Source organism: Klebsiella sp. 2019SCSN059 (assembly GCF_021739525.1).
GTDB classification, from domain to species: domain Bacteria; phylum Pseudomonadota; class Gammaproteobacteria; order Enterobacterales; family Enterobacteriaceae; genus Klebsiella; species Klebsiella quasipneumoniae.
Genome location: NZ_JAKKOM010000029.1, coordinates 1 through 57,671, shown reverse-complemented (window position 1 = coordinate 57,671; position 57,671 = coordinate 1). Strand labels below are relative to the sequence as shown.

At 57.1% G+C, this 57,671-nt stretch carries 55 protein-coding genes, 1 pseudogene and 1 other annotated feature (1 of these 57 running past the window's edge); of the genes and pseudogenes, 13 read left to right on the top strand and 43 right to left on the bottom strand.

Going from position 1 to position 57,671, the window contains the following annotated elements; translation table 11 throughout:
* The 3 genes and pseudogenes from ileS to L2I46_RS22925 form a co-directional block, all read right to left on the bottom strand.
* A protein-coding gene (ileS, locus tag L2I46_RS22935) for an isoleucine--tRNA ligase (protein ID WP_032429278.1) crosses the window boundary here: on the bottom strand, positions 1–19 show its 5' portion. Its footprint begins 2,798 nt before the window's first position; 19 of the gene's 2,817 nt are visible here — the first part of the coding sequence; it begins with the start codon at positions 17–19; its stop codon lies beyond the left edge, outside the window.
* 43 nt (positions 20–62) lie between these two features.
* Positions 63–1,001, bottom strand: a complete 939-nt coding sequence (gene ribF / locus L2I46_RS22930; RefSeq protein WP_004204236.1) for a bifunctional riboflavin kinase/FAD synthetase — start codon at positions 999–1,001, stop codon at positions 63–65.
* A gap of 7 nt (positions 1,002–1,008) precedes the next feature.
* Positions 1,009–1,214 (bottom strand): annotated as a pseudogene (locus tag L2I46_RS22925) (DUF2575 domain-containing protein); the annotation flags it as partial.
* 116 nt (positions 1,215–1,330) lie between these two features.
* Here L2I46_RS22925 and rpsT point away from each other — a divergent pair.
* A complete protein-coding gene (rpsT, locus tag L2I46_RS22920; protein ID WP_002887965.1) occupies positions 1,331–1,594 on the top strand; it encodes a 30S ribosomal protein S20 in 264 nt (87 codons plus the stop codon).
* Positions 1,595–1,703: 109 nt separating this feature from the next.
* Here rpsT and nhaR read toward each other — a convergent pair whose 3' ends face one another.
* From nhaR to dnaK, 8 genes are all read right to left on the bottom strand, one after another.
* Positions 1,704–2,600, bottom strand: a complete 897-nt coding sequence (gene nhaR, locus L2I46_RS22915) for a transcriptional activator NhaR (protein WP_023291923.1) — start codon at positions 2,598–2,600, stop codon at positions 1,704–1,706.
* A gap of 54 nt (positions 2,601–2,654) precedes the next feature.
* Positions 2,655–3,830: a Na+/H+ antiporter NhaA gene (nhaA, locus tag L2I46_RS22910; RefSeq protein WP_032429094.1), complete on the bottom strand. Its 1,176-nt coding sequence runs from the start codon at positions 3,828–3,830 to the stop codon at positions 2,655–2,657.
* Positions 3,831–4,001: 171 nt separating this feature from the next.
* Entirely contained in the window at positions 4,002–5,270 is a 1,269-nt protein-coding gene (locus L2I46_RS22905; protein WP_236948235.1) for a cytoplasmic protein, read from the bottom strand.
* Positions 5,271–5,297: 27 nt separating this feature from the next.
* Positions 5,298–6,497: an anaerobic sulfatase maturase gene (locus L2I46_RS22900; protein ID WP_139828149.1), complete on the bottom strand. Its 1,200-nt coding sequence runs from the start codon at positions 6,495–6,497 to the stop codon at positions 5,298–5,300.
* A gap of 99 nt (positions 6,498–6,596) precedes the next feature.
* Complete coding sequence (locus tag L2I46_RS22895) at positions 6,597–8,090, bottom strand: sulfatase family protein (RefSeq protein WP_032452398.1); 1,494 nt, start codon at positions 8,088–8,090, stop codon at positions 6,597–6,599.
* A 20-nt stretch (positions 8,091–8,110) separates the two neighbouring features.
* Entirely contained in the window at positions 8,111–8,878 is a 768-nt protein-coding gene (locus tag L2I46_RS22890) for an outer membrane protein OmpK (protein ID WP_023291918.1), read from the bottom strand.
* Positions 8,879–9,480: 602 nt separating this feature from the next.
* Positions 9,481–10,614: a molecular chaperone DnaJ gene (gene dnaJ, locus L2I46_RS22885; RefSeq protein ID WP_002887955.1), complete on the bottom strand. Its 1,134-nt coding sequence runs from the start codon at positions 10,612–10,614 to the stop codon at positions 9,481–9,483.
* A gap of 87 nt (positions 10,615–10,701) precedes the next feature.
* Positions 10,702–12,618 carry a molecular chaperone DnaK gene (gene dnaK / locus L2I46_RS22880; protein WP_023291917.1) on the bottom strand — a complete coding sequence of 639 codons (1,917 nt, stop codon included), beginning with the start codon at positions 12,616–12,618 and terminating at the stop codon, positions 10,702–10,704.
* Between the two features lie 396 nt (positions 12,619–13,014).
* On the opposite strand from dnaK, the gene L2I46_RS22875 reads away from it, so the two are divergent.
* The 3 genes from L2I46_RS22875 (at position 13,015) to satP (ending at position 14,852) form a co-directional block, all read left to right on the top strand.
* Positions 13,015–13,419 carry a DUF2541 family protein gene (locus L2I46_RS22875; protein WP_023291916.1) on the top strand — a complete coding sequence of 135 codons (405 nt, stop codon included), beginning with the start codon at positions 13,015–13,017 and terminating at the stop codon, positions 13,417–13,419.
* A gap of 28 nt (positions 13,420–13,447) precedes the next feature.
* Positions 13,448–14,197, top strand: a complete 750-nt coding sequence (gene msyB, locus L2I46_RS22870; RefSeq protein ID WP_050534023.1) for an acidic protein MsyB — start codon at positions 13,448–13,450, stop codon at positions 14,195–14,197.
* Between the two features lie 88 nt (positions 14,198–14,285).
* On the top strand, positions 14,286–14,852 hold the full coding sequence (satP, locus tag L2I46_RS22865) for an acetate uptake transporter (protein ID WP_044525313.1): 567 nt from the start codon (positions 14,286–14,288) through the stop codon (positions 14,850–14,852).
* A gap of 55 nt (positions 14,853–14,907) precedes the next feature.
* Here the strand turns inward: satP and L2I46_RS22860 are convergent, their stop codons facing one another.
* From L2I46_RS22860 to tal, 3 genes are all read right to left on the bottom strand, one after another.
* A complete protein-coding gene (locus L2I46_RS22860; protein ID WP_072421120.1) occupies positions 14,908–16,209 on the bottom strand; it encodes an MFS transporter in 1,302 nt (433 codons plus the stop codon).
* A gap of 119 nt (positions 16,210–16,328) precedes the next feature.
* On the bottom strand, positions 16,329–16,916 hold the full coding sequence (gene mog / locus L2I46_RS22855) for a molybdopterin adenylyltransferase (protein ID WP_236948234.1): 588 nt from the start codon (positions 16,914–16,916) through the stop codon (positions 16,329–16,331).
* Positions 16,917–17,015: 99 nt separating this feature from the next.
* Complete coding sequence (tal, locus tag L2I46_RS22850) at positions 17,016–17,969, bottom strand: transaldolase (protein WP_004204228.1); 954 nt, start codon at positions 17,967–17,969, stop codon at positions 17,016–17,018.
* Between the two features lie 202 nt (positions 17,970–18,171).
* On the opposite strand from tal, the gene L2I46_RS22845 reads away from it, so the two are divergent.
* Positions 18,172–19,602 (top strand): alanine/glycine:cation symporter family protein, encoded by a 1,431-nt coding sequence (locus L2I46_RS22845; RefSeq protein WP_023291911.1) that lies wholly within the window; start codon positions 18,172–18,174, stop codon positions 19,600–19,602.
* 77 nt (positions 19,603–19,679) lie between these two features.
* The gene (gene yaaA / locus L2I46_RS22840; RefSeq protein WP_032452393.1) at positions 19,680–20,453 is read left to right on the top strand and encodes a peroxide stress protein YaaA; all 774 of its coding nucleotides are present in this window, start codon (positions 19,680–19,682) and stop codon (positions 20,451–20,453) included.
* 49 nt (positions 20,454–20,502) lie between these two features.
* Here the strand turns inward: yaaA and thrC are convergent, their stop codons facing one another.
* The 6 genes from thrC to yjjY form a co-directional block, all read right to left on the bottom strand.
* Positions 20,503–21,783 (bottom strand): threonine synthase, encoded by a 1,281-nt coding sequence (gene thrC, locus L2I46_RS22835; RefSeq protein WP_121936409.1) that lies wholly within the window; start codon positions 21,781–21,783, stop codon positions 20,503–20,505.
* 3 nt (positions 21,784–21,786) lie between these two features.
* A complete protein-coding gene (gene thrB / locus L2I46_RS22830; RefSeq protein ID WP_002887853.1) occupies positions 21,787–22,716 on the bottom strand; it encodes a homoserine kinase in 930 nt (309 codons plus the stop codon).
* Between the two features lies 1 nt (position 22,717).
* Entirely contained in the window at positions 22,718–25,180 is a 2,463-nt protein-coding gene (gene thrA / locus L2I46_RS22825) for a bifunctional aspartate kinase/homoserine dehydrogenase I (protein WP_194859263.1), read from the bottom strand.
* A gap of 25 nt (positions 25,181–25,205) precedes the next feature.
* Positions 25,206–25,323, bottom strand: a sequence feature (Thr leader region).
* Positions 25,262–25,330 (bottom strand): thr operon leader peptide, encoded by a 69-nt coding sequence (gene thrL, locus L2I46_RS22820; RefSeq protein WP_004222578.1) that lies wholly within the window; start codon positions 25,328–25,330, stop codon positions 25,262–25,264. It overlaps the preceding feature by 62 nt.
* A 211-nt stretch (positions 25,331–25,541) precedes the next feature.
* Positions 25,542–26,228 carry a tRNA/rRNA methyltransferase gene (locus L2I46_RS22815; RefSeq protein ID WP_121936410.1) on the bottom strand — a complete coding sequence of 229 codons (687 nt, stop codon included), beginning with the start codon at positions 26,226–26,228 and terminating at the stop codon, positions 25,542–25,544.
* A 396-nt stretch (positions 26,229–26,624) separates the two neighbouring features.
* Complete coding sequence (yjjY, locus tag L2I46_RS22810; RefSeq protein WP_004146984.1) at positions 26,625–26,765, bottom strand: protein YjjY; 141 nt, start codon at positions 26,763–26,765, stop codon at positions 26,625–26,627.
* A 95-nt stretch (positions 26,766–26,860) separates the two neighbouring features.
* Here yjjY and arcA point away from each other — a divergent pair, with 95 nt between their 5' ends.
* Positions 26,861–27,577: a two-component system response regulator ArcA gene (arcA, locus tag L2I46_RS22805; protein WP_002887843.1), complete on the top strand. Its 717-nt coding sequence runs from the start codon at positions 26,861–26,863 to the stop codon at positions 27,575–27,577.
* 63 nt (positions 27,578–27,640) lie between these two features.
* Here the strand turns inward: arcA and creD are convergent, their stop codons facing one another.
* Genes creD through creA form a run of 4 tightly spaced genes read right to left on the bottom strand, consistent with a single transcriptional unit; the run spans position 27,641 to position 31,658 of the window.
* The gene (gene creD, locus L2I46_RS22800) at positions 27,641–28,999 is read right to left on the bottom strand and encodes a cell envelope integrity protein CreD (protein WP_176221069.1); all 1,359 of its coding nucleotides are present in this window, start codon (positions 28,997–28,999) and stop codon (positions 27,641–27,643) included.
* A gap of 59 nt (positions 29,000–29,058) precedes the next feature.
* Positions 29,059–30,483, bottom strand: coding sequence for a two-component system sensor histidine kinase CreC (gene creC / locus L2I46_RS22795; RefSeq protein ID WP_121936411.1), 1,425 nt, complete (start codon positions 30,481–30,483; stop codon positions 29,059–29,061).
* Positions 30,483–31,172: a two-component system response regulator CreB gene (gene creB, locus L2I46_RS22790; protein WP_105491193.1), complete on the bottom strand. Its 690-nt coding sequence runs from the start codon at positions 31,170–31,172 to the stop codon at positions 30,483–30,485. Before creB ends, creC begins: the two co-directional genes overlap by 1 nt.
* Positions 31,173–31,184: 12 nt before the next feature.
* Positions 31,185–31,658, bottom strand: a complete 474-nt coding sequence (gene creA / locus L2I46_RS22785; protein ID WP_009309170.1) for a protein CreA — start codon at positions 31,656–31,658, stop codon at positions 31,185–31,187.
* 209 nt (positions 31,659–31,867) lie between these two features.
* Between creA and robA the strand changes: the two genes are divergently transcribed.
* Positions 31,868–32,737, top strand: coding sequence for an MDR efflux pump AcrAB transcriptional activator RobA (gene robA / locus L2I46_RS22780; RefSeq protein ID WP_023291903.1), 870 nt, complete (start codon positions 31,868–31,870; stop codon positions 32,735–32,737).
* Here robA and gpmB read toward each other — a convergent pair.
* Complete coding sequence (gene gpmB, locus L2I46_RS22775) at positions 32,734–33,381, bottom strand: 2,3-diphosphoglycerate-dependent phosphoglycerate mutase GpmB (protein WP_004204216.1); 648 nt, start codon at positions 33,379–33,381, stop codon at positions 32,734–32,736. The genes robA and gpmB overlap by 4 nt on opposite strands.
* A 113-nt stretch (positions 33,382–33,494) precedes the next feature.
* Here gpmB and yjjX point away from each other — a divergent pair, with 113 nt between their 5' ends.
* A complete protein-coding gene (gene yjjX, locus L2I46_RS22770; RefSeq protein ID WP_032452387.1) occupies positions 33,495–34,010 on the top strand; it encodes an inosine/xanthosine triphosphatase in 516 nt (171 codons plus the stop codon).
* Here the strand turns inward: yjjX and trpR are convergent.
* Positions 33,997–34,326, bottom strand: coding sequence for a trp operon repressor (gene trpR, locus L2I46_RS22765; protein WP_004204213.1), 330 nt, complete (start codon positions 34,324–34,326; stop codon positions 33,997–33,999). The genes yjjX and trpR overlap by 14 nt on opposite strands.
* 88 nt (positions 34,327–34,414) lie before the next feature.
* On the bottom strand, positions 34,415–36,352 hold the full coding sequence (gene sltY, locus L2I46_RS22760; RefSeq protein WP_085551450.1) for a murein transglycosylase: 1,938 nt from the start codon (positions 36,350–36,352) through the stop codon (positions 34,415–34,417).
* A gap of 228 nt (positions 36,353–36,580) precedes the next feature.
* Between sltY and ettA the strand changes: the two genes are divergently transcribed.
* Entirely contained in the window at positions 36,581–38,248 is a 1,668-nt protein-coding gene (gene ettA, locus L2I46_RS22755; RefSeq protein ID WP_023291900.1) for an energy-dependent translational throttle protein EttA, read from the top strand.
* A 93-nt stretch (positions 38,249–38,341) separates the two neighbouring features.
* Here ettA and nadR read toward each other — a convergent pair whose 3' ends face one another.
* The 3 genes from nadR to serB are packed head-to-tail and all read right to left on the bottom strand — an operon-like array spanning position 38,342 to position 41,959.
* Positions 38,342–39,574, bottom strand: coding sequence for a multifunctional transcriptional regulator/nicotinamide-nucleotide adenylyltransferase/ribosylnicotinamide kinase NadR (gene nadR, locus L2I46_RS22750; RefSeq protein WP_004886547.1), 1,233 nt, complete (start codon positions 39,572–39,574; stop codon positions 38,342–38,344).
* A 21-nt stretch (positions 39,575–39,595) separates the two neighbouring features.
* On the bottom strand, positions 39,596–40,978 hold the full coding sequence (gene radA, locus L2I46_RS22745) for a DNA repair protein RadA (protein ID WP_023291899.1): 1,383 nt from the start codon (positions 40,976–40,978) through the stop codon (positions 39,596–39,598).
* A gap of 9 nt (positions 40,979–40,987) precedes the next feature.
* A complete protein-coding gene (serB, locus tag L2I46_RS22740) occupies positions 40,988–41,959 on the bottom strand; it encodes a phosphoserine phosphatase (RefSeq protein ID WP_023291898.1) in 972 nt (323 codons plus the stop codon).
* A gap of 104 nt (positions 41,960–42,063) precedes the next feature.
* On the opposite strand from serB, the gene L2I46_RS22735 reads away from it, so the two are divergent.
* The gene (locus tag L2I46_RS22735) at positions 42,064–42,711 is read left to right on the top strand and encodes a YtjB family periplasmic protein (RefSeq protein ID WP_023291897.1); all 648 of its coding nucleotides are present in this window, start codon (positions 42,064–42,066) and stop codon (positions 42,709–42,711) included.
* Positions 42,711–43,727 (top strand): lipoate--protein ligase LplA, encoded by a 1,017-nt coding sequence (lplA, locus tag L2I46_RS22730; RefSeq protein ID WP_236948233.1) that lies wholly within the window; start codon positions 42,711–42,713, stop codon positions 43,725–43,727. The genes L2I46_RS22735 and lplA overlap by 1 nt, the downstream gene beginning before the upstream one ends.
* Before the next feature lie 83 nt (positions 43,728–43,810).
* On the opposite strand, the gene deoD is transcribed toward lplA, so the two are convergent.
* From deoD to L2I46_RS22665, 13 genes are all read right to left on the bottom strand, one after another.
* Positions 43,811–44,530, bottom strand: a complete 720-nt coding sequence (deoD, locus tag L2I46_RS22725) for a purine-nucleoside phosphorylase (RefSeq protein WP_002887789.1) — start codon at positions 44,528–44,530, stop codon at positions 43,811–43,813.
* A gap of 103 nt (positions 44,531–44,633) precedes the next feature.
* Positions 44,634–45,857, bottom strand: coding sequence for a phosphopentomutase (gene deoB, locus L2I46_RS22720; RefSeq protein ID WP_023291895.1), 1,224 nt, complete (start codon positions 45,855–45,857; stop codon positions 44,634–44,636).
* A gap of 52 nt (positions 45,858–45,909) precedes the next feature.
* A complete protein-coding gene (gene deoA, locus L2I46_RS22715) occupies positions 45,910–47,232 on the bottom strand; it encodes a thymidine phosphorylase (protein ID WP_032429093.1) in 1,323 nt (440 codons plus the stop codon).
* 109 nt (positions 47,233–47,341) lie between these two features.
* Complete coding sequence (gene deoC / locus L2I46_RS22710; RefSeq protein ID WP_032452384.1) at positions 47,342–48,121, bottom strand: deoxyribose-phosphate aldolase; 780 nt, start codon at positions 48,119–48,121, stop codon at positions 47,342–47,344.
* A 415-nt stretch (positions 48,122–48,536) separates the two neighbouring features.
* Positions 48,537–49,814 (bottom strand): NupC/NupG family nucleoside CNT transporter, encoded by a 1,278-nt coding sequence (locus L2I46_RS22705; RefSeq protein ID WP_023291892.1) that lies wholly within the window; start codon positions 49,812–49,814, stop codon positions 48,537–48,539.
* Between the two features lie 129 nt (positions 49,815–49,943).
* Positions 49,944–50,738, bottom strand: coding sequence for a metal-dependent hydrolase (locus L2I46_RS22700; RefSeq protein ID WP_236948232.1), 795 nt, complete (start codon positions 50,736–50,738; stop codon positions 49,944–49,946).
* Positions 50,735–51,808: a patatin-like phospholipase family protein gene (locus L2I46_RS22695; RefSeq protein WP_023291890.1), complete on the bottom strand. Its 1,074-nt coding sequence runs from the start codon at positions 51,806–51,808 to the stop codon at positions 50,735–50,737. Before L2I46_RS22695 ends, L2I46_RS22700 begins: the two co-directional genes overlap by 4 nt.
* A 153-nt stretch (positions 51,809–51,961) precedes the next feature.
* A complete protein-coding gene (locus L2I46_RS22690; RefSeq protein ID WP_002887716.1) occupies positions 51,962–52,123 on the bottom strand; it encodes a DUF1328 domain-containing protein in 162 nt (53 codons plus the stop codon).
* Between the two features lie 129 nt (positions 52,124–52,252).
* Positions 52,253–52,873: a molecular chaperone OsmY gene (gene osmY / locus L2I46_RS22685; protein WP_236948231.1), complete on the bottom strand. Its 621-nt coding sequence runs from the start codon at positions 52,871–52,873 to the stop codon at positions 52,253–52,255.
* Positions 52,874–53,092: 219 nt separating this feature from the next.
* Entirely contained in the window at positions 53,093–54,682 is a 1,590-nt protein-coding gene (prfC, locus tag L2I46_RS22680) for a peptide chain release factor 3 (protein ID WP_002887711.1), read from the bottom strand.
* A 90-nt stretch (positions 54,683–54,772) separates the two neighbouring features.
* The gene (gene yjjG, locus L2I46_RS22675) at positions 54,773–55,450 is read right to left on the bottom strand and encodes a pyrimidine 5'-nucleotidase (protein ID WP_023291888.1); all 678 of its coding nucleotides are present in this window, start codon (positions 55,448–55,450) and stop codon (positions 54,773–54,775) included.
* Positions 55,451–55,464: 14 nt separating this feature from the next.
* The gene (gene rimI / locus L2I46_RS22670) at positions 55,465–55,911 is read right to left on the bottom strand and encodes a ribosomal protein S18-alanine N-acetyltransferase (RefSeq protein WP_044525302.1); all 447 of its coding nucleotides are present in this window, start codon (positions 55,909–55,911) and stop codon (positions 55,465–55,467) included.
* Positions 55,880–56,293, bottom strand: a complete 414-nt coding sequence (locus L2I46_RS22665; protein ID WP_101862320.1) for a DNA polymerase III subunit psi — start codon at positions 56,291–56,293, stop codon at positions 55,880–55,882. Before L2I46_RS22665 ends, rimI begins: the two co-directional genes overlap by 32 nt.
* Positions 56,294–56,395: 102 nt before the next feature.
* Between L2I46_RS22665 and rsmC the strand changes: the two genes are divergently transcribed.
* A complete protein-coding gene (rsmC, locus tag L2I46_RS22660) occupies positions 56,396–57,424 on the top strand; it encodes a 16S rRNA (guanine(1207)-N(2))-methyltransferase RsmC (RefSeq protein ID WP_023291885.1) in 1,029 nt (342 codons plus the stop codon).
* Positions 57,425–57,671: the final 247 nt, after the last annotated feature.

The following is a 57,671-nucleotide window of genomic DNA, read 5'->3' as shown; positions in this document are numbered from 1 at the left end:
TCGATTTATAGTCACTCATCAGATTCTCGGTTCCGTATTTCGGTTTGATAAACACCAGTGGCTCAGGCCTGGCTGGTCAGCCCAAATAATTCGCGGGCCGTTAACTCATCACGTGCGATTTGCGCCTTCAGCTCGTCGAGCGACGCAAACCGCTGCTCATTACGTATCTTTTTACGCAGTACTACATTGATATGGCGACCGTAGAGGTCCATTACAACGTCCAACAGATGCACTTCGAGCTGCTGACGCACGCCCGCTACCGTTGGACGGGTGCCAATATTGGCGACGCCGGCGATCGGCTTGTCGCCCAGCCCTGTCACTTCTACCGCATAGACCCCTTTAACCGGGGAAACCTGACGACGCAGCGGTAAATTCGCCGTCGGAAAACCTATGGTACGGCCCAGTTCGTCGCCATGCACGACGCGCCCGGAAATGCTAAACGGATGGCCGAGCAGCGTCTCCGCCAGCAGGAGATCGTCATCGGCCAGCGCCTGACGCACCGCCGTGCTGCTGATCCGCACCCCGCCTTCGCAGAAGGTTTGGGTGCTGGTGACGTCGAAGCCGTATTCCGCCCCCGCCTTTTGTAATAACAAGAAATCCCCCTGGCGACCAGCGCCAAAGCGGAAATCGTCACCGACGGCAAGGAACTGCACGCCCAGGCGGCGCACCAGCAGTTCACTGATAAAATCCTGCGCCGTCAGCGCGGCGAACCGGCGGTCGAAGCGAACGCACAGCACATAGTCAACCCCGCTTTCAGCCAGATAGCTCAGCTTTTCACGCAGGCGGGTCAACCGCGCCGGGGCTTTATCGGCGGCAAAGAGCTCGAGCGGCTGGGGTTCGAAAATCATCACCACCACCGGTAAACCGCGCTGGCGGCCCTCTTCGCGCAAGCGCTGCAGCAGCGCCTGATGCCCACGATGCACGCCGTCAAAATTGCCAATGGTCAGCACGCACCCGTGCGGGGCCTGACTGAGATTATGTATGCCGCGTATCAGCTTCATGTCTGGCTCAAAACAGTGAAAATCGTCCGAGTATACCTTGTACAACTGTCAACGTTAACCAGCGATTGCTCCTCGGCAACGAAAGTTCTCAGGAATTCATTCACTCAGCGCGAGTCAGCGGGAAAACCGCCCGCCCCCGGCGATTTTTATGGTGGAAAAGCTGTATTCGCCTGCAACAAGCTGGTAGAATCTTGCGCCATCACTACGTAATGAAGCGCTGTGGTGTTAAACGGCGCTTATTTGCACAAATCCATTGACAAAAGAAGGCTAAACGGGCATATTCCTCGGCCTTTGAATTGTCCATATAGAACACATTTGGGAGTTGGACCTTGGCTAATATCAAATCAGCTAAGAAGCGCGCCGTTCAGTCTGAAAAGGCTCGCAAGCACAACGCTAGCCGTCGCTCTATGATGCGTACTTTCATCAAGAAAGTATACGCAGCTATCGAAGCTGGCGACAAAGCTGCTGCACAAAAAGCATTTAACGAAATGCAACCGATCGTGGACCGTCAGGCTGCTAAAGGTCTGATCCACAAAAACAAAGCTGCGCGTCATAAGGCTAACCTGACCGCTCAGATCAACAAACTGGCTTAATCGCTGCTTGTTGTCGCTTTGTGAAAAAACCCGCGAAAGCGGGTTTTTTTATGCCTGTCATCTTTCCCGTCCTGGCGCGACCTGAGCCACGCCAGCCCACGCTTTCCGGCTATCTGGGTTCAGTAAACAGCGACGAATAATCGCGATTGCAGATGCGCTGTACCGCCGGATGCTGAATCATCCGTTCGGCGAAAATGGCGTGATACTCCTCCATCACGCTATCCATGCGGCCAATTTCGACAATCGATTCATCATGGTAGAAATCATGCGCGTAGAGCGTCGGCGCGACAAAAATCGCATTATGCGCGGCGCCGAAGGCTTTCATGAGCGCCGCGTCGTCAAACTCGCCGAGGATCTCCACCTTCAGCCCCTGCACGTTAATCCAGTTCAGCAGCTTACGTCCCAGCATCGAGCGTCGACCAGGGATCAGCAGCCGTCGCTCTTCAAGACAGGCCGGGAACGGCTTCATTGGCGCCGGGTTCATGCACCAGAAGCTGACGCTGCACTCGCCAATCTTCACCGAAAACAGCCCTTCCTGCTGCGTCGAGTCGATCGGGCAGTCAGAGATAATCATATCGAGCTTATGCTGGCTCAGCTGCTCCAGCAGCAGCTCATGGGTGGATTCAAAACAGCGCAGATGGATCTGCTCGCTTTCGACAACGGCGGCATCCAGTACGCCGCTGACCAGCCGTTTCGATAGCGCATCGGCCACGCCGACGTCAAACAGCAAATTCGACTCTTTGCGGTAGTTGACGATGTCGAGCATCTCCTGGCTCAGGGTAAACATCCGGTCGGCGTAGCGAAAGACCAGCTCCCCGAGCTCGCTCGGCTCCAGCCCTCTTCCCTTGCGCTTAAATAACTTTCCCTGCAGACGCTCCTCCAGCGCTTTGATCTGCCCGGTAATGGTTTGCGGCGTCAGAAACAGCGCCTCCGCCGCGCCCACGACAGACCCTTCTTTATAGACGTGCCAGAAGTAGTACAGATGGTTGTAGTTGATATGTGACATGCTTCTCTCCCTGATAATGTCCAGGAGAGCCTGGCAGGCCCTCCTGCAGAAAGGTTATACCGCGAGGCGAGTATCCGTTACGCGCTGACGCAGTATGAGGTAGCCGGTAACAGCTGATACCACCGATCCAATTAAGATGCCAAGCTTGGCCCAGTTAATTAACGCGGGATCGACATTGCCGAAGGCCAGCGTGGCAATAAAAATCGACATCGTAAAGCCAATCCCGCACAGAATGCCCACCGCCATAATCTGCCGGCAGGTGGTCCCCTCCGGTAGCGAGGCCCACTTCAGCTTCAGGGCCAGCCAGCAGAACAGGCTGATCCCCAGCGGCTTACCGATAAACAGGCCGGCCATGATACCCAGGGGCAGCAGCGACGTCAGTCCATCAAGCGTAACCCCCCGCAGCGAGACGCCCGCGTTGGCGAAGGCAAACAGCGGCAGGATCATAAACGCCACCCACGGATGCAGGACATGCTCAAGCACTTTAGCCGGTGACTGACCCTGCTTCTCCTGGAGCGGGATCATAAAGCCGACGATGACCCCGGCAAGCGTCGCGTGAACGCCGGACTTCAGCACCGCGGTCCACAGCACCGCACCGACCAGAATATAGATCCCGGTGCGTCGCACGCCGCTCAGATTCAGAACCACCAGCACCGCAATCGCCGCCGCCGCCACGCCCAGCGAGAGCATTGACAGGTCGTGGGTATAAAACAGCGCGATAATCACGATAGCCCCAAGGTCATCAATAATCGCCAGCGCCATCAGGAAAATCTTCAGCGCCGTCGGGACGCGGCTGCCTAACAGCGCCAGCACGCCGAGGGCAAAGGCAATATCCGTCGCCGCCGGGATCGCCCATCCCTCTCTGGCGACAGGATCCTGAGCGTTAAAGGCCAGATAGACCAGCGCCGGGACGATCATCCCGCCGAGCGCGGCAATCACCGGAAAGACCGCCTGACGGCGACTCGCCAGCGAGCCCTGAATCAGCTCGCGTTTGACCTCCAGGCCAATCAGCAAGAAGAACACCGCCATCAGGGCATCATTGATCCATAGCAGCATATTCTTGTTGATCTCCAGCGCCCCCACCCGCAGCTGTACAGGCGTATCAAGGAAGGAGTGATACAGACCGCTGGTCACGCTGGTATTGGCCATGACCATCGCCAGCGCCGCGGCGATGATTAAGACAATGCCGCCGGAAGCATCGCTACTGAAGAATCGTTGCAGATGTTTCACTTTTACTTTCATCCTGTTGGTGAATAACTCGATAAAAGTATAATACACAGACTGATAACTCGAAAAAATCAGATTTAAGTTGCGCTAATGCTCGATTTTTACGAGTTAAAGAGGAGGGATAAGACAATGATAGACTGGGCAGCAAAAGGCCAGGCGTTGACGAAAGCAGAATTAACCGCGCAGATCGTCCCACATTTTCTGTCTTTTATTATATTCATATTTCAGACAATCCAGCGTCACGGTCACGTTCGCCGGAGACAGGCGATTTAGCTGCGGCAAAAAAGGATGCGCGTGTAGGTATTGAATAAATTTCGTCGCGCCATTTAACGTGGCGTGCCGCAGATTGGCCGTTTTTTTATTGCCGGTTAGGTTACAAACCGCCATCGCATAGTCCCGTGTAGAGAAGGTCCGCCAGACATTGTTGCGGTTCCCTCCGCCCATAAACAGGCGCGGCGGGATATCATGCAGCGGCGGCGTCATGCCTCGCTCTCTGACAAATGAGATATGGCATCGTCCCTGTTGAACCTGCTGCAAATTCGCCATCAGGCAGCCACCTAATATAAAACATTCCTGATCGATGTAGTGTTGAATATTGAGGGAACGTGCATCTGTCAGTGTTTTGACTAATTCAAAATGGCGATAAGCCGGCAATACGGGTTTGACCAGCATCCCCGGATCGTTTTTGTATAACGCCGCCGGTCCGTAATCCACATCAAAAAGCGTTGCGCGCCGCATCGTTATCGCTTCTTTCCGTTGCACAAGATGTACCAGCGTACCGGGCGGCAGGCGCTCTTCGTAATAAGAGTGGTATTGATACTCCGCTTCAACGGGCTGGAGTGAATAATTGGTTGTTACGGATATAATCCGACCGGTAGTCTCCTCGGCGGTGACCAGCACATACAGAAAATTGTCACCGCCGTTAAATTTAACCCGAAAAGCGCGGGTGCTGAGGGTAATGTCGAAAGCGGGAAAGGCAAACTCGCGTTCCGCCTGATTTGCCCTGCGGGATAACTTCTGTAATTCACGGCTTAGTCCGGTACTGTCTAACGCAAGGGCGGATCGGATATCCGCCAGCGAAGCCCCATCCTGGATGAGTGCGGCAAGATAATCCTGGCGCGGATCGGTTTTATATCTGACGGGATAAAGAAATGTTTTATGGCACTGCAGGCAGCAGACGCGTGGCTCTCCCTGCGCGGAAAAGCCATACTTTTTTAGTGAGACGCCGCCGCATCCTGGGCAGGATTTTATCAACCCTTTCCATACCCGATTTACCGACTGGCGAAAAAGATTCAGCGATCTTGCCGAAATCACAGGAAAATGAAAACCACATGCCCTGCATAACACATTTTTCCCCTGGTTCTGGTAATCCGGGCTGTTCAACACGCCCAGATTTTTGCAGCCTGGCGTTTTGCAGCTATCGACATTAACCTGAGAAAACATGATTAACTCCCTGTGACGATATGATTTTCAAACAAATATTGATTTTATCTCTGCCGGTGAAAAACCATTCTGATGGAGCGTTTTCATCGCGCTCATAGTCACCGCGCTATGAGAGAAAAACGCTTTATAGCCTGCGCACAAATAGTTGTGGTTTCTCTCGCCCGTCGCGGATTGCAAGAAGCGGTGCTTGGGGCAGCCGCCGTAGCAGGCAAATTGCCACTGACAAGAGCGACACTCCTGCGCCATTGAGTGGCTTTTATCATCACCAAACTGCTGGTTTTGCGCGCTATTATTCATCGCATGTAGCGTTGTATCCTGAATATTTCCCAGCCTGTACTGCGGATAAACAAAATGATCACAGTTATAAACGTCGCCGTTCATCTCCATCGCAAACGCGCTGCCGCAGGTTGGCGCGAATACGCATACCTGGGGAGGCAACCCACACCAGGCGGCAAGCGTCTGTTCAAACATCTGTATGCCTATGTCGCCAATGTCTTCGCGGACCCATACATCAAAAATAGCGTTAAGAAAATGGCCAAACTGTAGCGGATCAACCGACCACGGCATCATTTTTGTTTGCCTGTCCTCAGGGTGCGCCAGCCCAAGGCCGCTCTTTTCGCTGCTTCTTTCCACCAAAGGGATAAATTGCATATAACGGCTGCCGATGCTCTTCAGATAGCGATATACCTGAAGCGGATGGCGCATATTGCTCTGATTAACAACCGTCAGCGTATTAAATTCAACGCCGTGGCGGTTCAGACATTGTATGGCCTGTTCAACTTTCGCATGCGTCGGATTTCCCGAGCGCGTAACGCGCCATTCGTCATGCAAGGCTGCATCACCGTCAATGGAAATACCGACCAGGAATTGATTGGCCCGAAAAAACTCAGACCATTGGTCGTCGATCAAAATGCCGTTCGTCTGGAAGGTATTCACAATCGTTTTTCCCGCAGCATAACGCTGCTGGAGTTCGATCGCCCGGCGATAAAAAGGCAGCCCCATCAACGTCGGTTCTCCGCCCTGCCAGGCAAAAATCACCTCATCAACCTCTTGCGCGGCAATATGTTGTTTAATGAAGCGTTCCAGCATCTCGTCTGACATTCTGTAGTTGCGTTTTCGCTCCGGGTAGAGCTTTTCCTTTTCCAGATAGAAGCAGTACTTACAATCAAGATTGCATACTGAACCTGTCGGTTTAATCATGACCTGACAGCTCTTTCTTCGCATGATCGCTATGTCCATCCCAATAAAAAGAACCTGATTCAGTTTAAACACCGAATCAGGCGGGCATCGCCCTAAGTGGCATACTACGGTTTTATGGTTATTCGGTTAGCCCCAGGTGACCGGCGTCGGCTTATCGCCACGGGCTTTCATTAACGAATCGTTATCGATGTCTGCTTTATACTTCAGGAATTTATCGTACAGTTGTTTCTCAATATCCGGCCGTTTGCCAATCTGATTGAGCGTTTCGTAACGGTCGGTCTTCAGGTTGTAGAGATACTTCGGTTTATTTTCACGATCGATGATCATTTTCCAGTCGCCATCCCTGATCGCCCACTCATCGGTTGGATCGTCCTGGAATGGCATATCAACGCCGAAGATCAACGGCTTATTACGCTCCAGCGGCTTCTGTTCCAGCAGCGGAACCAAAGACTGGCCATCGTACGTGCGATCGTTCGGGAGTGTAAAATCCATCATCTTCGCCAGCGTCGGCATCCAGTCAAGACCGGAAACCGGCGTATCCGTCACCATCCCCTGCGGCAGATGTTTGCCATATTTAATAATCGCCGGAACGCGGATGCCGCCTTCCCACAGATTATCTTTACGGCCACGCAAACCATCGGTCTCACCCGCCAGGTTCAGCTCATACACCTTACGCGCCTCACGCGTTACCGGGCCATTGTCACTGGTGAAAATCACGATGGTGTTGTCTTCTTCGCCCATTGCCTTAATTTTATCCAGCACTTTACCGACCTGAGCATCCATGTAACTGATGTTCGCGTAGTACTCCCCCGTGCCACGCCACGGTTTATCAGCCCAGTCGCCATAAAACAGATCCGGGTGCTGTTTTTGGTACGCACTCATATATTGCGAGTACATATCGAGATACTTCTTCGGCGAAGCCAGCGGGCTGTGCACCTCAGTAAACGCGACATATAAGAAGAACGGCTTATCATCTTTCTTATTATCCAGCCAGTTCACCACTTCAGAGCTGACAAATTCACCGCTCATTTTATCTGCGCGACCAATTCGTTGCCCATTGCGTAGCCATCCTGTCGGATGCACCACCCCGTAGCGAGGACGCTCTTTGGCATTATCCAGCGTGGAATCCGTGACAAATCCCGCCGGGTTCACCAGACTGTAATCAAACCCCATATCTTTTGCCTGGGGTTGATCGGTACGATCTCCACCTGCATTCAGGTGCAGTTTGCCCATCATCGCCGTGTCATAGCCCTGCTGTTTCAACAGATTGGCGATGGTCAGTTCATTACGCCCTAATGCAACATCTTTGCCTTCCGGGATCCATGAGCGAATACCGGTACGAAATGGCATACGACCGGTTAACAGACCCGCACGGGAGGGGGAGCACAGCGGCGCAGGCGCATAATAATCGGTGAATTTCACCCCTTCCTGCGCCAGTTTGTCGATATTCGGGGTTTTGACAATGGGATGTCCATAAGCTGCAAGATCGCCATACCCTAAATCATCAGCCAGAATAATAACCAAATTAGGACGCTTTTCTGTTGCGGCATGTGCTGTTGACAGCGCGCTCCCGGCACATAGCGCCAGCCCAATCATACTGGCAACAACTGTTCTTTTCATTTTAACTCCTTTGACATTTTTTAAAATTCATACCCAACCATATAAATCATTTGATCGCCAAAGCCGTCATAACCTAATTTGTTTTTAAAATAACGCCAGGTTACCGTTGCCTTCCAGCGAGGATAAAATTTCCAGGCCAGCGTTAAACCGCCATTAATGCCATAATCACCGTGTTGCTGTTCCGCGTAGGCGTCATTTCGCTCAAATTCAATTTCATTCCAGTCTGACAGAACAAATTTCTCGTCAAATAGCGTGAAGTTATAAGCTGCCGTCCAGCCCAGCACATACCCGTTCCAGCCGCTTGTTTGCCCATATTTTGGTGAAACATAATCACCCGACTCATTGTGGAGTCCGAGGTAAGGTTTAAAGAATCCCCATTTCCCGGACCATCCCAGATAACCAAGACCATAAAACATGTCCAGATCATCCCCCCACGTATTTTCCCACTGGCCATAAATCTTGCCAAAGAGCGTATAATCAGAGCCAAAAAGGCGAACATGCGTCATCGCTGAAACCGTATGGTTACGCCCCGCGACAGAATGGTTGAGTACATTACTTTCAAAAAAAGAATAGAATTCAGCTTCTTTAAAATTGACGCCAAAATCAGCTGTGGCTTTCCAGACCTCACCACGACCTACATCGACAAAGCCGCTGTTCCAGTCAGCATAACCTGCATTAATCGATCCAAAAGAATATTGGTAGTCCAAAGATGCTTGTACGGAGTGACTAAAGCCCAAGGATGCTGCAAGTATCGTACAAGCCAATAGCGTATTTTTTATCCGAGGCATTGAAAGTATTTCCCAAAGTTATAATTCGTCCATAGCCATACACTACTTTTCTGCGGCGCTTATTGTTAGCGAAACACACCGTCAAAATAGTGATGAAAATCTCATATCAAAAGGGACGATGGGTATTATCAGGCATGTGTCAAAATATGTTGTTTTAGTGAGGGTAAGTTATTATTTATAAATATCCGGCACGATCATAACGCACTTGTCTGTTACCTATTTTTGTCATAACTGGCGCGCAAGGACGTTATTCATTTGAGCGACGTCCGACAATACCCATTTGGGCAACCACAGATGAAACGTTCGGGCTTTATCCTGGATGATTAAGACATAATGCCCCAGCAACATCGAAATGACCAGACCATCAATTATTCATGTTAAAAATAATAAAGCCCTATTGAGATTAACTGCACATATATTAAATGCATGTAGGTTATGTCATAAGGGAAAAATAAATCAATGGGAAGAACGCTGTTAATACTCCTGATTCAATAAAATAAAGATTCTGAATCAAAGAGTTAAATTAATGGATGCATCAAGAAGAAATAAAAAAGCCTGGGATTTCTCAATCTCAGGCTTTTTATCAGCAATGACGGAAATGATTAACGAGTCAAATCATCAAAAAACTTCTTCACACCGTCAAAGAAGCTTTTCGAACGCGGGCTGTTGTTTTCCCCGGTCGGGCCGCCGAAGCTTTCCTGCAGCTCTTTCAGCAGCTGCTTCTGCTTCTCGTTCAGCCCCACCGGCGTCTCCACCACCACCCGGCACAGCAGATCGCCCTGCGCGCCGCCGCGAACGGATTTCACGCCTTTCCCACGCATGCGGAACAGCTTGCCGGTCTGGGTTTCACCCGGAATTTTCAGGTTGACGCGACCGTCGAGCGTCGGGACCTCAATCTCACCGCCCAGCGCAGCCATAGTGAAGTTGATCGGCACTTCGCAGTACAGGTTATTACCTTCACGCTCAAAGATAGCGTGCTGCTTCACCTGAACCTGAACGTACAGATCCCCTGCCGGTGCGCCATGCTCGCCGGCTTCGCCTTCGCCCGCCAGACGGATCCGGTCGCCGGTATCCACGCCCGCCGGGATTTTAACCGACAGGGTTTTGGTCTTCTCAACGCGGCCGTGACCATGACATTTATTGCACGGATCTTTAATCAGCGTACCGCGTCCCTGACAGTGCGGACAGGTCTGCTGTACCGCAAAGAAGCCCTGACGCATCTGTACCTGGCCCGCGCCATGACAGGTCGGACAGGTCTGCGGTTTGCTGCCTGCTTTGGCGCCGCTGCCGTGGCAGACGTCGCACTCTTCCAGCGTCGGAATACGGATCTCTTTGGTGACGCCACGAACCGCTTCTTCCAGCGTCAGCTCCATGTTGTAACGGAGATCGGCGCCGCGCGCCGCGCGCTGCCGGCCACGTCCGCCGCCAAAGATATCGCCGAAAACATCGCCAAAGATATCGCTGAAGTCCGCACCGCCGCCAAAACCGCCGCCGCCGCCCATGCCGCCCTGCTCAAAGGCCGCATGGCCGTACTGATCGTAGGCCGCACGCTTCTGGGCATCAGTCAGGATTTCATACGCTTCTTTGATTTCTTTAAATTTGGCTTCGGCCTCTTTATCACCCTGGTTGCGGTCCGGGTGATACTTCATGGCCAGGCGCTTATAAGCCTTTTTGATTTCACGCTCTTCCGCTGTTTTGGAGACGCCTAAAATCTCGTAGTAATCTTGCTTTGCCATCGGTGTTTTTCAGCCCCTTAACATGCGTGCACGGGCGGAGAGGAAACCTCTTCGCCCGTGCCAGTGTTTTACCCGTTCAAAGGGCGATTATTTTTTATCTTTCACTTCTTCGAACTCAGCGTCGACAACATCGTCGTCTTTCGCGTTGCTCGCCTGAGCGTCAGCGGAACCCGCCTGCTGCTGCGCATGCTGCTGCTGGGCGATTTCCATCAGCTTCTGGGAAACCTGCGCCAGCGCCTGCATTTTCGCTTCGATGTCCGCTTTGTCTTCACCTTTCAGCGAAGTTTCCAGCGCAGTCAGCGCAGACTCGATGGCAGTTTTGTCGTCAGCCGGCAGTTTATCGCCTGCTTCTTCAACCTGCTTGCGAGTGCTGTGCAGCAGATGGTCGCCCTGGTTACGGGTCTGTACCAGCTCTTCGAACTTACGGTCAGATTCGGCGTTAGCTTCCGCTTCGCGAACCATTTTCTGAATTTCTTCTTCATTCAGACCGGAAGACGCTTTGATGGTGATCTTCTGCTCTTTACCGCTGTTTTTGTCTTTCGCGGAGACGTGCAGGATACCGTCAGCATCGATGTCAAAGGTCACTTCGATCTGCGGCATGCCACGCGGCGCCGGGTTAATGCCATCCAGGTTGAACTGACCCAGAGATTTGTTATCAGACGCGCGTTTACGCTCACCCTGCAGCACATGGATGGTAACCGCGGACTGGTTGTCTTCAGCGGTAGAGAACACCTGGCTGTGCTTGGTCGGGATAGTGGTGTTTTTGCTGATCAGCGCAGTCATCACGCCGCCCATGGTTTCGATACCCAGCGACAGCGGGGTCACGTCGAGCAGCAGAACGTCTTTCACATCACCGGTCAGTACACCGCCCTGAACGGCAGCACCGATCGCCACGGCTTCGTCCGGGTTAACGTCTTTACGCGGTTCTTTACCAAAGAACTCGGCCACTTTCTTCTGCACCATCGGCATACGAGTCTGACCACCAACGAGGATGACGTCGTTGATATCGGAAACGGACAGACCGGCATCCTGCAGGGCCACTTTCAGCGGCTCGATGGAACGGTTAACCAGGTCTTCTACCAGGCTTTCCAGTTTCGCACGCGTCACTTTGATGTTCATGTGTTTCGGACCGGTCGCGTCTGCCGTGATGTACGGCAGGTTAACGTCGGTCTGCTGAGCAGAAGACAGTTCAATCTTCGCTTTCTCAGCGGCTTCTTTCAGGCGCTGCATCGCCAGCGGGTCGTTGCGCAGGTCAATGCCCTGATCTTTCTTAAATTCATCAACGAGGTAGTTGATCAGACGGGTATCGAAGTCTTCGCCGCCCAGGTGGGTATCACCGTTGGTCGCCAGTACTTCGAAGGTTTTTTCGCCATCAACTTCGTCGATTTCGATAATAGAGATATCGAAAGTACCACCACCGAGGTCGTAAACCGCGATCGTGCGGTTGCCCACTTCTTTATCCAGACCGTACGCCAGCGCGGCCGCGGTCGGTTCGTTGATGATACGTTTGACTTCCAGACCGGCGATACGGCCAGCATCTTTGGTTGCCTGACGCTGCGCATCGTTGAAGTAAGCCGGTACGGTGATAACCGCTTCAGTTACCGGTTCACCCAGGTAATCTTCAGCCGTTTTCTTCATTTTTTTCAGCACTTCAGCAGAGATCTGCGGCGGTGCAGTTTTGGTGCCCTTCACATCCAGCCATGCGTCGCCATTGTCTGCGGCAACAATTTTGTATGGCATGATAGAAACGTCACGCTGAACTTCTTCGTCCTGGAAGCGGCGGCCAATCAGGCGTTTAATCGCAAACAGGGTGTTTTGCGGGTTTGTCACTGCCTGACGTTTAGCCGGCTGACCAACCAGAGTTTCACCATCCTGGGTATAGGCAATGATAGAAGGCGTGGTGCGATCGCCTTCGGCGTTCTCCAGCACGCGTGCAGTAGTGCCATCCATAATCGCTACACAAGAGTTGGTAGTACCCAGGTCGATACCAATAATTTTACCCATCTAAACGTCTCCACTAAAAATTCGATCAACATGTGGTTGTGAACCTGTAATAAGGGCGAAACGTGCGGTTTCAACTGCCCAGACATCATTTTTTTTCAGGTTCTTCACTGCGGTTGACTACAAGATGGGGTCGCCCACCCCGGCATCAAGGGGCAAGCAGAAAAATTTTTTGTCGGAGGCCAGCCGACGCCCTCGCCCGCTGCCGTCGATGGCTTAGCAAACGATGTTGTCGGGCGGCAAAAAAGATGGCGAAACACCCATACAAGTAACGAATAAAAAAACCGAATATATTCATAATATCATTGACATAAAACGCAATACTTGTGCGCTAAAAGCCCCGTTTTCGCAGTGATAAGATCCCCGCCCTCGCACTTTACTTATTCAGGGGACAGATTAATGAAATCACTATTCCGGCTATCAGCCGGGCTTATCCTTAGCGTGTCAGTTATCACCTCGGCGGCCGCCAACGACCATAAGATCCTCGGCGTGATAGCCATGCCGCGCAATGAGACCAACGATCTGACGCTGAAGCTCCCCGTCTGCCGGGTGGTCAAACGTATTCAGCTCAGCGCCGAACGCGGCGATATTCAGCTCTCCGGAGCAACGGTCTACTTTAAGGCCAGCCACGGCGCCAGCCACACCCTGAACGTGCCCGCCGGGATCAAAGAGGGCCACACCACCGGCTGGATCTCCCTCAACAGCGATAACGACAACAAGCGCTGTGTGAAAAAAATCGCCTTCTCCGGCCACACGGTCAACTCCTCAGATATGGCCTCACTGAAAATTATCGGCGACGACTAACGTCGTCCCCTGCCCGAGAGAAAACGTTATGCATATTAACTATCTGGATGATGACGATCTCGCCTTTCTGCCTGAGTGCAGCGAGGCGCATCTGGAAGCGTTTACCCGTATTCTGACCCACGGGGAAAATGGCAAACCCCGTCTCTCCAGTACGCTTCTGCGCAACGAGACCTTTCTGTCTATGGAGGGCCACCCGGAGCGCTATCGCCGCAACTGGCAGTTGATCGCCGGCGAGCTACAGCATTTCGGCGGCGACAGCATCGCCAATACGCTGCGCCGCCATGGCAAATTTTATCGCGCCATCCTGCTGGATGTGTGTAAAAGGCTAAAGGCGAAGGTCGATAAACAGATGACGACGCCGCAGATCGAGCAACAGTTGTTGACGCATTTTCTGCAGCACAGCTGGAATAAGCTGGATGAGGAACAAAAAACGCAGTTTCTCGCCGCGGTGGAGTGCCGGAGTCATGAGCTGGAAAGCCTGCTGCCCCATCTGTTGAGGCGCCGCAAGCTGAGTGAAGGCGTTGCCCTGCTACTGGATGAGCGGTTAACCGCCATCCTGCGCACGCACGCCGCCGTGAGCGTCATCGGCCATGGCCTGGTACGCGGCGCCGGGCTGGGGGGGCCGCTTGGCGCCGCGCTGAACAGCGTGAAAGCGGTAAGCGGCAGCGCTTATCGGGTCACCATCCCCGCGGTTCTGCATATTGCCTGTTTACGACAAATGCTCCACTCGTCGTCGGGCACAACTGAAATTGGTGAAAAATACCCCGCCAGATCATAGACAGCCTTTCCGCGCCTCATTATTATGCCGCGCCCCGCCGCCAAGTCGCGGGGTAATGCTTCCCTTTTAATGATAATTTTGAGGAATTATGGGCAACACTAAGTTGGCTAATCCGGCACCGCTGGGCCTTATGGGCTTCGGCATGACCACTATTCTGCTTAACCTGGCGAATAGCGGCCTGTTCGCATTCGATGTAGCTATCCTGGCGATGGGCATTTTTTACGGCGGCATTGCGCAAATTTTTGCCGGCCTGCTGGAATACAAAAAAGGCAATACCTTTGGCTTGACCGCTTTTACCTCCTACGGCAGCTTCTGGCTGACGCTGGTTGCTATTCTCCTGATGCCGAAAATGGGCCTGGCTGATGCGCCGAACGCGCACTTCCTCGGCATGTATCTCGGCCTGTGGGGTATTTTTACGTTGTTCATGTTCTTCGGTACGCTGAAAGCCGCACGCATGCTGCAGTTCGTGTTCCTGAGCCTGACGGTGCTGTTTGCGCTGCTGGCGATTGGTCATCTGCTGGATAACGAAGGCATCGTGAAAGTTGCTGGCTGGGTCGGCCTGGTTTGCGGCGCCAGCGCCATTTACCTGGCGATGGGCGAAGTGCTGAACGAGCAGTTCGGCCGCACCGTGCTGCCGATCGGCGAACCGCGTTAATCTTCCGCCGCCGCCCTGTGACAGGGCGGCGGCTGGTCATCATCGGCAAACCTGCTTAGCGCTGCAGCTCCCCTTCCGGCAACCTCGCCGCCGTCAGCCCCTGACGCAGCCAGATACCTAATCCCAGCCCCATCAGCGACAAGGCCAGCACATACCAGGCCGGGGCCATCGGCGACACCCCCATCAGCATCGTGACGGCAATTGGCGTCAGGCCGCCAAAAATCGCGTACGACAGATTGTAGGAAAAGGAGATGCCGGTGAAGCGCACTTCCGCCGGGAAGGCCCGCACCATAACATAAGGCACCGCCCCCACCACGCCCACACAGAGTCCCACCGTGCCGTAGAGCAGAAACAGCCGCTGCGGGCTGGTGCCAGACAGGTGGTAAAACGCCCAGCTGGCAACCGCCAGCAGCAGGCTGCCGACGATAAAGGTGCGGCTGGCGCCGAAGCGGTCCGCCGCCAGCCCGGCGAGCAGACAGCCGATGCACAACATAATCGTGGCAATGCTGTTGGCCTGCAGGGTTATCGCCGGGGCGAAGCCATAGTGTTTCTGCAGCCAGACCGGCGACATCAGGATCACCACCACCACGCCTGCCGACAGCAGCCAGGTCAGCAGCATAGAGACCGCCACCGCCTTCTGGTGCTTGAGGACGACCGCTTTTACCGGCAGCTCCTGCGCCAGCGCTTTGCGCTGCTGCATCTCAAGAAAAATCGGCGTCTCCTGCAGCCAGCGGCGCAGATACATCGCCACCAGACCAAATACGCCTCCCAGCAGGAAGGGGATCCGCCAGCCGCCGTCGTGGATCCCCTGCGGCGTCAGGCTGGTGTTGATAAGCGTCGCTACCACCGATCCCAGCAGGATGCCTACGGTCAGGCCGGCCGTCAGCGTGCCGCAGGCGATACCAATGCGTTTTTCCGGAACATGCTCGGCGACAAACACCCAGGCGCCAGGCACCTCGCCGCCGATCGCCGCCCCCTGCAGAATACGCATCAGCAGCAACAGCAGCGGCGCGACGATGCCCACCGAGCTGTAGGTCGGCAACAGACCAATCGCCAGGGTCGGCAGCGCCATCAGCAGGATGCTGAGGGTAAACATTTTCTTGCGGCCAACCAGATCGCCAAAATGGGCCATGATGATCCCCCCCAGCGGACGCGCCAGGTAACCGGCGGCGAAAATGCCAAAGGTCTGTACCTGGCGAAGCCATTCCGGAATATCCGCGGGGAAGAAGAGCTCGCCGACGACGGCGGCGAAGAAAACGAAGATGATAAAGTCATAAAACTCCAGCGCGCCGCCAAGGGCGGCCAGCGTCAGCGTTTTATAATCCTGGCGGTTGAGCGGTCGGTTTGCATATGACATAACGCGATTTCATCCTGAAGCGTGCAGCGTATTTTATAGTGTGTAAAGTAAACAGCACTATATCGTAAATAAAACGGCACACCATCAGCGATGCATGTTATGTCACAAATGCATCAAATTCAGGATAAAGTTTCGCGTCGGGCACCTTTTGGACGAAATGCTTCTACCACACGGCCATCGGTTTCCACATAAGGCCCCTCCAGCAACTGTACACAATAAGGTACACTTGCGAAAATACCGTGCACCAGCACGTTGCCGTCAGCATCTTTCACCCCTTCCAGGGTCTCCTGAATCGCTTTCGGTTGTCCGGGAAGATTGAGGATCAGCGCCTGCTTGCGGATCACCCCGACCTGCCGGGAAAGGATCGCCGTCGGCACAAAGTGTAGGCTAACCTGGCGCATTTGCTCGCCGAAGCCCGGCATCTCGCGATCGGCAATCGCCAGCGTGGCGTCGGGCGTCACATCGCGACGCGCCGGGCCGGTGCCGCCGGTGGTCAGCACCAGATGGCACCCCATCTCGTCAACCAGTTCGCACAGCGTTTGCTCAATAATGACCTGCTCATCCGGGATCAGGCGAGTCTGCAGTTCAAAAGGGGTGGTAAGGGCACGCGCCAGCCACTCTTCCAGTGCCGGGATGCCTTTGTCCTGATAGACGCCGCTGGAGGCGCGATCGGAAATGGAAACTAAGCCGATTCGTAAGGTATTCATGGTTATTCCGTTCAAACTGTGGCGTTAAACGAAATGATACACTGCTGCTGGCGGGACAGACAGTGTAATGTGGCCGACGGGCGTCGGCCACCTGCGGGATTACAGCAGTTCGCCGATCATTTTTTCCAGTTTTTCCTGGTCGATCGCAAACTTACGGATACCTTCCGCCAGTTTGTCTACCGCCATCGGATCCTGGTTATGCTGCCACAGGAACTCAGATTCGGTAATACGCTCCGGACGCGCTTTCACTTCACCGGTATACACCAGTTTACGCTCAACGGCGCCTTCGCTTTCGGACAGCTCTTTCAGCAGCGCCGGGGCGATGGTCAGGCGGTCACAGCCAGCCAGTTCCAGAATTTCGCCAACGTTACGGAAGCTGGCGCCCATCACCACGGTTTCATAACCGTGCTGCTTGTAGTACTCGTAGATTTCGCTGACGGAAACCACGCCCGGATCTTCTGCCGGCGCGTACTCTTTCTTATCGGTGTTGGCTTTGTACCAGTCGAGGATACGGCCAACGAACGGCGAAATCAGGAAGACGCCCGCTTCGGCGCAAGCGCGAGCCTGAGCGAAGGAGAACAGCAGCGTCAGGTTGCAGTTGATGCCCTCTTTTTCCAGCTGTTCAGCGGCGCGAATGCCCTGCCAGGTGGAAGCCAGCTTGATCAGAATACGATCGTTGCTGATGCCCGCGTCGTTATACAGCTTGATGATGCGCTTGGCTTTAGCGATAGACGCTTCGGTGTCATAGGAGAGACGCGCATCCACTTCGGTGGAGATACGGCCCGGGATCAGTTTCAGAATTTCGAGACCGATGTTCACCGCCAGCTTGTCGGAAGCATCGAGGATCTGCTGCGCGCGATCGCTGCTCTGGCTACGAGCCCAGGCCACAGCGTCGTCAATCAGCTTACGGTACTCAGGGATCTGAGCCGCGCCGAGGATCAGGGAAGGGTTGGTGGTGGCATCCTGAGGCTGATACAGCTTCATTGCCGCAATATCTCCGGTGTCAGCGACGACAGTGGTGTACTGACGCAGAGAAGTTAATTTATCCGTCATGATATATTTCTCTTAAACAGCAGTTAAGGGGATGTAACCGGTCTGCCCAGATGATAACACGCTGCCGGGTCAGCGCAACCGCCGACGAGAGAAGAGCGCAGAGTGTGATAAACTATGCAGATTAATTTGCTGAAAGCGCAAGGATTGTCACTTAATTGGTAACGCTTACACTGGCGTGCCGGCATGGACAAGAGGATGTTTAATGCCTGATTTTCTCTCATTTATCAATGAAATACTTTGGGGCTCAGTGATGATTTATCTGCTGCTGGGCGCCGGTATCTGGTTTAGCTGGCAAACCCGGGGTATTCAGTTCCGTTACGTGCGCAAATTTGGCCGCAGCCTGAAAAAAAGCCTGCACCCGCAGCCGGGCGGTTTAACCTCCTTTCAGGCGCTCTGTACCAGCCTTGCTGCGCGAGTCGGCAGCGGCAATCTTGCCGGCGTCACGCTGGCTATCGCCGCCGGCGGGCCCGGCGCCGTATTCTGGATGTGGGTCTCCGCCCTGCTCGGCATGGCCAGCAGCTTCGCCGAATGTTCCCTTGCCCAGCTGTATAAAGAGCGCGATAGCCGCGGGCAGTTTCGCGGTGGTCCGGCCTGGTATATGGCGCGCGGGCTCGGCATGCGCTGGATGGGCGTTCTGTTTTCGATCCTCCTGCTGCTGGCCTATGGCTTTATCTTCAATACCGTACAGGCTAACTCCGTGGCCCATGCCCTGCGCTATGCGTTCGATCTGCCGGCGGCAGTCAGCGGCGGCGTGCTGGCCGTTGTCGTTCTGCTGGCCATCCGCCGTGGTTTACGCGGCGTGGCGCGCCTGATGCAGTGGATCGTCCCCATCATGGCGCTGCTGTGGATCGCCACCAGCCTGGTTATCGGCCTGTGGCATATCACCGCCCTGCCGACGATTTTCGCCACCATCTTTCGCTGCGCCTTCGGCTGGCAGGAAGCCGCCGCCGGCGCGGTGGGCTACACCATCAGCCAGGCGCTGACCAGCGGCTTTCAGCGCGGCATGTTCTCCAATGAAGCAGGAATGGGCTCTTCGCCTAACGCCGCCGCAGCAGCCGCCTCCTGGCCGCCGCACCCGGCGGCGCAGGGTATCGTGCAGATGATTGGCGTGTTTATTGATACCATCGTCATCTGTACCGCCAGCGCGATTATCGTCATGCTGGCGCCTCACCCCGACAATGAGTATACGCTCAACGGCATCCAGGCCCTGCAGCACGCGATGAGCATGCTGGTCGGGGGCTGGGGGGCGGGTTTTATCGCTTTCATCGTGCTGCTGTTCGCCTTTAGCTCTATCGTCGCCAACTACCTGTACGCGGAAAATAATCTGGTCTTTCTGCGTCTGGATAAGCCGCGCTATATCTGGGCGCTGCGGATACTTACCGTCCTGATGGTGCTGCTGGGAACCCTGGTTAGCCTGCCGGTCGTCTGGCAGAGCGCGGATATCATTATGGCGCTGATGGCGATGACCAACCTGACGGCCATCCTGCTGCTCTCCCCGACGGTGCGGATTATCGCCAGTGATTATCTGCGTCAGCGCCAGCTGGGCATTCAGCCCACTTTCGATGCGTCGCGCTATCCTGAGATTCACCAACAGCTGGCCCCGGGCGCGTGGAATGAACTGCCGCGCGAATAGCGCGGCAATCGCAGCTATCGATCCCACCATGCACTTTTTTTGTTAAAATTCGTCGAAATTACCTGCAAGGACTGGATATGCTGATTCTGATTTCACCTGCTAAAACGCTCGATTATCAAAGCCCGCTGGCAACGACTCGCTATACCCAGCCCGAACTCCTCGAGTATTCTCAACAGCTTATCAGCATCGCCCGTCAGCTGACCGCGCCGCAAATCGGCAAGCTGATGAGCATCAGCGACAAGCTGGCGGATCTGAACGCCACCCGTTTCCACGACTGGCACCCTGACTTTACGCCGCAAAATGCCCGCCAGGCGATCCTCGCCTTTAAGGGCGATGTCTACACCGGCCTGCAGGCAGAGACGCTCACGGAGGACGACTTTGACTTCGCCCAGCGACACCTGCGCATGCTCTCCGGCCTGTATGGCGTGCTGCGTCCGCTGGACCTGATGCAGCCCTACCGCCTGGAGATGGGGATCCGTCTGGAAAACCCCCGCGGCAAAGATCTGTACCAGTTCTGGGGCGAGACCATTACCGAGAAGCTGAATCAGGCGCTGCAGGCTCAGGGCGACGATATCGTCATCAACCTGGCTTCCGATGAATATTTTAAATCGGTGAAAACGCAAAAATTGCAGGGCCAGCTGATCAAGCCGGTATTCCTCGATGAGAAGAACGGCAAATTCAAAGTGATCAGCTTCTATGCCAAGAAGGCCCGTGGCCTGATGAGTCGCTACATTATTGAAAACCGCTTAACCCAGCCGGAACAGCTGAAATCCTTTAATAGCGAAGGCTATTTCTTTGATGCGGAGGCGTCGGAGAAAGGCGAACTGGTGTTTAAACGCCACGAGCAGTAAGTAAACGGTCCCCCTACGGCGTTCGACGCAACAGGGGGACGGTAAGGATTTAGCCCATCATCAGCTTACGCAGCGCGGCGAAATCCGCCGGCAGGTTGTGAGACAGCAGCGGCAGGTCGGCGCGGTCGGCCAGCTCTTTCGGCAGCGGCAGGGCCTCCTGCAGGATCTCCTCCACGCTCTCTTTGAACTTCGCCGGATGGGCGGTGCCGAGGAACAGACCGTACTCTCCCGGCTGCAGCTGATCGCGCAGCGCGCGCCAGGCAATCGCCGCGTGCGGCTCAGAGATGTAGCCGATGGCCTTCAGCTCGCGCATTGCCGCTTTGGTGGTCTCATCATCGACCGCGGCATAGCCCAGCTCGCTGAGACGCCAGATTTTACGGCGGAACAGCTCTTCGACACGCGGCCAGTTGTTCGGCTGGCTGACGTCCATGGCGTTGGACAGCGTCGCCTGGGTGGCTTTTGGCGCCCACTCGCCGCCCTGCAGATAGCGCGGAACGGTGTCGTTGGCATTGGTGGCGGCGATAAAGCGTTTGATCGGCAGACCCAGCGACTTCGCCAGCAGACCGGCGGTCAGATCGCCGAAGTTGCCGCTCGGCACGGAAATCACCAGCTGATTGCGGGCTTCCTGCGGCAGCTGCGCCGCCGCTTCGAAGTAGTAGCAGATCTGCGCCAGCAGGCGGCTGATGTTAATGGAGTTAGCCGAGTTGAGCCCCAGCGTCGCCTTCAGTTCTTCATCGTCAAACGCCTGCTTCACCAGCGCCTGGCAGGCGTCGAAGTCGCCCTCAATCGCCACGGTTTCAATGTTGCCGCCGAGAGTACAGAACAGCTTCTCCTGCAGCGGGCTGATCTTGCCGCGCGGGTAGAGGATCACTACCTTAACGTTCGGCAGTCCGTAGAAAGCATGCGCCACCGCCGCCCCGGTATCGCCAGAGGTCGCCGTGAGGATGGTGACCGGCTTATCGCCTGCGATATGGGTCAGCATCTGCGCCATAAAGCGGCCGCCGAAATCCTTGAACGCCAGCGTGGGGCCATGGAACAGCTCCAGACAGCCGACATCCTCCTGAACCTTGCTCACCGGCGCCGGAAACGCAAACGCCGCGCGGACCCGCTGCTGCAGGACATCCTGCGGGATCTCATCGCCGATAAAGGCGGATAAAATTTTGGCGCTGCGGGTGACAAAATCCTGCGCCAGCATGTCGTCGATTTCAGTCAGGCTGAATTCCGGCAGATCGTGCGGAAAGAACAGGCCCTGATGCTTGCCAAGTCCCTGGGTAACGGCCTGCGCAAAGCTGACCTGCTCATTGTGATCTTTTAAGTTATACAGTTTCATTGGTTATCCCACTACGCGTGCGCCCGCCGTGTCCAGCCGGCAAATATGAACAAAGCCTTCCTGATTCTGCAGATAGTGCGCGCCAAGCCAGTCGGCGACGCGTTGTGCGGTGTCCGGCTTATCGCACAACGCGAACAGCGTTGGGCCAGAGCCGGAGATGCCGCAAGCCTGGGCGCCCATCTCCATGGCCGCCTGACGCGCTTCGCTAAAGCCCGGCAGCAGTTTGGTTCGGTACGGTTCGGCAATCACATCTTTCATCAATTTTGCCGCCAACTGCGGCTGGCGGGTGTAGCAGGCGTGAATAAAGCCCGCGAGGTGGCGACCATGGGCGATACAATCCTGACGGCGGTACTGCGCCGGCAGAATCGCCCGCGCTTCGGCGGTGGATACTTTAATCCCCGGATAGGCCAGCACCCACAGCCACTCATCAAACCCGGGCACCTGCTGGCTGATAATCCCGTTCTCTTCGATCATCAACTGCATGCCGCCAAGATAGCACGGCGCCACGTTGTCGTAGTGAATGCTGCCGGAGATACGCCCTTCCATCTCCCCCATCAGCGCCAGCATGCGCGTCTCGTTCAGCGGCTTACCGCAAAACTCGTTCATCGCCACCAGCGCGGCGACCACCGAGCAGGCGCTGGAGCCCAGCCCGGAGCCAATCGGCATGTTTTTTTCCAGGGTCATCGCCACCGGCACCGTTTTACCGATCTCCCGGCAAAAGCTTTCCCAGCACTGGTAAACAATGTTCTCCTGCGGCGCCGTCGGCAGTTTGCTGGCGAAGCGTCCCAGATTCTGCAGGCTGAATTGCTCCGCCGCTTCGACAGTAACGTTGTCGCCCAGCAGCGTGCCATCGACCGGCGTGACCGCCGCGCCCAACACATCAAACCCGACGCTCATATTGGCACTGGAAGCCGGGGCATATACTTTGACCATCTTAAACTCCTAACTTCCAGGAAAGGGTGCGCAGCAGATCGGCGAATACACCGGCCGCCGTGACGTCGTTCCCGGCACCATAGCCGCGCAGCACCAGCGGCAATGGCTGATAATAGTGGCTGTAAAAGGCCAGCGCGTTCTCGCCATTTTTGACTTTGAACAGCGGATCGTTGCCGTCAACGGCGGCAATTTTCACCCGGCAGGTACCATCCTCTTCGATGTTACCGACATAGCGCAAGACTTTACCTTCATCGCGCGCCTTAGCGATCCGCGAGGCGAACGCATCATCCAGCGACGGCAGGCGGGCCATAAAGGTCTCAACATCACCGCTGGCGTCGAAGTCCGCCGGCAGCGCCGACTCGACGATAATGTCCGACAGCTCCAGTTCACGTCCGGTCTCACGGGCCAGAATCAGCAGCTTACGCGCGACATCCACCCCGGATAAATCGTCGCGCGGATCCGGCTCGGTATACCCCATCTCACGGGCCATCGCCGTCGCCGCCGAGAAACTCACGCCCTCATCCAGCTTGCCGAAGATAAACGACAGAGAGCCGGAGAGGATCCCGGAGAAATGGCGCAGTTCATCGCCGGCGTTGAGCAGGTTCTGCAGGTTCTCAATCACCGGCAGGCCAGCGCCAACGTTAGTGTCATAGAGGAACTTGCGGCGCGAGCTGCTCGCGGCATGGCGCAGCTGATGATAATAATCCAGCGAAGAGGTATTGGCCTTTTTATTCGGCGTGACCACATGGAAACCTTCGCGCAGGAAGTCGGCGTACTGATCGGCGACCGCCTGGCTGGAGGTACAGTCGACGATCACCGGATTCAGCAGGTGGTACTCTTTTACCAGGCGGATCAGGCGGCCAAGATTAAAGGGGTCTTTCGCCTCCGCCAGCGACTCACTCCAGTTTTCCAGATTCAGACCATGCACGCTGGTCAGCAGCGCCTGAGAGTTGGCCACGCCGCAAACGCGCAGATCGATATGTTTGCTCTTCAGCCAACTCTGCTGGCGTTTGATTTGCTCCAGCAGCGCGCCGCCGACGCCGCCGACGCCGATGACGAACACTTCGATCACCTGGTCGGTGTTGAACAGCATCTGATGGGTCACGCGCACGCCGGTGGTGGCGTCGTCATTGCTGACCACCACCGAAATGGAGCGCTCGGATGAACCCTGGGCAATCGCCACGATATTGATATTGGCGCGGGCCAGCGCGGCAAAAAACTTTGCCGAGATACCGCGCAGGGTGCGCATTCCGTCACCCACCACCGAGATAATAGCCAGACGCTCCATAATGGCCAGCGGCTCCAGCAGCCCCTCTTTCAGCTCGAGATAAAACTCATCTTCCATCGCCCGTTTGGCACGCGCGCAGTCGCTCTGCGGCACGCAGAAACTGATGCTGTACTCGGAAGAGGATTGGGTGATCAGCACGACCGAGATGCCGGCGCGGGACATGGTGGCGAAGACGCGGGCCGCCATGCCGACCATGCCTTTCATCCCCGGCCCGGAGACATTGAACATCGCCATGTTGTTGAGGTTAGAGATGCCTTTGACCGGCAGATCGTCCTCGTCGCGGCTGGCGCCGATGAGCGTTCCCGGCGCCTGCGGGTTGCCGGTATTTTTAATCAGACATGGGATTTGGAACTGGGCGATAGGGGCGATGGTGCGCGGGTGCAGCACTTTCGCGCCAAAGTAGGAGAGCTCCATCGCCTCCTGATAAGACATCGATTTCAGCAGACGCGCATCCGGCACCTGGCGCGGGTCGCAAGTGTACACGCCGTCGACATCGGTCCAGATTTCGCAGCAGTCGGCGCGCAGGCAGGCGGCCAGTACCGCAGCCGAATAGTCGGAGCCGTTGCGCCCCAGCACCACCAGCTCGCCCTTCTCATTGCCGGCGGTAAACCCGGCCATCAGGATCATATGGTCTGCCGGGATCTGGCTGGCGGCGATGCGGCGGGTGGATTCGGCGATATCGACCGTGGATTCCAGATAGTGGCCCACCGCGAGCAGTTTTTCCACCGGGTTAATCACACTGACTTTATGACCACGGGCTTCCAGCAGACCCGCCATGATGGCGATGGAGAGCTTTTCGCCTCGGCAGATCAGCGCGGCATTGACGCTGTCCGGGCACTGACCCAGCAGGCTGATACCGTGCAGGACATGCTTAATCTGAGCAAACTCCTGCTCAACAAAGGCTTTCAGCTGGGCGAGCGGGAAAGCGGGCTGGGCGTCGGCAAGGCCCTGAAGAAGTTCGGTAAAAATGCGTTCAGCGTCGGCAATATTGGGGAGGGCATCCTGGCCGCCAATGGTCTTTTCAATCATCGCTACCAGATGGTTGGTGATCTTCGCCGGGGCAGACAGGACGGTCGCTACCTGCCCCTGCCTGGCATTACTCTCCAGAATATCGGCAACCCGCAGAAACCGTTCCGCATTTGCCACTGATGTACCGCCGAACTTCAACACTCGCATGGTTCTTACCCCTTGATCTCTTGTCAAAAAAAAAGCCCGCACTGTTCAGGTGCGGGCTTTTTTCTGTGTTTCCTGTACGCGTCAGCCCGCACCGTTACCTGTGGTAATGGTGGTGGTGATAATGGTGGTAATCATGCCGATGCGATTCATGGATGTTGTGTACTCTGTATTTTTATCTGTCTGTGTGTCCTGCCTATATTGGTTAAAGTATCTGTCCTCTTAAGTCAATGAATTTCTCAATTAACCTCATTTCAGCGAGCTTACGTATTGCGCCACCCCGACAAGGAAAAACATCCAGATCGGCGGAACACTGCCCGCAAAAACAGCACATACAACCATAATTAAAATATATGGCAGAGCTTTATTCTGGCAGGTTTTTTTCAATATCATGCAGCAAACGATGCAACATTGCCGTGTCGCGCTGCTGCAGCAGCCCCATTCGTTGCGACAGCCAGTCGGCCAGTTTGGCATCATCCTCCACGCCCAGACGCGAAAGCAAGGCCAGGGCGCGCAGGCGCAACGCCTGCAGCTGATGATGGTCTGCCGCGGCGTCGGCGGGCGCCGGTTGTTGCATAAGCGATGCTAATTGATAGCAGTAGACCATCACCGACTGACCGAGGTTTAGCGAAGGATAATCCGCGGCCATCGGCACGCCGGTCAGCACATCGGCCAGGGCCAGCTCCTCATTGGTCAATCCGGCGTCTTCACGGCCAAATACCAGCGCGGTATGGGTCATCCAGTTCGCCTTCTCCTCCAGCAGCGGCAACAGCTGCTGCGGCGTGGCGTAATAGTGAAACCGCGCGCGACTGCGGGCGGTGGTGGCGACGGTAAAATCGACGTCGTGCAGCGCCTCGGCAAGGGTGGAATAGGTGGTGATGCCATCGAGGATGTCGCCTGAGCCGTGCGCCACCCAGCGTGCCGCCGGCGCCAGATGGGCTTCACTGTCCACGATCCGCAGATCGCGAAATCCCATGGTTTTCATCGCCCTGGCGGCGGCGCCGACGTTCTCGGCCCGGGCAGGACCGACTAAAATAATCGTTAAACGCATTGCGGTTTTTTTCTCTCTCTCAGGCGTTGTCGAGGCGCGGAGCCCCGCATTTTACGCGGTGAAAATTTACAAATTTGCAACAAAAATCACTAAAATTGCGTTTTCTTACCCATAAAAAAATCTAAACTGTTCTCAGGAGGCCATGACAAGGAGTATGTTAACAGAACCCATTTATCCATATGATGGGCAATGAAATTTCACCTGACGCATCGTTCCAGGCATTGGATTCACTGTATTTATTAATTTATCCACGCAACTAGTTGAGCCGGGTAAAGATTGTGACTATAAAGAGCATGGCGATGCAATGATTTCACAAGACTGTTAACGTGCTACAATTGAACTTGATATATGTCAACGAAGCGTAGTTTTATTGGGTGTTCGGCCTCTCTTAGCCTGTTATGTTGCTGTTAAAATGGTTAGGATGTCAGCCGTTTTTGACACCGTCGGGTCCAGAGGGAAAGTACCCACGACCAAGCTAATGATGTTGTTGACGTTGATGGAAAGTGCATCAAGAACGCAATTACGTACTTTAGTCATGTTACGCCGCGCATGTTAATTTGCGACATGCAGCAGGCAGGTCAGGGACTTTGGTACTTCCTGTTTCGATTTAGTTGGCAATTTAGGTAGCAAACATGCAGACCCCGCACATTCTTATCGTTGAAGACGAGTTGGTAACACGCAACACGTTAAAAAGTATTTTCGAAGCAGAAGGTTACGATGTATTCGAAGCGACCGATGGCGCGGAAATGCATCAGATCCTGTCTGAAAATGATATCAACCTGGTGATCATGGATATCAACCTGCCGGGTAAAAATGGTCTTCTGCTGGCGCGCGAGCTGCGCGAGCAGGCTGACGTCGCGCTGATGTTCTTAACCGGTCGCGACAACGAAGTGGATAAGATCCTTGGCCTCGAAATCGGCGCTGACGACTATATCACTAAACCGTTTAACCCGCGTGAACTGACTATCCGCGCGCGCAACCTGCTCTCCCGTACCATGAACCTCGGTACCGTGAGCGAAGAGCGTCGCAGCGTGGAAAGCTACAAGTTCAACGGCTGGGAACTCGATATCAACAGCCGTTCCCTGGTCAGCCCGAACGGCGAACAGTACAAGCTGCCGCGCAGTGAATTCCGCGCGATGCTGCACTTCTGCGAAAACCCGGGCAAAATTCAGTCTCGTGCCGAGCTGCTGAAGAAAATGACCGGTCGCGAGCTGAAGCCGCATGACCGTACCGTTGACGTGACCATTCGTCGGATTCGTAAACACTTCGAATCCACTCCGGATACCCCGGAAATCATCGCTACCATTCACGGTGAAGGTTACCGTTTCTGTGGCGATCTGCAGGAATAATGCGATTTATTCCGCAGCCATGATGTGAAAACGGCGCCCCGAGGGCGCCGTTTTTTTATGCCGTCACTCTTTCCAGAGGCGCAGTTTGTCGTCATCGGCAGACGGCGGCGGAGGCACACTGCCTTTCGGTAACGATAACGCATACCAGTCCACTCGCCGGGTCAAAAACATCAGGCTGCTTAGCGCCAGCACCAGCACCCCGGTACCCAACAGCAGCGCGCTGTCCTCGGAATGCAGCAGAAACCACATCACCCCGTCCAGCAGCAGCAGCGCCGCGACAAACAGCAGGCTGTTACGCCATCCCCTGAGCACCGCCTGGAGGTAGATCCCGTTCATCACCGCGCCGGACAGGCTGGCGGCCAGCCAGGCGGCGGTAAAGCCAATGTGCTCCGAAAGCGCCAGCAGCACCAGGTAAAACAGCACCAGCGATAGGCCCACCAGCAAATATTGCATCGGATGCAGGGGGCGATGGGTCAGGCTTTCGAAAGCGAAAAAGGCCATAAACGTCAACCCAATTAACAGGATGGCATATTTTGTCGCCCGGTCGGTTAGCTGATACTGGTCGGCAAGCGACATGACATCGACACTGAACGCAGGCAGGCGCGACCACGGGATCTCCATATCATCCTTGAAATAGCTGCCCATATCGTTGGCGAACCAGCTGCTTTGCCAGTGGGCGCGATAGCCGGCAGCATTCACTTCGCGTTTCGTTGGCAGGAAGCTGCCGAGAAAGCCGGGATGCGGCCAGTTACTGGTCAGCTGCAGCTCGCTGTTGCGCCCGAGCGGCACCAGTGAAAATGCGCCCGTCCCGTTCAGATCGAGCGAAAAAGCGATCTCAAGCGGCTTGTTGTCCTCCGCCAGCGCAGGCATCGGCATATGGATGCCCGCCCCATCGCCGCTGATCCCCAGCCCAGGCTCCACGCTTAATACGCTGCCGTTAACCTCCGGGGCATGGATGGCGCCAATGCCGCGGGCATCGCCGACGCTCACCACCAGTCGCGGCTGGCCTAAGACAATATTCGTTTTTTTCAGCGCCGCCAGACGCAGCGGATCAAACGAAGCCTTAATCTGCAGGGCGTTATGCCAGACCTGTCCGCTGTAGATGCCCACCCTCCTCGACTCCGCGGTCTGTTTGCCGGTGACCGCCAGCGATTCCGGCAGCCAGTAGTACTCCCAGCTCCGCTGATATTCGACCTCTTTTTGGTTCTCCCTGCGGGTCAGCGTCTCGGTTACCGGAATAGCGATCAGCGGCCCGGCGAGTTTTTGCGGGCCGCTGGTGCTCTGTTCAATGGCATCCACAACCTCGCTGCGATAATCAGCCCGCTCATTGATGAGCTCCCTGACTATCATCAAAGGCAGAGATAACAGCACAATACAGCCTATTAACGTGGTGATTTTCCAGAATAACGGTGATTTCAACATAGCTTTCTCCCTATCGTGATGGCCTCACAATAGGGCGGTTGTGTGGGGGGAATTTGAAGCTATGTGAAGGGACGGTGAAGTCTCAGCGTGGCGACCACGCCGCCTTCGGGCCGATTGTGTAGACGGATATCGCCGTGATGCAGGCGCGCGACTTCACGAACGAAGGCCAGCCCAAGGCCGCTGCTCTTATGGCCGTCTTCACGCGGCAGCGAGTAGAACCGATCAAAGATCCGCGTCAGGGCATACTCCGGAATACCGCATCCGTTATCCGTTACGCTCAGTCGCACCTCTGCATTTCGTTTCTCTACTGCCAGGGCGATCTCGCCCCCCTGGGGGGTAAAATCAATCGCGTTGTCGAGCAGATTGCCCAGCGCCTGGGACAGCAGTTCGCCATCGCCATTGACCAGCATCCCACTCTCCTGCCAGCGCAGGGTGATGGCTTTCGCCGCCAGGGCGATGTCGCGCTCTTCCGCCAGGCGTTGGTATAGCGCATCTATCGACACCGGCTGCGGCTTTATCTCCAGCCGGCTTTCCAGTCGCGCCTGCTGGAGCAACCGCTCCACCAACAGCTGCATGCGAGTATTTTGCGCGAGGATATTCTCAGTAAACCGCGCCGCCACCGCAGGCGGCGGCTCTTCGCGCAGGATCTCCGCCGCACCGCGGATGGCCGCCAGCGGACTTTTCAGCTCGTGAGTCAGGTCATAGACATAGTTTTCGATGGCGTTTTTGCCTTCGAGTTTCACCCGCATGCTCTCCAGCGCCTGGGCCAGCTTACGCAGTTCGCTGCTGCCGACCTCCGGCAGCGGCAGCGGGCGGTCAGCGGTCACCGAGTCCGCATAGCGCACCAGCTTGCCGATAGAGAAATTGATCCACCAGACGGCGCCGCAGCCAATCAACAGGGCAATGCCCAGCAGGGCGCCGCCGGCCCAAAGGATCCTCCGCTCGCTGCGCTGAATGACCGGCGTCATCGCCAGGTTGGGTTTACCGACGCTCAGCACGCCGATAATCCGCCCCTTATCCATCACCGGCGCGGCGATATACATTACCGAGCTGGCTTCATCATGCGGATCGCTGCGCGTACTGCGCGCGCCGTACTGGCCGCGCAGGGTGAGCCAGACGTCGTTCCAGCGTGAATAGTCCTGCCCTGTCGCCTCTCCGTTCGAGTCAAACACCACCTTGCCCCGGGCATCGGTCAGATAGACGCGGTACTCATTCCGCACCTTTTTAATTCCGCCAATATTGGCGTTGAGCCGCTGCTGGTTGAGCTGGTGAAAGGCCTGCGCCAGCCTGCCCTGCTGCGGGTTTGCCGCCAGCAGGTCCTCACGCGCCAGCGCCGCCAGCAGGGTGGCGGTATCGTTGAGGGTCCCCTCCGTCGCCCGGCGCACGCCCGGCTTCACTTCCTGGACAAAGATCGACAGTACAAACCACGCGGCGATCGCGACGATAAGAAAATAGCCCAGCAGCAGGCGCATGCCGATGCGCATCAGCCGCGCCCCAGGCTGTAGCCCATCCCGCGATGGGTATTGATTGGCGCCACCTCAGGATTAACGACCCGCAGTTTAGCGCGCAGGGTTTTGATGTGGGTGTCGACGGTGCGGTCGAGGCTTTCCCAAGCATCGCTCCACACCAGCTCCATCAGCTGCTGGCGGGAGAAGACGCGACCGGGCGCGTGAAGCAGCGTTTTCAACAGCAGAAATTCATAGCGCGTCAGGTTCAGCGGCTGGCCGAACCAGCTTATCGACGCCGCCTGCTCGTCAAGCACAAACTCGCCGACGCGAACTACCGACGAAGGCACGGCGAATTTTTGCAGCCGCCGCAGCACGCTGCGCACCCGCGCGCAGACTTCGCGCGGCGAAAACGGCTTGGCGATGTAATCGTCAGCGCCGATTTCCAGCCCCAGCAGCTTATCGACCTCGTCGCTCCGCGCCGTCAGAAACAGCACCGGCAGCGCCGGAAAGCGCGTCAGTAGGCGCCGACAGAGCTCGAAGCCGCTGATATCCGGCAAGCCGACGTCGAGAATGGCCACATCGGGCGCCTGATGCGCCGCCGCCTCCAGCGCGGGCAACCCGCGGTCAAAGACGGTGACCTGGAAGCCCTCCTGCTGGAGCATATAAACCAGGGTATCGGCGATACTCTGTTCATCCTCAACTAACCAAATCCGTGGCTGCTGCATGCGCGCTCCCGTTTATTTATTCCAGGGCATAATCGGCACGGCGCTGATGGCGTTCTTCGGCGAACCATCAACCACTTTATCCGAATAGGTCAGGTAGACCAGCGCATTGCGTTTCGCATCATAGAAGCGAACGACCTGTAGCTTTTTAAACACCAGCGAGGTGCGCTTCTGGAACACCACGTCGCCCTGGCTTTTGCCATTTTTGATTTTGTCCGTCAGCTCAATCGGCCCGACCTGCTGGCAGGAGATGGCCGCGTCGGAGGTATCTTCCGCCAGACCCAGCCCGCCTTTGATCCCGCCGGTCTTCGCCCGGCTGATATAGCAGGTCACGTTCTGCACATCCGGATCGTCAAAGGCTTCGACGACAATTTTGTGATCCGGCCCTAACCATTTGAAGACCGTATCCACGGAACCAATCTGCTCCGCCTGAGCGACCTGGCAGCCGGCCAGCAGCAGCAGGCCCATCGCAAACTTCTTGTATTTCATATTGTTACCATTCTTAAAAAATATAGCTGAGTGATTATCACGCACTTTGCGGAAAAGGTTTATAGATCACAGCTTTACAAAATTCTCGTTCAGATCCACGCACCTACCGCATTTAAAAGCAAAAAAAACACTGAATGCTAAAACATCAAAAAATGCTATTATCCGCTACTTTAATATCAGGCACCTGTGTTTAAGGATGGGGACATTTTATGGATCAAGCAGGGATTATTCGCGATCTCCTTAGCTGGCTGGAAGGTCACCTGGATCAGCCGCTTTCTCTGGACAATGTGGCGGCGAAGGCGGGTTATTCCAAGTGGCATTTGCAGCGAATGTTTAAGGATGTCACCGGCCATGCCATCGGTGCCTATATTCGCGCGCGCCGGTTGTCGAAATCAGCTGTCGCATTACGCCTTACCGCCCGTCCAATCCTTGATATTGCGCTGCAGTACCGTTTCGACTCCCAGCAGACCTTCACCCGGGCGTTTAAGAAGCAGTTCTCGCTGACGCCGGCGCTCTACCGCCGCTCGCCGGACTGGAGCTCGTTCGGTATGCGTCCGCCGCTGCGTCTTGGCGAGTTTACCCTGCCGAAACATGAATTTGTCGCCCTGCCCACGACTCAACTGCTGGGGGTAACCCAGAGCTATACCTGTAAGCTGGAGGAAATCTCCGACTTCCGCAACCAGATGCGGGTCCAGTTCTGGCGCGATTTCCTCGGCAACTCGCCGTCGATCCCCCCGGTGCTCTATGGGCTGCATGAACCGCGTCCGAGCCTGGAGAAAGACGATGAACAGGAAGTGTTCTATACCACCGCGCTGACGCCGGAGATGGCTAACGGCCACCTGCAGAACGCCCATCCGGTGACGCTGGAGGGCGGCGAGTATGTCATGTTTACGTATGAAGGGCTGGGTACCGGCCTGCAGGAATTCATCCTGACGGTCTACGGCACCTGCATGCCGATGCTGAACCTGACGCGTCGCAAGGGGCTGGATATTGAACGCTTCTATCCTGAAGATGAAAGCCGGGATCAGGACACGCCGATTCAGTTGCGCTGCGAATATCTGATCCCGATCCGCCGTTAACGCTGCAGCTCGTCCATCGCGGGGGCGTCAAGATGCGAGACGTCGCCCGCCGTTTCCACCACCCAGCCGGAAGCCAGCCACGGGCTCTGCTGATAATCGACGCGCGAGATAGAGCAGTTGCGCAGACGCAGACGACGCTCTGCGTACGCCGGCAGCCCTAAAATCGTGCTCACCAGGCAGCCCAGCGCGATACCATGACTCACCAGCAGTGGTCGACTACCGGCCGGTAATTCCAGACAGGCTGCCAGCGCCGCATGCATGCGTTCGCTAAGCTCCTGCATCGATTCGCCCTGAGGAATACGACCATCCGGCGTGCCGTTGACCAGCTGGCGGCGCCAGCCCTCTTCTTCTTCGCTGAGCGAGTCGATATGGCGCTTCTCCAGCACCCCCATATCCAGCTCGCGCAGGCGCGCATCGGCGATCACGCTGCAGCCGCAGGCTTCGGCGATAATCTCTGCTGTGCGGCGGGTTCGTCCCAGATCGCTGGTAATGATATGGGTGATCCCCAGCGTTCTGGCGCGCTCGCCAACCTGCCAGGCCTGGCGCTCACCGTGTGCGGTCAGCGGGCTGTCGGACTGACCCTGAATACGTCGCTCGGCGTTCCACTGCGTTTCACCGTGGCGAACAAGGTATACCTGTAACATGCTTTTTTTCCGTTCTGAACTCGTTATCGACCGCTTTCGGGCATTACCGCCTGCCCTGGGGGTGATTTAGAGTATACTGCGATGACGTTAGTTTATTCTGAGTTGTTTTGATTATGCACCATGTTGTCTCAGCGACCACTAATCCCGCCAAAATTCAGGCAATTCTGCAGGCTTTTGACGAGATTTTCGGCGAAGGATCCTGCCACATTGAGTCCGTATCCGTCGAGAGCGGCGTGCCGGAACAGCCCTTCGGCAGCGAGGAAACGCGCGCTGGCGCACGAAATCGCGTCGCCAATGCGCGCCTCGCCCAGCCCCATGCCGATTTCTGGGTCGCCATCGAAGCCGGAATTGACGATGGCAGTACCTTTAGCTGGGTGGTCATCGAAAGCGCCAGCCAGCGCGGAGAAGCGCGCTCAGCCACGCTGCCGTTGCCTGACGTTATTCTTGAGCAGGTTCGCGCTGGCGAAGCCCTCGGGCCGGTCATGTCGCAGTATACCGGCATCGATCAGATCGGTCGTAAAGAGGGGGCGATTGGGGTTTTCACCGGCGGCAAATTAACCCGCAGCAGCGTTTACCATCAGGCGGTCGTGCTGGCGTTAAGTCCGTTCCACAACGCTATTTATCGCTAGCCAGCAGCGTCTGCTCCAGCCACTGGCGCAGCTCAACCGGCGCCGACTTCAGGCTGTTCGACCCGCGGGTAATGGTCGCAATGCCGGCGCCGAGCTCATTTTTCAGCTCGCGCTGGCTCATCTCGCCGCGCAGCAGCTCTTCGATAATGCGCACCCGGGTTCCCAGCGCTTCGCGCTCATCAGGGGTTAGCATTAGCTGCAGCAGCGGCAGATGCAGATCCTGCGCATAGGCCTGCTGTAGCAGCGCCACAAAGCGCAGCCACTCCTGATGACGTTGTTCGGCAACGGCCGCGGAATAGGGAGATTGTTGGGTCATATCGCGCCACCATATTGAGACGGGCAGCTTACGCTGCCCGTCGAATGTACTCTTCAACGAGTACAAAGCATAACATACTTCCCGGCGATCAGTAACGCTGCCGCCACTCCGCATCGCTGAAGAGCTTATCCTGCTGTCCCATAAAGTAGCGGTAGTAGGCGTCATAGGAGAGGACATTCTTCACGTAGCCGCGGGTTTCCGAGAACGGAATACTCTCGACAAACGCCACGGCGTCGATCCGTCCGGCGCTGTTCCCCTGCCAGGTGCGTACCCGACCCGGCCCGGCGTTATAGGCCGCCGAGGCGTAGATGCGGTTATTGCCGAACTGCTGGTAAACGTACTGCAGATAGCTGGTGCCGATGTTGATGTTGGTTTCCGGATCCAATAGCTGCGACGGGCCGCTGTAGCCGGGAATGCGGAACATGCTGACGGTATGCGTCGCGGTGCCCGGCATAATCTGCATCAGCCCGCTGGCGCCGACCGGCGAGCGCACTTTCGGGTTCCAGGCGCTCTCCTGGCGGGCAATGGCCATCGCGTAGCTCTGCGGAATATCTTTACCGCTGATATAGCGGGCAAACAGATCGTTATAGGCCAGCGGGAAGCGCTCCTCCAGCTGATCCCACAGCTTGCCGGCGATCGTCGCCTGCACGCTCAGATCCCACCAGTGTTGATCGAAGGCATAGCGCGCCAGCTGCGACTGCTGAGATTTCGTGCGGCTGGTGACCAGATTCGCCCATTCGGTGCGCGCGGTGTTATCCATATTCCAGTACATCAGCTCGCGTACCCGGGCCATCTCCGGACCGGAAGCCAGCGCCGGATCGAGCGTGCCAGTCGCTTTATCGATGCGGAAGGTATACTCCTCGCCGAGACGCTGCGCGGCGACCATCGGGTAGAAACCGCGCTGCTGCATCAACGACCGGAGGATCGCCTGCGCCTCCTCGTCCCTGCCGCGCTCCAGCAACAGATCCGCCTGCCAGTAGCGCCATTCGTCTTTCTCTTTCGCCTCCATCGGCAGGCGCGCCAGCCAGGTATTCAGGCCATGGCGATCGCCCGTCCCCAGCGCCATCCGCACCCGCCGCTCCACCAGCGGCGTGGACTGCGATCGCATAATCGCATCGTCGCGCCAGATGGCCTGCTCTTCGGTCACATCGTTCCCCATCAGGCGCCAGGCGACAATATCGCGTAGCTCCTGGGTCTGATCCTCATTGAGCTGCTGGGCCTGCACCAGCGAAGGGATCATCAAACGGGCATTTTCCACATCCTGACGGGCGACGCTGGCGAAGGCGACGGCGGCCATCTGGCGGGTAAAGTCCGTCGCCCCGGTGGTGCGGGCAAAGGTCAGGACGCTGTTAGGATCGTTAGCCAGGGCAACCACGGCGCTGGCGATGCTCTGGTAGTTGGCGGGCATCTGCTGGGCCAGCGATTTCACCAGCCCGATATTGCCGGCCTTCATCGCCAGGCGGATCCGTTCGAGATAAGCCAGCGGATCCTGCTGGCCGGAGTCGCGCCAGGCGCTGAACAGCGGTTCACAGGCGCCGGGCTGGTTCTTGCCCGTCAGCCAGAGGTCTTTCGCTCCGCTCCAGGCCTCCTGCGACTGCCCCACGCTCAGTTTGGCGTAGTAGTAGTTGCACTGCGCCTCGGTGCTGGTCGGCTTATCGGGACTAAACGCCAGCAAGCCGCGCCAATCGCTGCGCCGGGCCAGTTCATTCACGAAGCGCGAACGTAATGAACGCGCGGGGGGCAGCGTCGGGTTGGCGTCAATAAAGTTTTTCACCACCAGCGCCGGCTGGTTCATCAGATCGTCGGTAATCTGCCGGTACTGCAAATAGGGATACAGGGGATAGGTGCTTAACGTGGGCATCAGCTGGTCAACCACATCCATCTGCCGGTTATCCCACGCCTGCTTAATTTGTGCGTAGCGGCTGCGCTGTTCATCCAGTGAATCCGCATGCGCCAGCTGACTCAACGCCAACAGACCAACGCTGGCAGCCAAAAGATGCCACGCCATTTTTTTGGCTTTTTCCACAAGCTCTTCCTCTTTCAGGTGCATTTTCGCAGCATCGTGCCGCTTAAAAGCCACTGCCGGTTCGGCAGGCGGCTTTACTTATGCTAATCAGACAACGCTAAACGCGCCATGTCCTGAACATTTTTTTACGCTTCTGTGAATCCTGTCGCCTCGCTGGGATTAGCGCGCGAAAAAGGCTACACTTCGGCTTTGAACTATCTATCAAAATAGAAAGAGGCGAAGTCCAACGTGGCTCAATTCGTTTATACCATGCATCGTGTCGGCAAAGTGGTTCCGCCGAAACGTCATATTTTGAAAAATATCTCCCTCAGCTTTTTCCCTGGCGCAAAAATCGGTGTGCTCGGTCTGAACGGCGCCGGTAAATCTACCCTGCTGCGCATCATGGCCGGTATCGACACCGAGATCGAAGGTGAAGCGCGTCCGCAGCCTGGCATTAAAATCGGCTACCTGCCGCAGGAGCCGCAGCTCAACCCGGAGCACACCGTGCGCGAGTCCGTTGAAGAAGCGGTAGCCGAAGTGGTTAACGCGCTGAAGGGTCTGGACGAAGTCTATGCCAAGTACGCCGAGCCGGATGCAGACTTCGATAAGCTTGCCGCACAGCAAGGCAAGTTCGAAGAGATTATCCAGGCGCACGACGGCCACAATCTGAACGTGCAGCTGGAGCGCGCGGCCGACGCCCTGCGCCTGCCGGACTGGGATGCGAAAATCGCCAATCTTTCCGGTGGTGAACGCCGCCGCGTCGCGCTGTGCCGCCTGCTGCTGGAAAAACCAGACATGCTGCTGCTCGACGAACCGACCAACCACCTGGACGCTGAGTCCGTCGCCTGGCTGGAACGCTTCCTGCACGACTTCGAAGGCACCGTGGTGGCAATTACCCACGACCGTTACTTCCTCGATAACGTCGCCGGTTGGATCCTCGAACTTGACCGCGGCGAAGGTATTCCGTGGGAAGGCAACTACTCCTCCTGGCTGGAGCAGAAAGATCAGCGTCTGGCGCAGGAAGCCTCTCAGGAAGCCGCGCGTCGCAAATCCATCGAGAAAGAGCTCGAGTGGGTTCGCCAGGGCGCGAAAGGCCGTCAGTCCAAGGGCAAAGCCCGTCTGGCGCGCTTTGAAGAGCTCAACAACGTTGAATACCAGAAACGTAACGAGACCAACGAACTGTTCATTCCGCCAGGCGCGCGTCTGGGCGATAAAGTTCTGGAAGTCAGCAACTTGCGTAAATCCTACGGCGACCGCGTGCTGATCGACGATCTGAGCTTCTCGGTACCGAAGGGCGCTATCGTCGGCATCATCGGCCCGAACGGCGCGGGTAAATCAACGCTGTTCCGCATGATGTCCGGCCAGGAACAGCCAGATTCCGGCACCATCACCCTGGGCGAAACCGTTAAGCTGGCCTCCGTCGATCAGTTCCGCGACGCGATGGACAATAGCAAGACCGTGTGGGAAGAGGTCTCCGGTGGTCTGGATATCATGAAGATCGGCAACACCGAGATGCCGAGCCGCGCCTACGTGGGCCGCTTTAACTTCAAAGGCGTAGACCAGGGCAAACGCGTTGGCGAACTGTCCGGCGGTGAACGCGGTCGTCTGCACCTGGCGAAGCTGCTGCAGGTTGGCGGTAACGTACTGCTGCTCGATGAACCGACCAACGACCTGGATATCGAAACCCTGCGCGCGCTGGAAAACGCCCTGCTGGAGTTCCCGGGCTGCGCGATGGTTATCTCGCACGACCGTTGGTTCCTTGACCGTATCGCCACCCACATTCTGGATTACCAGGATGAAGGTAAGGTGGAGTTCTTTGAAGGTAACTTTACCGAGTACGAAGAGTACAAGAAACGCACCCTCGGCGCCGACGCGCTGGAGCCGAAGCGAATCAAGTACAAACGTATCTCAAAATAAAATGCAAAAAGGCAACGCAAGTTGCCTTTTTTAATGTTTGCTCCCTCTCCCACCGGGAGAGGGCCGGGGTGAGGGCATCAGCCCGCAGAGGATCTACCCCTGCTCCCCCATCAGCTGCTTCACCAGCTCGACGCAGCGCAGGAAGCGCGTATCGTAGTCCGACTCCTTAACATGGACGAACTCGATCTCATTCTCTTTCAGCAGCGACACCAGCAGCGACTGAAACTCTTTACGATCCACCGAACTCCCAAGGCTGCGTAACCCATCGGCCACCCACGGGGTATTGTTCTCCAGCAGGATCACCAGATCGAAGCGGTATTCATCAATCAGCGCCTGCACGAACGGGTGCTCTCGCCCCTCGTACTTCAGGCAGAACGCCTGAGTGCTGACGAAGTCGGTATCGATAAACGCCACCTTGTTGGCATATTTCACTGCGAAATCAATATACTGGGCATGCCCGAGGGCTATTTTATCGTAATCCGAATACTGGAGCGCCATCTCATCGCCGCCGAGATGCGAAAAGACATAATCCCGGCCATATTCCCAGGCGCTGGTGGTATTGAAGATATTGGCGAGCTTATTAACCAGCGTTGATTTCCCGCTCGACTCGCCGCCGAGGATCGCCACCGTCCGCACAAAGAACGGTTTCACTTCCGTCGGAATATATTCCCAGTAACGGAACGGGTTCTCGCGGATCTGGCCGCCGCTAATATTCATAAAGGTCCGCTTAGGATCGATAAGCACCGTCTCGATCCCCAGATGCTCAAGGTACTGCGGCGCATCGGCCTCTTCCGAGGTATAGATCCGGTTCGGCTCGATCCCTTTTTCGCTCATAAAAGCGCGGATCCCATGACTCCACACATCCCAGCCGTGCGGATAGGGTTCCATCCCCTCTTCATTGAAGGCATGGATGCGAATATTCTTCTGATATTTAAAGGTTTGTAGCAGCCAGCGCAGGCGGTCAGGCACCGTCGGCTGCTGCGACATGGCGCTCTCTTCAAACAGCTCGCGGTCGCGAGTGTCGTCATAGCCCATGATGATATGCAGCTCATCGACCTGGCTACAGGCGCGTTGAATCAAATAGATGTGCCCGGTATGCAGCGGGTAAAATTTACCAAACACCACGCCGACGCTTTTCTGTCGGCGGGGAAACTCCAGCCCGAGGAAACGATGCAGCGCTTCTAGCTTCTGCGCGCTCGGGCTTTTGATTTTGGCATTCAACAGTTGGCTGAGATACCCTTTGGTCATCCCGCTGGCTTCCGCCACCTGCTGCAGGGTACAGCCTTTCTGCTTTATGGCGCTTTTTAAATAGTCAAATGACGACATTGCTAATCTCCTTTTAACTTATTATAAGTCGTCAAAAACGCTTAGCGCGTCTGAAAGCTTTTTCACACCAAAGATTTGCATGCCTTCCGGCACTTTTTTCGGCACATTGGCCGCCGGGACGATGGCGCGGCGGAAGCCATGCTTCGCCGCTTCGGAGATACGCTCCTGACCGCTCGGCACCGGGCGAATTTCGCCAGCCAACCCCACTTCGCCAAAGACCACCAGGTCCTGCGGCAGCGGGCGATCGCGCAAGCTGGAGACCATCGCCAGCAGCAGCGCCAGATCGGCGCTGGTTTCCGTGACCTTCACCCCACCGACCACGTTGACGAAAACGTCCTGATCGGCCATCTGCAGGCCGCCGTGGCGATGCAGCACCGCCAGCAGGATCGCCAGACGGTTCTGTTCCAGCCCCACCGCCACGCGGCGCGGGTTGGACATCATCGAGTGATCCACCAGCGCCTGGATCTCCACCAGCAGCGGGCGGGTCCCTTCCCAGACCACCATCACCGAGCTGCCGGAGGTGATTTCATCTCCCCGGCTGAGGAAGATAGCGGATGGGTTGCTCACTTCGCGCAGCCCCTGCTCGGTCATGGCGAAGACGCCCAGCTCGTTCACCGCGCCAAAGCGGTTTTTGTGGCTGCGCAGAGTGCGGAAGCGGGAGTCGGCATCGCCGTCCAGCAGCACCGAGCAGTCAATACAGTGCTCCAGCACCTTCGGGCCGGCCAGCGAACCGTCTTTGGTGACGTGGCCGACCATGACGATCGCCACGCCGCGTGTTTTGGCAAAGCGCGTCAGGTAGGCCGCCGTTTCACGTACCTGGGCGACGCTGCCCGGCGACGACTGAACGTCGGCCATATGCATCACCTGGATAGAGTCGATCACCATCAGCTGCGGTTTTTCTTCCTCGGCAATCTGACAGATCTGCTCAATGCTGGTTTCCGACAGCATGTTCAGGTTCGCCGTCGGCAGCCCAAGGCGATGGGCGCGCATCGCCACCTGCTGAAGGGACTCCTCCCCGGTGACGTACAGCGTTTTCATCCCTTCCGCCAGCTTGCACAACGTCTGCAGCAGCAGCGTCGATTTCCCCGCGCCGGGGTTACCGCCAATCAGGATCGCGCTGCCCGGCACCACGCCGCCGCCGAGTACGCGGTCGAACTCTTTAAAACCGGTGGAGAAACGCGGCAGCGCTTCCAGGCTGATGTCTGACAGCTTCTGCACCTTCGAGACGCCGGCGTGACCGGCGTAGCCTGACAAACGCTCGTTTCTCGCCACCTGCGGCGACGCGGCGATGCGCATCTCGGTGATGGTATTCCAGGCATGGCAGGCGCTGCACTGCCCCTGCCAGCGCGGGTAATCCGCACCACATTCATTACAGACAAATGCGCGTTTTGGAGCTTTCGCCACGTTTACCTCTTACTTTTGGTTCATGCTGCCCGAGAGAATACAGAATACCCCCATCAGGTCAGCGTGGCGGATAGTCACTTCCGCCTGTTCATTCACTTTAGGCTTAGCATGATACGCGATGCCAAGCCCGGCAGCCTTAATCATCGGCAGGTCGTTGGCGCCATCGCCGATGGCCACGGTCTGCGCCGTTGGGATCGCATACTTTTCCGCCAGCTTGCGCAGCGTATTGGCTTTGTATTTGGCATCGACGATATCGCCGAGCACGTTGCCGGTGAGCTTGCCGTCGCGGATCTCCAGTTCGTTGGCGAACACCGCGTCGAGATGCAGCTTATCGCGCAGATACTCGGCGAAGAAGGTGAAGCCGCCGGAGGCGATCGCCACCTTCCAGCCCAGCGTTTCCAGCTTGAGCACCAGCTGCGCCAGGCCCGGCATCAGCGGCAGCGCGTCGCGAACCTGCAGCAGAATGCTGGCATCAGCGTCTTTCAGCGTCGCCACGCGCTGGCGCAGGCTGGCGGTGAAGTCCAGCTCCCCGCGCATCGCCCGCTCGGTCACTTCCGACACCAGCTCGCCGGTGCCGGCCAGTTTCGCGATCTCATCGATGCATTCGATCTGGATCGCCGTGGAGTCCATATCCATCACCAGCAGTCCCGGGGTGCGCAGATGAGGGATTTTACCCAATGGCGCGACGTCCAGCCCCGCCTCATGCGCCAGTCGCGTCGCACGGGGGGTCAGCGAACCGGCCAGGCGGATCACCTGGTAATCTTCGACCACCCAGGAGGCGACGATCACTAACGCGGCGCCCAGCTCACGCTGCCAGTCCGTCAGACGGCGTTTATCCAGCCCACGCCCGTACAGCAGCCAGCCGCTGCGCCCGGCGTGATAATCCAGCGGCATGACCTCGTCACCGCTCAGGGAAAGCGGCAACCCAGGCCACAGGGAAACGTCTTCAGGCAGGTCGCACCAGGTCAAACTGTTAGGCATTACGGCTCCACATCTCTTCATTCAGGCGAGGAAAATAACGCATGAGGCTACCTTGTAACCAGCGCTTCTGGCAACATTAAGCTGCAAATTTTCAAAGGTGGAATATGGTTCGCGCAAAACTGAAATTCCGGCTGCATCGTGCGGTCATTGTCCTTATCTGTCTCGCCCTGCTCGTCGCGCTGATGCAGGGCGCCTCGTGGTTCAGTCAGAACAGTCAGAAACAACGCAATCCGCAGCTGGAAGAGCTGGCCCGCACGCTGGCACAGCAGGTGGTGCTGAATCTTGCGCCGCTGATGCGCAGCGAGACGCCGGACGAAAAGCGCATCAATCAGCTGTTGACGCAGCTCACCCACAACAGCCGCGTACTGGACGCCGGGGTATATGACGACCAGGGCGACCTGGTGGCGCGCTCTGGCGAAAGCGTCGAGGTTCGCGACCGGCTGGCGCTGGATGGTAAGAAAGCCGGCGGCTACTTCAACCAGCAGATTGTCGAGCCGGTACCGGGAAAAAACGGTCCGTTGGGCTACCTGCGTCTGACCCTCGATACCCATACGCTGGCGACCGAGGCGAAGCAGGTGGATAATACCACCAATATCTTACGCCTGATGCTGTTGCTGTCCCTGGCCATCGGCGTGGTACTGACCCGCACGCTGCTGCAGGGCAAACGCACCCGCTGGCAGCAATCGCCCTTCCTGCTCACCGCCAACAAGCCGGTTGAGGATGAAGACGATGAAAAGAAAGGAAATCTATAATGTCCACACTGCGCCTCCTGCTTTCTGACTCTTACGACCCGTGGTTCAACCTGGCGGTCGAGGAGTGCATTTTCCGCCAGATGCCCGCCACCCAGCGGGTGCTGTTCCTGTGGCGCAATGCCGATACCGTGGTCATCGGCCGCGCGCAGAACCCGTGGAAGGAGTGTAATACCCGCCGCATGGAGGAAGATCATGTGCGGCTGGCCCGTCGCAGCAGCGGCGGCGGCGCGGTATTCCACGACCTCGGCAATACCTGCTTTACCTTTATGGCAGGCAAACCGGAGTACGACAAAACTGTCTCCACCGCTATTGTGCTGGCGGCGCTCAATTCACTTGGCGTAACCGCCGACGCATCCGGGCGCAACGATCTGGTGGTCAAGACCGACAGCGGCGACCGCAAAGTCTCCGGCTCAGCCTATCGTGAAACCATGGACCGCGGTTTTCACCACGGCACCCTGCTGCTCAACGCCGATCTAAGCCGTCTCGCCAACTACCTCAACCCGGACCAGAAAAAGCTGCAGGCTAAAGGCATTACCTCGGTGCGCGGGCGGGTGGCGAACCTGGTTGAGCTGCTGCCGGGCATTACCCATCAGCAAGTTTGCGAGGCGATCCAGGAGGCGTTCTTCAGCCATTACGGCGAACGGGTAGACGCCGAGGTGATCTCCCCGGACAACACGCCGGACCTGCCGAACTTTGCCGACACTTTCGCTCGCCAGAGCAGCTGGGAGTGGAACTTCGGCCTGGCGCCCGCCTTTTCCCACCTGCTGGACGAGCGCTTCCCCTGGGGCGGCGTCGAGCTGCATTTTGACGTTGAGAAGGGCCATATCACCCGCGCGCAGGCCTTTACCGATAGCCTGAATCCGGCGCCGCTGGAGGCGCTGGCGGAACGCTTAATCGGCTGTCAGTATCGGGCTGAGGTTTTGCAGCAGCAGTGTGAGGCGCTGATGGAGGAATTCCCGGAGCAGGAAGCGGAACTCAAAGCGCTGTCGGTGTGGATTGCCGGCGCGGTACGTTAAAAAAAGCCCGCTGGCGTAGCGCTTAGCGGGCCTGGAAAACCGCAGGCCGGATCAGGCGAAGCCGCCGCCCGGCACAACAGCTTTTACTCTTTATCGCCCAGCAGCACGGATTCCAGCGCGATTTTAATCATGTCGTTGAACGTGGTCTGACGCTCCGCGGCAGTGGTCTGCTCGTGGGTACGAATATGGTCAGACACGGTGCAGATGGTCAGCGCTTTCGCCCCGAATTCCGCCGCCACGCCGTAGATACCCGCCGCTTCCATTTCCACGCCCAGGATGCCGTATTTTTCCATCACGTCGAACATGGACGGGTCCGGGGTATAGAACAGGTCTGCAGAGAAGATGTTGCCGACGCGCGCGTCAACGCCCAGCGCTTTCGCCGCGTCTACCGCGTTACGCACCATGCCGAAATCGGCAATCGCCGCGAAGTCGTGGTCTTTAAAACGCAGACGGTTCACTTTGGAGTCGGTGCAGGCGCCCATACCGATCACCACGTCGCGCAGTTTGACGTCTTCGCGCACCGCGCCGCAGGAGCCGACGCGGATGATTTTCTTGACGCCGAAATCGGTGATCAGCTCTTTGGTGTAGATAGAGCAGGACGGAATACCCATCCCGTGGCCCATGACGGAGATTTTGCGGCCTTTATAAGTGCCGGTGAAGCCCAGCATGCCGCGCACGTTGTTCACTTCACGCACGTCTTCGAGAAAGGTTTCTGCAATGTGCTTGGCGCGCAGCGGGTCGCCCGGCATCAAGACTACGTCAGCGAAATCGCCCATTTCTGCGTTAATGTGAGGAGTTGCCATCTTCAGTTCCTTTTACATTGTTGTTTTTGCCGGGCGGCGGCTACGCCTGACCCGGCCGACAAAACCGTAGGCCCGGATCGCTGAGCGCCACCGGGCAATTGCATCACAGCATATTTTTACCGTACGCCATTGGCGAGGTACCAAAGTATGTCGCCAGCGTCTGGCCGATGTCCGCGAAAGTTTCGCGGTGGCCTAACGATCCTGGTTTCACTTTCGGGCCGTACACCAGCACCGGAATATGCTCGCGGGTGTGGTCGGTACCGGTCCAGGTCGGGTCGCAGCCGTGGTCGGCGGTGAGGATCAGGATGTCGTCTTCCCCTACCAGCTCCATCAGCTCCGGCAGACGGCGGTCGAACAGTTCCAGACCCGCCGCGTAGCCGGCGACATCGCGACGGTGGCCCCAGGAGGAGTCAAAGTCGACGAAGTTGGTGAAGACGATAGTCTCGTCGCCGGCTTCCTTCATCTCTTTGATGGTCGCGTCGAACAGCGCGTCCAGCCCGGTGGCTTTCACTTTTTTGGTGATGCCACAGTTTGCGTAGATGTCCGCTATCTTACCGACAGACACCACGTGGCCGTTCTTCTCGTCAACCAGCTTCTGCAGCACGGTCGGCGCCGGCGGTTCGACCGCCAGATCGTGACGGTTGCCGGTACGCTGGAAGTTACCGGCTTTATCGCCGATAAACGGACGAGCGATGACGCGGCCAATGTTGTAGCCGCCTTCGGTCAGCTCTTCACGGGCGATTTCGCACAGCTCATACAGCTTGTCGAGGCCAAAGGTCTCTTCGTGACAGGCGATCTGGAACACGGAGTCAGCGGAGGTATAGAAAATCGGTTTCCCGGTTTTCATATGCTCTTCGCCGAGCTGATCGAGGATCACCGTCCCGGAAGAGTGGCAGTTGCCGAGGTAGCCCGGCAGGTTGGCGCGTTTCACCAGCTTATCCAGCAGCTCCTGCGGGAAACTGTTTTCATGATCGCTGAAGTAGCCCCAGTCAAACAGCACCGGCACGCCGGCGATTTCCCAGTGGCCGGACGGCGTATCTTTACCAGAAGAGAGTTCATGCGCCCAGGCCCAGGCGCCAATCACTTCGGCATTGCCATCCATTCCGGCGGCAATTTTACCGGTAGAGCCTTCATGCGCTTTCACCAGCCCCAGACGGGTCAGGTTCGGTAAATTCAGCGGGCCTTTGCGGCCGTGGTCAGCCTCGCCTTTGGCGCAGGCTTCCGCAATGTGGCCCAGGGTATCGGCACCGACGTCGCCAAAGCGGTCTGCGTCTTCCGTTGCGCCAATCCCAAAGGAGTCCAGCACCATGATAAATGCACGTTTCATCTTGTTCTCCATACATCTTGCGCTGCAAAAAAGCGATCAGATCAGTATATCGCTATTCGGTGATACGGCGATAGACTGTCGGTGTAATTTCCGGAGCTTTATCGTCCAGCTTAATGGCCGCTTTGACCGCTTTCGCGGCCTCCTGCCAGCTGTTCTCGTCTTTGGCATGGATCACCGCCAGCGGACGCTGTCCGTCCACGCGGTCACCCAGACGCGCCATCTCGGTAAAGCCAACGCTATAGTCAATGGTGTCTGATGCCTGACGGCGGCCGCCGCCCATAGAAACCACTGCCATACCCAGCGCGCGTGTATCCATCGCGCTGACAAAACCTTCGGTATCAGCATAGACTGCTTTGCTCAGCATCGCCGTCGGCAGATAATGATCATAATTCTCGACAAAGTCGCTCGGTCCTTTCTGCGCCGCGACCATACGGCCAAAGACTTCCGCCGCTTTACCGTTATCCAGTACCGCCTGCAGCTTCGCGCGCGCGTCGGCATCGTCCGCCGCCAGCTTGCCGGAAATCAGCATCTCTACACACAGCGCCATCGTCACGTCGAACAGACGCGGATTGCGGTATTCGCCGGTCAGGAACTGGACCGCTTCGCGAACTTCAACGGCGTTCCCGGCGCTGGAGGCCAGCACCTGGTTCATATCGGTCAGCAGCGCGGTGGTGCGCACGCCGGCGCCGTTGGCGACCCCGACGATCGCTTCCGCCAGCGCGGCGGAAAGTTCATAAGTCGGCATAAACGCGCCGCTGCCGACTTTGACGTCCATCACCAGCGCATCCAGCCCTTCCGCCAGCTTCTTGGCAAGGATCGAGGCGGTGATCAGCGGAATGGAGTCCACCGTCGCGGTAATATCGCGGGTGGCATAGAAACGTTTGTCCGCCGGAGCGAGGGAGCTGGTCTGCCCGATAATCGCCACGCCGACATCTTTAATAATCTCGCGGAAGCGGTTGTCGTCCGGGAAGATATCGAAGCCCGGGATCGCTTCCAGTTTATCCAGGGTACCGCCGGTATGGCCGAGTCCGCGGCCGGAAATCATCGGCACATAACCGCCGCAGGCGGCCACCATCGGCCCCAGCATCAGCGAAGTGACATCCCCGACGCCGCCGGTGGAGTGTTTATCGACGATCGGGCCGTTAAGGTTGAGGCTTTTCCAGTCCAGAACGGTACCGGAATCCCGCATCGCCATGGTCAGCGAAACGCGCTCCGGCATAGACATATCGTGGAAGAAGATGGTCATCGCCAGCGCGGCGATCTGCCCTTCTGAGATAGTATTGTCGCGGATGCCGTTGATGAAAAAGCGGATCTCTTCATCGCTTAATGCCTGACCATCACGTTTTTTACGAATAATTTCTTGTGCGAGAAACACGGTAACCCCCATGAGGAATCGGGTGAATGGTGGCGGGTGGCGCTACGCTTACCCGCCCTACGATCCTGTAGGCCGGATAAGCGAAGCGTCATCCGGCAATGTCTGACAATCAGTAGCTGCTGGCGCTCTTGCCGTCGCCGTGACCCAGGGCTTTCAACAGGCTGGCCAGCAGGCTGGAGGCACCAAAGCGGTAGTGACGGGCATCGGCCCAGTCGGCGCCAAACAGCTCATCGGCGATCGCCAGGAACTGCTGCGCATCTTCCGCGCTGCGCACGCCGCCCGCCGGTTTGAAGCCAACGGTTTTCTCAACGCCCATATCGCGGATGACTTCCATCATGATGCGCGCGCTTTCCGGCGTGGCATTCACCGGCACTTTACCGGTCGAAGTTTTGATGAAATCGGCCCCGGCTTTGATAGAGATTTCAGACGCTTTACGGATCAGCGCTTCTTCTTTCAGCTCACCGGTTTCGATGATCACTTTCAGCAGCACGTTGGCCGCCGCGCAGGCCTCTTTACAGGCTTTCACCAGCTCGAAGCCGACCTGCTCGTTACCGGCAATCAGCGCGCGGTACGGGAACACCACGTCCACTTCATCGGCGCCGTAAGCGATCGCCGCGCGGGTTTCCGCCAGCGCAATGTCGATATCGTCATTACCGTGCGGGAAGTTGGTGACCGTAGCGATGCGGATCTCCGGCGTTCCCTGCTCGTTCAGCGTTTTACGGGCAATCGGGATGAAGCGCGGATAGATGCAGACCGCCGCGGTGTTACCCACCGGGGTTTTCGCCTGATGACACAGGGCAATCACCTTTTCATTGGTGTCGTCGTCGTTCAGGGTGGTCAGGTCCATCAGTTTTAACGCGCGCAGGCTGCTTGCTTTTAAATCAGTCATTTCATACTCCGCCGGCGCAGTGCCGGTTCAATAGTTTGTTCACCTTGCGAGTCTGTTACTATTGTAACATTCACTCGCCGCTACACTTCGACATTCATCACAGTTAATGAAAACTACTTACTAATTTGCATTACTGTAATGTGACTTTAATCACAAAATATCAGCGCATACCGCGGCAATTATCCTCACGCCCCTCTTAAGCATAATCGAAACTCCGCACCCAATGAGGATGTGATAATTCTAACACACAATGACAGAGACTCTCGACACCGTGGCGCACATTTTGCCCACCCAGCCGGTGTTACAATTATTATATTTTGAAATATAAGCTATTTTTCTGAAAGTCAGAAATGATGGAATTTTCACAAACTCAATAAAACCAGCGACGCGGCGGCCGCTGGTTGAGGGAACTGGCTTAGAGGGCGAGGAAAACCCCGGCGATGGTGGCGCTCATCAGGTTAGACAGCGTCCCCGCCGCCACCGCACGCAGCCCAAGCTGGGCGATATCCTGACGCCGGTTGGGCGCCATCCCCCCGAGGCCGCCAATCAGGATGGCGATCGATGACAGGTTAGCGAATCCGCACAGCGCGAAAGAGATAATGGCTTTGGTGTGATCTGAAATAACCTGCAGCCCGGCCGCCGCCACCTCGGCGTCCGCCTTCAGATACTCGCCAAAGTTCATATAGGCCACGAACTCGTTAATGATCAGCTTCTGGCCGATAAACGATCCCGCGACCGTCGCTTCGTGCCACGGCACGCCGATCACCCACGCCAGCGGTGAGAAGACCCAGCCGAGGATCATCTGCAGCGACAGCTCCGGATGGTTAAACCAGCCGCCGACGCCGGACAGAATGCCGTTCAGCAGGGCGATCAGCGCGATAAACGCCAGCAGCATCGCGCCGACATTGAGCGCCAGCTGCATACCAGACGCGGCGCCGGAGGCGGCGGCGTCCAGCACGTTGGCCGGTTTATCCGCGTCAGCGCTCTGGCGGTCATGAGCCGGGTTATCGTCCGGCGTTTCCGTTTCCGGTACGATAATTTTGGCAAACAGCAATCCACCCGGCGCCGCCATAAACGACGCGGCAATCAGGTACTCCAGCGGAACGCCCATCTGCGCATAGCCCGCCAGCACGGAACCTGCCACCGAGGCCAGGCCGCCGCACATGACCGCAAACAACTCCGAGCGGGTCATAGTGGCGATATAAGGACGCACCACCAGCGGCGCTTCGGTCTGACCAACGAAGATGTTCGCCGTGGCCGACAGCGATTCGGTACGCGAGGTCTTCAGTACCGCCCGCAGCGCGCCGCCGAGAATGCGAATGACCAGCTGCATAATGCCCAGGTAGTAAAGCACGGCAATCAGCGACGAGAAGAAGACGATCACCGGCAGCACGCGCAGGGCAAAGACAAAGCCGCCGCCGCCAAACACCTCGAACATTTTATCGGAGACCAGCCCGCCGAAGATGAAACCGATCCCTTCATTGCCATAGGCAATTACGCGGGCGACGCCGTTCGACATCGCTAACAGCGCCGAGCGCCCGGCCGGTACATACAATATCAACGCGCCGATACCCACCTGGATTATCCAGGCGCCGAGCACAGTACGCAGGTTAATGGCTTTTCGATTATTGGAGAGCAGCACAGCAATGGCCAACAGCGCCACCATGCCGATAAGTCCCATGAGGATTTGCATACAGATTCCCTGTGTTTTGATAGTCCAGCACTAACGGCGTGATTATATCGGCATGAAACTATCCTGCCTGCCAGGCTTCACACATTTTACGCAAATCAATGATATGAATGAACAATTATGAGAATCCGATCACCATACAGTGGCGGAGGGCAGGGAAAACAAGGCGAGCGTGTTGCGCATTATCCCTTCGGCTATGGCTGTCGGCGGCTCCGACCGGAGTTCGCACAGGGCGTCAAATACCCGCGCAGCTTGCTCCGGGCGATTGGGCTGTCCCTGGAAGCCATTGAGCGGCATATCCGGGGCATCGGTCTCCAGCAGCAGGGCTGAAAGCGGCAGACGCGCCATCACCTCGCGGGTTTTGCTGGCGCGGGGATAGGTAATGGTGCCGCCAACGCCGATCTTATAGCCAAGCTGCACGAAACGCTCGGCCTGCTGCAGGCTGCCGGCGAAGCCATGTACCACCCCGGTACGCGGCAGGGCATGTTTTTTCAGCAGCATCGCCAGCTTATCGTGGGTGCGTCGGGAGTGGAGGATCACCGGCAGATCGTAACGCTTCGCCAGACGCAGCTGCGCTTCCAGCAGCGCCTGCTGACGATCGAACTGCGGCTCGTCGCGATAGAGATCGAGACCAATCTCCCCCACCGCCACCAGTTTTGGCGGGCGCTGCGCCAGCGACGCCTCCAGTTGCGCCAGCCCCTCATCGGTGTGCTGCTCGATGACAATCGGATGCAGGCCCAGCGCGGCATACAGCGCCTCGTGCTGCGCCGCCAGCGCCAGCACGCGGCTAAAACGCTCAGCGGAGATGGCCGGAACGATAATTCGCCCGACGCCGGCCTGCGCCGCACGCGCCAGGCTGGCGACCTCATCTTCCGCGAAGGGGGGAAAATCGAAGTGGCAGTGGGTATCGATAAAACGGTGCGTCACGCCAGATCCTCATGATTAAAGCTTGCGTCATTGGCCTGCGGCGCAGCGATGATGGTCGCCTGCGGCGCTTCATTGGCCACCGGCACCGGCGGCACCACCACCGGCGCAGGCCGGGCGATACGCGGCGCGTGGCGCAACAGCGGCGGCCGGTCGGCCAGCAGTTTACCCACGGTGGCCAGGAAATAACGGCCGCACTGGCGTCCGGTTTTGTAGTCCTCCAGCAGCGCCGGCAGTCGGCTGCCAAGCGCCATGCTGCGCAGCGGCCGCTGGGGATAGATTTCGAAGATCCGCAGTTTGCCGGGCGGTTTTTCGATGAACTGCTGGATGGCGCGATAGGTGGTTTCGTGATGATGCACCAGATTGACCAGCGGCTGCAGGCTGCTCTCCCCCAGCCAGCGCTCCATCCGCTTAAACCACTCCGGGGTGTAAAACATCTGCGAAGGGACAGTGCGGATCACCACGATGGTCTGAGCGCCGCGGCGGGCCGCCTCCTGTACCGGGATCGCATCGCTGACGCCGCCGTCAAGGTAGCTAACGCCGTCAAGTAACACGCCGCTGCGGTAAAACCCGGGGATGGCGCTGGAGGCGCGGATCAGATCCAGCCAGGTTTGCGGCGTCGGTGAAAAATAGCTGGCGGAGTAATCGTCGCCGCGACAGGCGCACATCCACAGCTCTTTGCCCAGCGCGAACTGCGTTTCGGCATAGTTCATGGCCAGCGGCATCTGCTGCGAGGTGGCCTCCACCAGCCAGTCGAGATCGATAAGGTTGCCGCCGCGCACAAAGCGCATCGGATCGAAAAACTGGCGTGAGGTGGTGTAGCGTGTGATGACTTTGCGGGCATAGCCTTGCTGATTACACATGTAAGCGGAGAGGTTTTGCGCCCCCGCGGAGGTCCCCAGCATCAGGTCAAAGGGGTTAAATCCGGCGCGCATGAATTCGTCCAGAACCCCGGCGGTGAAAATCCCTCGCTGTCCCCCGCCTTCACACACCAGCGCCAGCTTGCCTGGTCGGAAGGGTTTAACCGCCAGCGGGGCGATATTGCCCAGCGTAACGGGAATGCGTTGCCCCACCCTGCTTTCCTGTTCGATTAGTCTTCTCCTGACAAGGTAACGCAATTTGCCCATCGCTTAAACCGCGAAAGCCAGTCCGCAGGACTGGCTTTGTGTAAGACGACGTGTCAGTAAAAACGCTCAGGCTTCAGCATCGCCCGGATTGTTGTCCCTCTACGGACGTCTGCGTCCTGTAAACAGGCTCACCAGGAACAGGATAATCCCGACGACAAAGACGATTTTCGCGGCGCCAGCGGCAGTACCCGCCAGACCACCAAAGCCCAGGGCCGCAGCAATTAATGCAATGACCAGAAAAATAATTCCCCATCGAAACATACTTTTCTCCTTACCATAATGGACGGTGAACAGCGGTTTGCGCACCCTTTCTGGAAAGCTCATCGCTCAGTGGGTGCTGCTATTCGTTCGGCAACCTTGGCCAGACAACACTTTTGTTAATAACTCGATTTACTTCACGCTAAGATCGTTGCGGACGCTTTTCACACCGGAAACCGCTTTCGCAATCTCTGCGGCGCGTTCAGCCTGCGCCGCGGAAGCCACCGTACCGGTCAGATGCACTGCGCCGGCGTTAGTTTCGACTTTCACATTGCGCGAAGGGACAATGTCATCCGCCAGCAGCTTAGCCTTCACTTCGCTGGTAATAGCGGTGTCCCCGGCATAGCCTTTCAGCGTCGCCGTCTCACTTGACGATTTGTGCTGCACCGTCAGCTTGTCGTTGACCTGAGAGACGCCTTCGACCGCTTTTGTCACGCTCAGCGCCTGACTTTTCTGTTCAGCACTGGTGACGTCGCCGCTGAGGGTGACCACTTTGTTTTCCGTTTTCACCGAAATATCGCCGGAGTTAATATCTTTATGGTCGATCAGCGCCGCCTTTACCCGTGCGGTAATAGTGCTGTCGTCCATAAAATCGCCGACTTTATTAATCGAATTGTCTACCGCCTCTCCCGCATTGCTGGCAGCTGACTTCGCACTGTCTACCGTTGTTTTTTCCGTCTCTGCCGAGGCGTTCAACGCGGCTAAGCCTAAGAAGAGCGCCAGCAACATATTGGCATTCTTTAGTCTGGTCATCGTGATGTCCTCGTTTTTTCACCAGCGCTGGCGTCTTATCGCAGTGAATTACGCCAGCATTTTTAAAAACACGAATTAAATATAGTAGACAGGCGAAGGGGTTGCGGAGGATATGGATAAAAAACAGACGAATTAGCGGCGTTTTAAGAACTTTCCAGAAGGAGGGAAGCGCGGGCGGAAGAAGAAAAAAGCGCGGCCTGCGCCGCGCTTCGTCAGGGATTAGTGCTCGCGCGTTTTGCGGAACACCACGTCAGGATAACGCTCCTGCGTCAGGTTCAGGTTGACCATCGTCGGGGCGATGTAGGTCAGGTTATCGCCGCCATCCAGCGCCAGCTGAACTTCGTTTTTACGTTTGAACTCTTCGAATTTCTTCACGTCAGTGGATTCAACCCAGCGCGCGGTGGCCACGTTGACCGATTCGTAAATCGCTTCCACGTTGTATTCGCTTTTCAGGCGCGCCACGACGACGTCAAACTGCAGCACACCCACGGCGCCGACGATCAGATCGTTATTGGCGATCGGACGGAAGACCTGCACCGCGCCCTCTTCAGAGAGCTGAACCAGCCCTTTCAGCAGCTGTTTCTGCTTCAGCGGATCCTTCAGGCGAATACGACGGAACAGTTCCGGTGCGAAGTTCGGAATACCGGTGAACTTCATCATCTCGCCCTGGGTGAAGGTATCGCCAATCTGAATGGTGCCGTGGTTATGCAGGCCGATGATATCCCCAGGATAGGCTTCTTCAACGTGCGAACGGTCGCCGGCCATAAAGGTCAGCGCGTCGGAGATCACCACGTCTTTACCGATGCGCACCTGACGCAGCTTCATGCCTTTCTCATATTTACCTGACACCACGCGCATGAAAGCCACGCGGTCGCGGTGTTTCGGGTCCATATTGGCCTGAATTTTAAACACGAAGCCAGTGAACTTCTCTTCCGTCGCGGTGACTTCACGGGTGTCGGTGTTACGCGGCATCGGCGCCGGCGCCCACTCCACCAGGCCATCCAGCATATGGTCAACGCCGAAGTTACCTAACGCGGTCCCGAAGAACACCGGGGTGATTTCCCCGGCCAGGAACAGATCTTTATCGAACTCGTTCGACGCGCCCTGCACCAGCTCCAGCTCGTCGCGCAGCTGCTGCGCCAGATCTTCCCCCACCGCCGCGTCGAGATCCGGGTTGTTGAGCCCCTTCACGATGCGCACTTCCTGAATGGTATGGCCTTTACCGGTCTGATACAGGTAGGTTTCATCTTTGTAGAGATGATAGACGCCCTTGAACAGCTTACCGCAGCCGATAGGCCAGGTAATCGGCGCGCAGCCGATTTTCAGCTCGTTCTCCACTTCATCCAGCAGCTCCATCGGATCGCGGATATCACGGTCGAGTTTGTTCATAAAGGTGAGGATCGGCGTATCGCGCAGGCGGGTGACTTCCATCAGCTTACGGGTCCGATCTTCGACGCCTTTTGCCGCGTCAATCACCATCAGGCAGCAGTCCACCGCCGTCAGGGTACGGTAGGTATCTTCCGAGAAGTCTTCGTGCCCCGGGGTATCCAGCAGGTTCACCAGACAGTCATGATAGGGGAACTGCATCACCGAGGTGGTGATCGAGATACCACGCTGCTTTTCCATTTCCATCCAGTCGGATTTCGCGTGCTGGCTGGAGCCACGACCTTTTACGGTACCGGCGGTCTGAATCGCCTGTCCGAACAGCAGCACCTTTTCGGTGATGGTGGTCTTACCGGCATCCGGGTGAGAAATAATGGCAAAAGTGCGGCGTTTAGCCACCTCTTGCAGATAAGGAGACAACGTCATAATTAATCTTCTAAGTAAACGCGGCCATGGGCCACGCATGTGGAATACGAAAAATTGCGGCTATTTTACCCATCAACGGGGGGGAGGCAATCAGTGTTTACACAGGAGCTGCTCCAGTTCGCTTAACGAGGTCACCGTCCAGTCCGGCTCGAGGTCCGCCGGCAGCTCGCGCTGATGCGCATTGAGCCAGCAGGTCGCCAGTCCGGCATTCACGCCGCCGCGAATATCCGACTCGGCGGTATCGCCGACCATCAGCACCCGCGAGCGCGGTGGGTTACCCGCCTGCGCCAGCGCGTAATCGAAAATGCGCGCGTCCGGTTTGGCGACGCCCACTTCTTCAGAAATAATCAGCAAATCAAAGTGATCGCGTAAACCGGTCCGCTCCAGACGAGTCTGCTGCAGCGAGGTAAAGCCGTTGGTGATGATGCCCATCTTGACCTTGCCCTGCAGCGCGTTGAGCAGAGAGACCGCGCCCGGCAGCGGCGCACAGATTTCCGCCATCGCATTCATAAACGCGTCGTTGAGTTCCCCCGGCGGCACATTCAAACGTTCCGCCCAGCTGTCAAAGCGCTGGTGCTGCAGCTGCAGCGAGGTGATGGCGCCGTTCTGGTAATCCACCCATAGCGGCTTATTCACGGCCTGATAGTCCTGAAAATCTTCGGCGGTAAAGGTCACGCTGTAGTCGAGAAACATCCGCTGCAAGCCGCTGAAAGAATCAAACGTAAACAGCGTTTCATCGGCATCAAAGAAAATCCAGTCCCATTTCATCGTATCACCTTGTCTTACATACTGATTGGCAGAGCCATAATAATGGCGTCTTCGCGCCCGTCGGCCGTCGGGTAGTAGTTGCGGCGAATCGTCGCCTCATTGAAGCCTAAGCTTTCATACAGCGCGATAGCGGCAACGTTGGAGGCGCGCACCTCCAGCCATAGCGTGACGACGCCGAGCCTTTCGACTTCGTCAATGACGTGTTCCAGCAGCGCTCGCCCCAGGCCACGGCGCTGGTAAGCGGGATCGACCGCGATATTGAACAACGTCGCCTCATCCAGCACCACTTGCGTAATGGCGAACGCCGCCATTTCGCCATCCACCGACAGCTGATAGTTGCGATAGCGTTCCCCCTGGTTACTGGCCAGGGTCTGTTCGCTCCACGGGAAAGCGTGGGCGCGGGTTTCGATTTGCCAGGCTCGGGTTAAATCAGCCGTGCTGAGGATAGAAATCGTGTTCATGTGCGCAGATTTGTTGCCAGAGCGCCCTGCGAGCCGGCGCGCTGGTCTGGAGTTCATCAAAAGCGGGGGTGGACACCTGGGCGCCCGCCAGCGGCAGCGACGCCTCTGTGCCCAACCGCCAGCTGTTACAGCGGCTGTCCTGCGGCAGCATCGCCACCCGCTCCGGGGTCAGCTGCAGGACCTGATCTGGCGTCACGGCCAGCGCGCGCAATACGTCGCCAATCAGCGGCTCTGTCAGCGACGGCGGGGTTTCCGCCACCATCACCAGACGAATATGTTCAGGAAGCGAGATAGCGATTTCGCCCTGCAACGCCCCCGGTCGGCGCAGCGACCACTGGGTAATGCCCAGCAGCTGTAGTTGCCAGTCTCGTCGGGATGTCATAGCGAAACACTCCTGTTAAACAAGCGCGCAATATAGCAAATCCGTCGTATCTGCGCCAACAAACTACTATAATCGGCGCCAGTCTTAATGAAGGAGTGTTTCATGTCCGCTTTTACCCCGGCAAGTGAAGTCTTGCTGCGCCACAGTGATGATTTCGAGTCCGCCCGCGTTCTGTTTGCCGGTGACCTGCAGGATGACCTGCCTGCGCGTCTGGATACCGCGGCCAGCCGCGCCCATACCCAACAGTTCCACCACTGGCAGGTTCTCAACCGCCAGATGGGAGACACCGTCCGTTTTAGCTTAGTGGCTGAGGCCGCTGACGTCGCCGAATGCGACACCCTGATCTACTACTGGCCAAAGAATAAACCAGAGGCACAGTTCCAGCTGATGAACCTGCTCTCTCTGCTGCCGGTGGGAAGCGACATTTTCGTCGTCGGTGAAAACCGCAGCGGCGTCCGCAGCGCGGAGCAGATGCTGGCTGAATACGCGCCATTAAACAAAGTGGATAGCGCCCGCCGCTGTGGCCTCTATCATGGCCGACTGGAAAAGCAGCCCGCCTTCGACGCCGATGCCTTCTGGGGCGAATACACACTGGATAATCTGACGATTAAAACCCTGCCAGGCGTCTTTAGCCGCGACGGGCTGGACGTCGGCAGCCAGCTGCTGCTCTCCACCCTCGAGCCGCATACCAAAGGGAAAGTGCTGGACGTCGGCTGCGGCGCAGGCGTGCTGGCCGCCGCGCTGGCCAGCCATTCGCCGAAAGTGCGCCTGACCCTGTGCGACGTCAGCGCCCCTGCGGTCGAAGCCAGCCGCGCGACGCTTGCCGCCAACGGCCTGGCTGGCGATGTGTTTGCCAGCAACGTCTTCTCCGAGGTCAATGGTCGCTTCGACATGATCATCTCCAACCCGCCATTCCATGACGGGCTGCAGACCAGCCTCGAAGCCGCCCAGGCGCTGATCCGCGGCGCGGTTCGCCATCTGAACAGCGGCGGCGAGCTGCGCATTGTCGCCAACGCCTTCCTGCCGTATCCGCAGGTGCTGGATGAGACGTTCGGCTTCCATGAGGTGATCGCCCAGACCGGACGTTTTAAGGTCTATCGCACCATCATGACCCGTCAGGCGAAAAAATAGTCGCCTTCTCACGCCGGCGGCCCGTTTCTGGTACCGCTGGCGCTTCCTGCGGGCAAATCCGCCCATTTTTGCAGCAATCGATACAACCTGCATAATTAACTATTGACGTGTCGCCGAAAACCACTAGAATGCGCCTCCGTGGTAACGATACTTTCATAGTGTCGATGGTATGCGAAGGTGGCGGAATTGGTAGACGCGCTAGCTTCAGGTGTTAGTGTCCTTACGGACGTGGGGGTTCAAGTCCCCC

Bases quoted from the DNA above. Each gene is read 5' to 3' on its own strand.
- trpR (WP_004204213.1), bottom strand. From the start codon at position 34,326: ATGACCCAACAATCTCCCTATTCCGCGGCCGTTGCCGAACAACGTCAT.
- tal (WP_004204228.1), bottom strand. From the start codon at position 17,969: ATGACGGATAAATTAACTTCTCTGCGTCAGTACACCACTGTCGTCGCT.
- osmY (WP_236948231.1), bottom strand. From the start codon at position 52,873: ATGACCAGACTAAAGAATGCCAATATGTTGCTGGCGCTCTTCTTAGGC.
- creB (WP_105491193.1), bottom strand. From the start codon at position 31,172: ATGCAGCAGCCACGGATTTGGTTAGTTGAGGATGAACAGAGTATCGCC.
- nadR (WP_004886547.1), bottom strand. From the start codon at position 39,574: ATGTCGTCATTTGACTATTTAAAAAGCGCCATAAAGCAGAAAGGCTGT.
- msyB (WP_050534023.1), top strand. From the start codon at position 13,448: ATGCATATTAACTATCTGGATGATGACGATCTCGCCTTTCTGCCTGAG.
- thrB (WP_002887853.1), bottom strand. From the start codon at position 22,716: ATGGTCAAAGTATATGCCCCGGCTTCCAGTGCCAATATGAGCGTCGGG.
- L2I46_RS22845 (WP_023291911.1), top strand. From the start codon at position 18,172: ATGCCTGATTTTCTCTCATTTATCAATGAAATACTTTGGGGCTCAGTG.
- L2I46_RS22705 (WP_023291892.1), bottom strand. From the start codon at position 49,814: ATGCAAATCCTCATGGGACTTATCGGCATGGTGGCGCTGTTGGCCATT.
- L2I46_RS22905 (WP_236948235.1), bottom strand. From the start codon at position 5,270: ATGTTTTCTCAGGTTAATGTCGATAGCTGCAAAACGCCAGGCTGCAAA.
- gpmB (WP_004204216.1), bottom strand. From the start codon at position 33,381: ATGTTACAGGTATACCTTGTTCGCCACGGTGAAACGCAGTGGAACGCC.
- satP (WP_044525313.1), top strand. From the start codon at position 14,286: ATGGGCAACACTAAGTTGGCTAATCCGGCACCGCTGGGCCTTATGGGC.
- creA (WP_009309170.1), bottom strand. From the start codon at position 31,658: ATGAAATACAAGAAGTTTGCGATGGGCCTGCTGCTGCTGGCCGGCTGC.
- prfC (WP_002887711.1), bottom strand. From the start codon at position 54,682: ATGACGTTGTCTCCTTATCTGCAAGAGGTGGCTAAACGCCGCACTTTT.
- ribF (WP_004204236.1), bottom strand. From the start codon at position 1,001: ATGAAGCTGATACGCGGCATACATAATCTCAGTCAGGCCCCGCACGGG.
- yaaA (WP_032452393.1), top strand. From the start codon at position 19,680: ATGCTGATTCTGATTTCACCTGCTAAAACGCTCGATTATCAAAGCCCG.
- deoC (WP_032452384.1), bottom strand. From the start codon at position 48,121: ATGACTGATTTAAAAGCAAGCAGCCTGCGCGCGTTAAAACTGATGGAC.
- L2I46_RS22895 (WP_032452398.1), bottom strand. From the start codon at position 8,090: ATGAAAAGAACAGTTGTTGCCAGTATGATTGGGCTGGCGCTATGTGCC.
- rsmC (WP_023291885.1), top strand. From the start codon at position 56,396: ATGTCCGCTTTTACCCCGGCAAGTGAAGTCTTGCTGCGCCACAGTGAT.
- creC (WP_121936411.1), bottom strand. From the start codon at position 30,483: ATGCGCATCGGCATGCGCCTGCTGCTGGGCTATTTTCTTATCGTCGCG.
- L2I46_RS22815 (WP_121936410.1), bottom strand. From the start codon at position 26,228: ATGCGTTTAACGATTATTTTAGTCGGTCCTGCCCGGGCCGAGAACGTC.
- deoD (WP_002887789.1), bottom strand. From the start codon at position 44,530: ATGGCAACTCCTCACATTAACGCAGAAATGGGCGATTTCGCTGACGTA.
- thrA (WP_194859263.1), bottom strand. From the start codon at position 25,180: ATGCGAGTGTTGAAGTTCGGCGGTACATCAGTGGCAAATGCGGAACGG.
- deoB (WP_023291895.1), bottom strand. From the start codon at position 45,857: ATGAAACGTGCATTTATCATGGTGCTGGACTCCTTTGGGATTGGCGCA.
- rimI (WP_044525302.1), bottom strand. From the start codon at position 55,911: ATGAACACGATTTCTATCCTCAGCACGGCTGATTTAACCCGAGCCTGG.
- yjjG (WP_023291888.1), bottom strand. From the start codon at position 55,450: ATGAAATGGGACTGGATTTTCTTTGATGCCGATGAAACGCTGTTTACG.
- yjjX (WP_032452387.1), top strand. From the start codon at position 33,495: ATGCACCATGTTGTCTCAGCGACCACTAATCCCGCCAAAATTCAGGCA.
- dnaJ (WP_002887955.1), bottom strand. From the start codon at position 10,614: ATGGCAAAGCAAGATTACTACGAGATTTTAGGCGTCTCCAAAACAGCG.
- L2I46_RS22860 (WP_072421120.1), bottom strand. From the start codon at position 16,209: ATGTCATATGCAAACCGACCGCTCAACCGCCAGGATTATAAAACGCTG.
- dnaK (WP_023291917.1), bottom strand. From the start codon at position 12,618: ATGGGTAAAATTATTGGTATCGACCTGGGTACTACCAACTCTTGTGTA.
- robA (WP_023291903.1), top strand. From the start codon at position 31,868: ATGGATCAAGCAGGGATTATTCGCGATCTCCTTAGCTGGCTGGAAGGT.
- lplA (WP_236948233.1), top strand. From the start codon at position 42,711: ATGTCCACACTGCGCCTCCTGCTTTCTGACTCTTACGACCCGTGGTTC.
- creD (WP_176221069.1), bottom strand. From the start codon at position 28,999: ATGTTGAAATCACCGTTATTCTGGAAAATCACCACGTTAATAGGCTGT.
- L2I46_RS22690 (WP_002887716.1), bottom strand. From the start codon at position 52,123: ATGTTTCGATGGGGAATTATTTTTCTGGTCATTGCATTAATTGCTGCG.
- serB (WP_023291898.1), bottom strand. From the start codon at position 41,959: ATGCCTAACAGTTTGACCTGGTGCGACCTGCCTGAAGACGTTTCCCTG.
- arcA (WP_002887843.1), top strand. From the start codon at position 26,861: ATGCAGACCCCGCACATTCTTATCGTTGAAGACGAGTTGGTAACACGC.
- thrC (WP_121936409.1), bottom strand. From the start codon at position 21,783: ATGAAACTGTATAACTTAAAAGATCACAATGAGCAGGTCAGCTTTGCG.
- yjjY (WP_004146984.1), bottom strand. From the start codon at position 26,765: ATGACTAAAGTACGTAATTGCGTTCTTGATGCACTTTCCATCAACGTC.
- nhaR (WP_023291923.1), bottom strand. From the start codon at position 2,600: ATGTCACATATCAACTACAACCATCTGTACTACTTCTGGCACGTCTAT.
- L2I46_RS22875 (WP_023291916.1), top strand. From the start codon at position 13,015: ATGAAATCACTATTCCGGCTATCAGCCGGGCTTATCCTTAGCGTGTCA.
- mog (WP_236948234.1), bottom strand. From the start codon at position 16,916: ATGAATACCTTACGAATCGGCTTAGTTTCCATTTCCGATCGCGCCTCC.
- L2I46_RS22665 (WP_101862320.1), bottom strand. From the start codon at position 56,293: ATGACATCCCGACGAGACTGGCAACTACAGCTGCTGGGCATTACCCAG.
- L2I46_RS22735 (WP_023291897.1), top strand. From the start codon at position 42,064: ATGGTTCGCGCAAAACTGAAATTCCGGCTGCATCGTGCGGTCATTGTC.
- L2I46_RS22890 (WP_023291918.1), bottom strand. From the start codon at position 8,878: ATGCCTCGGATAAAAAATACGCTATTGGCTTGTACGATACTTGCAGCA.